Source organism: Nocardia sp. bgisy134 (assembly GCF_057708325.1).
The window spans coordinates 229,117-286,787 of the sequence record NZ_JBYIRW010000002.1; the positions used below are offsets into that span (position 1 = coordinate 229,117).

A 57,671-nucleotide genomic window follows, 5' to 3' on the forward strand; every position below is an offset into this window, starting at 1 on the left:
GTGTCGCCCAGCGCGACCATCGTGTCGTAATCGATGGCGTTCTTGCGCTTGGGTTTGGTGAGGGTGATACGCAGTACCTTGCCGTCCTGTACCGCGGCGAAGCCAGCGGTGGCCGCCGCGGTTGGTGCGGAATCGGCATTGCTCATTTTTCGCTCCTGGTCTGCGATTCGGCGGACGCCGGACCATGAATGGTGGTTAACTTTGCGAATTGTGGTTAACTTAGGTGGACTTGTCCGGCGCTGTCAACCAGGCGGCGCCGTCCCAGAACGGAGAGGTGCATGGTCGCGGAACACGGCGAGGTAGACCTCGCGCCCGCGCGGCCCGAACCGAGCGGGGGCAGGACGGGCCAGGAGAACGCCGGGGTACGCCGTCGCCCCAAAGACCGCAAGGCCCAGATCATCCGGGCCGCCGCGCGCGCCTTCAGCGAGCGCGGGTACTACCCTGTCGGCGTCGACGAAATCGCCGCCGATGTGGGCATTTCCGGGCCCGCGCTGTACCGGCATTTCGCGAACAAGTACGCGCTGCTGGTCGCCGCCGCCGAGGAGGGCGCGCGCCACCTGCTCACTGTCGCGCGCAACGCCGACGATCCCGGGCTCGACCCCGAACCGCGGCTCGAGCGCCTGATCAAGGCGCTCGCCGAGCACACCATCGACATCCGGCGCGAGGCGGGGCTCTACCGGTGGGAGCGCCGCTACCTGGAACGCGAAGATCGGATCCGGATCCGCAAGATCTACGACGATCTGAACGCCACCCTCGCCGCGCCCATCGCCGAGCTGCGCCCGGACGCGTCCGAGGCCGACCTGCGGGTGTTCGCCGCCTCGGTGCTCAGCGTGGTGGCCAGCATCTCCGCGCACCGCACGGCGCTCTCCGGCGCCCGGCTGCTTCCGCTGTTGCGCGAGATGTGCTGGTCGGTCCTGCGAGCCGAACTGCCGCCCGCTCCCGCGCAGCCCGAGCAGGGGCCGGCGGCGCGCGGCCTTCCGGTCACCTCCAAGCGCGAGCAGCTGCTCGCCGAGGCCATCCGCATCTTCGGGCGGCAGGGCTATCACGAGGCCAGCATCGAGGAGATCGGCGCCGCGGTCGGGATCAACGCCTCCAGCGTCTACCGGTACTTCAGCAGCAAGTCCGATCTGCTCGCCGCCGCCTTCCATCGCACCGGCGACCGGGTCTCGGTCGCCATGACCGACGCGCTCGCCGAGGCGACGAACCGGCCGGACGCGGTGCGCCTGATCGCCGCGCGCTACGCCAGGCTGACCTTCGCCACCCCGGAGATCATGCCGGTCTACTACGCCGAGTTCAGCAACTTGCCGCAGGCCGAACAGCACAAGCTGCGCGCCATCCAGCGCCAGAACGTCCTGGAATGGGCCAACCTGCTCGACGGCGACCCCGTCGAGGCCCGCTTCCGCGTGCACGCCGCGATCGGACAGGTCATCGACGTCGGCAGGCTCACCCGCTTCGACTCCCGTCCGGCTCAGCTCGCCCGCGTGACGGCGCTGATGGAAGCGGTCATGCTCGGCTCAGCCCGGGCGACCGTGGCGTAGTCGGAACATCGCCTTGGCCATGCGGAGATGGCGGGGATGCCGGTCGAAGGTGGCCAGGTTCATCGGCGCGCGGTAGCGCTTGCGTGCGACGGCGAGCGTTCTGCTGAACTCGCGCAGTCCGTGCTCGCCGTGGCTGTGGCCCTGGCCGTATTCGCCGACGCCGCCGACGGGCAGCGCGGGGATGCCGAGATGGGCGGTGGTCGAATTGATCGTCACCACTCCCGCCCGCAGCGTCTCGGCGAAGGACTCCACGCTGTGTACGTCCCTGGTGAACACCGAGACAGCGACGCCGTTTCCGGTGGCATTGATGCGCTTCGCGGCCTCCTCGATATTCGCCACCCGGTTGACGATCAGCACCGGCCCGATCGCCTCGCCGCTGATCGCGATGCTCTCCTCCGGCACCTCGGCGAGCACGATCGGCTCGACGTAGGGCTCGCGGATCGAATCCAGTCCGCCGACCACCGCGCGCCCGCCCCTGGCGAGCGCGTCGCGCACTTGCTTGCGCACCACGTCGACCTGGGGCTCCAAGATCATCGGCCCGTAGGAGGCGCGCTTGTCCGCGCCGGGGCGCAGCCTGCGGGCATCCGCGGCCACCAAGTCGAGGAAGTTGTCGTACACCGAATCCGCGACGTAGGCGCGCTGCACGCCGGAGGGGTTCTGGCCCGCGTTGGCCATCGCCCCGAACACCGCGGCCTCGGCCGCGTCCTCGAGTTTCGCGTCGACGTGCACCACCATCGCGCCCTTGCCGCCGCGCTCGACCACCACCGGCGTCATGGTCTGGGCGCACAGCGAGATCACCTCCCGCGCGCCCGCTTCCGAGCCCGAGTAGGCGATCTTGTCCAGCTTGGCCCGGCACAGCGCGGCCGCCGTGGCGCCGTCCCCGGTCACCACCTGAAGCACCGGCTGGCTCGGGGCCAGCTCGGCCCAGCTCTCGGCCAGCCACACCCCGACGCCGGTGGTCAGCTCGTGCGGCTTGAACACCACCGCATTGCCCGCCGCCATGGCGTAGGCGATCGAACTCATCGGCGTGAAGACCGGGTTGTTCCACGGCCCGAGCACCCCGACGACGCCGAGCGGCAGATAACCCACCGAGGCCCGCTGGTTGCGGCTCAGCCAGCTCGAGCCGAGCCTGCGCCGCCGCAGCGCGCGAGAGGCGTTGCGCGCGGCCCAATCCAGATTCTCGACCGCGAGCATCACCTCGCCCGCTGCGTCCGCCGCGGGTTTTCCGGTCTCCTCCGAGACCAGCTCGACCAATTCGCTTGCCCGCCTTGCGATGCTGCGCTTCCAGTCCAGCAGCCAGCGTCTGCGGCCACCGAAACCCAAATTGGCCCACCATCTTTCGGCGGTGCGCGCGGCGCGGACAGTGCGATTCAGCTCGCCCGCCCCCATCACGGCGTAATTTCCGACCACCTCTCCGGTACGCGGATCCTGGGATATCAGCACGTTCGATCGGCCCGATCCTCCCGGATGCGCCGCCAAGCGTGGCTGCGCGGACTCGGCCATGGTTACCTCTTCGCAGTCTCGACCCGCCGTGCCCCCACCCGAATCGAGCCGACCCCTGACGGACCGGCTCCCAGCGCGGTCCCGCCACAGACGAGTGAGTGCGTGTATGCCCCCGTTTAGCAGACTATGGTCGGCGTCCCCGGCCGACAAGGCTGCGCCGCCGCCCCTGCGCTGCCCTTGCCACGCCTCGACCAGGATCGATCCAGCGCGACGCGGATCACAGGCAGCGAATGTGATCAATCCCACATTTATCCCGCTCCAGGTTTGGGTACGGACTGGTCGTCGGTCCAGGACGCGAGATGCCGGTAACATCACGCCCGGCGGCAGGGATCACCACCCCGACGTACTTCAGTGCGTCCGGCGATCGGATCGCCGCCCCGGCCCGATAGTGGAGAGTTGATGCCGAGCTTGAACCCAGCAGAATCGCCGGCGCGCCAGCCAGATTCGACCCAGCGCGATCCAGCGGTCCGCGTCGAGGACGTCCGCAAGTCGTTCGGCGACGTGCACGCACTGCAAGGGATCAGCTTCACCGTCGAGAAGGCGAGTGTGCTCGGCATTCTCGGCCCCAACGGCGCGGGCAAGACCACCACGGTCAAGATCCTGTCCACGTTGCTGCGCCCGGACTCGGGCACCGCCGTCGTCGCGGGCCACGACGTGTGCGAGGACCCGGCGGGGGTGCGGCGCTCGATCATGATGACCGGCCAGTACGCCGCGCTGGACGAGAACCTGTCCGGCCGCGAGAACCTCGAACTGTTCGGCAGGCTGATGGGCTTGGGCAGGTCCGCGGCACGCAAGCGCGCCGACACCCTGCTCGAGGAGTTCGACCTGGTGAGCGCGGGCAAGCGCGCGGTGCGCAATTACTCCGGCGGCATGCGCCGCCGCGTCGACATCGCCTGCGGTCTGGTCGTGCGCCCCGAGGTGGTGTTCCTCGACGAGCCGACCACCGGTCTGGATCCGCGCAGCCGCCAAGGCGTCTGGGATCTGGTGAACGTGCTCAAGGACCAGGGCATCACGGTGCTGTTGACCACGCAGTACCTCGAGGAAGCCGACGTGCTCAGCGACAACATCATCGTCATCGACAAGGGCACGGTGATCGCCGAAGGCACCGCCGAGGAACTCAAGGAGAAGACCGGCGGCAGCTACTGCGAGGTGGTCCCGCTCGACCCGAAGAAGGTGCTGACCGCCGCGTACGCGCTGGGCGATCTGGTGCCCGCCGCCGTCACCGCCGAACTCGACGGCGCCGACCGGCTCTCCTTCCCGGCTCCGAACGGCGCGACCACACTGTCGGAGGCGCTCCGCAGGCTCGACAGCGCGGGTGTCGCGCTGGCCGACATCGCGTTGCGCAGGCCCTCGCTCGACGACGTCTTCCTTTCCCTCACCGGCCACACGGGCGGTCACTCGTGACCGCCAGCGCCACCGAACCGGCCACCACCGAGGCGGCCGAACTCTTCGCCGAGCTACCAGTCGCCCGTCCGTCCTCGTTCGCGCAGTGGCAGGCGCTGACCGGGCGCGTGGTGAAGACCATGGCCACCAAGGGCGAGCTGATCGTCGCCTTCGTGACGCCGCTGGTGTTCACCCTCGGCTTCTATCTGCCGCTGCGCTTCGTCATGAAGCTCCAGGGCATCGACTACGCGCAGTTCGTCATGCCGATCATCGTGTTGCAGACCATGGCGTTCACCATGCTGTCCAACGCGCAGCTCGCCGCGTTCGAGGCGATGACCGGCCTGAGCACCCGCCTCCAGACCATGCCGATCGGCACCTTGGTACCGCTCACCTCGCGGATCTGCGCGGGCCTGGTCCGTTCGGTCACCTCGCTGACCGGCGCGCTGCTCTTCGGGTACATGATCGGTTTCGAGTTCAGCGCCGGGTTCGGCCAGGCCGTGCTGTTCTGCGCGTTCTCGCTGGCCATCGGCACCGTGCTCGCGATCGGCGCGGACGGTCTCGGCAGCCTCACCAAGAGCCCGGAGCAGCTCAGCCAGGCGCTCACCCTGCCGACGCTGATCTTCGGCATGCTGTCCTGCGGGTTCGTGCCGGAGAGCAGCTTCCCGGAGTGGATCCAGCCGTTCGTGCGCAACCAGCCCATCTCGCAGTTCTCCTTCGCGCTGCGCGACATGGCGGGCGACGGGGTGAGCTGGGGCGTGTTGTGGGTGCCGCTGGCGTGGCTGATCGGGTTGACGGTGGTGTTCACGCCGTTCGCGGTGTGGGCGAGTGTGAGGCGGTCATGAACGTGCAGACGACGGAGTCCGAGGAGAAGGGCGCGGAATTCGCGCCGCTGCCGACCGTGGCCGCGCGCTCGGAGCACGCGATCGGCACCTGGGCGCAGCACAGCCTGTTGCAGTGCAAGCGACTGCTGATCGGCTGGATGCGCGATCCCGCCACCACCATCCAGACGCTGATCTATCCGGCGCTCACCCTGCTGATGTTCGACGTCGTGCTCGGCGGGACGATCACCAGGAACACCGGCATGGACGCCATCTACGGCCAGGTTCCGCTGATCACTCTGGTGGCGGCCATGTCCGGCGCGGTGGTGAGCGCGCTCGGTTTCAAGGTGGAGAAGGCCACCGGCCTGCTGAGCCGGTTCTGGACCATGCCGATGAACCGCGCGGCGAGCCTGTCGGGACGGTTGCTCGCCGAGGCGGTGCGCGTGCTGATCACGACGCTGTTCGTGATCCTGGTCGGCATGGCGCTCGGCTTCCGCTTCAACCAGGGACCGCTGGCGGCGCTGGCGCTGATCGGCATCCCGGTGCTGTTCGGCATCGGTTTCGCGGTGCTGTGCACGGCGCTCGCGACGCTCACCGAGGGCGTGCTGCTGGTCAGCCTGATCACGATCGTGAACACGCTGCTGATGTTCTTCAACACCGGATTCGTCCCGGTGTTCGCCTACCCGACCTGGCTGCAAGACGTGGTCGGCAACCAGCCGATGAGCACCGCCATCGACGCGATGCGCGGGCTCTCCGCGGGCGGTCCGGTCGCGGAGCCGCTGCTGAAGACGATCGCCTGGACCGTCGGCCTGATCGTCGTGTTCGCCTGGCCGGCGGTTCGCGGTTACCGCAGGGCGGCCGAAACCGCCTGATCGGCAATCGGCTCGGCGGGTCGACGTGGATCGTCGGCCCGCCGTCCTGTTTCGCGCGACCCGTGATGCGCGGACCGAGGGCTCGGCCGTTGTCCGATCCCGCGGCTACTCGATCTCGGTGGTCATCGGCTCGCGCGGCCGACTGAACTCGTAACCGGCCCAGCGGTTGCGGTTCGTCCAGCCGACCAGGTCGTAGCGCCAGCGGAACGGCCAGGTGTGCGCGACGGTGTTGAACAGCACCGCGCCCAGCGCGGCGTAGTCGTCGTGCGCGGAAAGCAGCGCGCGCTGCCCGCGCTCGGATTCGGTGAAGAAGGCTTCGAACATCGCGATCGACTGCTCGGTGGTCAGCCTGCCGAGGCCCCACAGTCCGCGCATGCGCATCCAATAGACCAGCCGCGCCCGCCACGGCCACAGCGCGTCGATAGGGTCGCGGCCGGTGCGCAGCGCGTCGACCGCCGTGTCGACCAAGGCGAGCGAATCCGCCACGCTGTAGCCGGTACACGGGTGCATCATGCCGCCGCGCGATCCGAACGGAACCGCCCGCGCGACGCCCTTCTTCGGCGGCGGCTGGTCGATCGGATAGTGGGCGGCCTCGTTGGGTTCCTCGCCGGTGAGCCGAATGCCATGGGCGGCAAGCCGATTCAATGTCCGCTTGCGCAGCTCGTGTTGCGGCATGCCGCCGCGCAGGCCGAGGCTGGTCTCCTCGAAGATCACCGTGCCGTCCCCGACCGGGACCGCGTAGAGGAACGACGGCGGCTCGTCCGGGCCCGCGCCGTTCTCCGGCCGCCAGTCCAGCAGCAGCCCCTCGCCTGCGCTGACCATCGGCGCCGCGGTCTCCTCGTCGACGAAGATGCCGTGCGCGCTGGCCGCCCTGCGCTGCCCGAGCGTGGGCAGGCCGCGGGTGTCGAACACCGTGGCGGCCTGCAATACCGTGCCGTCGGCCAGTTCGACCTCGTGCGCGTCGACGCGGGTGGCGCGCCCGGCGATCACCTCCGCGTCGTCGAGAGACAGCGCGTCGTGCAGACCCTGCTTGGACAGCACGCAGTAGGGACGGCGAATACGGTGCTCGGTCTTCGTCCACACCGTCGGCGCCTCGATGCGCGATCCGATCGCGCCGGGCGGCAGCCACTCCGGCAGCTCGTCGGCCCAGCAGGAAAAAGTGGGCGGCCAGAGCCGCTGCGGCCGCGGGTCGATCGCGATCACCCGCAACCCCGCCCGCATCGCCCGATGGGCCAGCGCCCGTCCGGTCGGGCCGAGCCCGACGACGCACAGATCGGCCGCCGGGACCGCACCGTCACTCATATCCGCATTCAATCCGCTGCTGTCACCCCGGTGCAACCAACCACGGGCCTCTGGTGTCCAAGTCCACTAACGCGGCGTGACCCAGGTGGTGATGTCGGCGTGGACGACCTCGAGGCCGTGCTTGTCGTAGATCGACACCGGCACCACCAGGTCCCGGCCCTCGGTGATCTGCGTGAAGTCCGGGATCTCCGGCAGCTTCGCCACCGCGCGCAATCCGGTCTCGGCCTTGGCCAGGTACTGCACGTTCATCGCCTTGGGAATCCAGCGGTGCGTGGTCGGCACCGTGGCCTCGCTGAGCATGCCCATGGCGACCTCGGCCAGATTGCACGCCGCGATGGCGTGGAAGGTGCCCAGGTGGTTGTGGATGCCGAACCACTTCGGCGAGGTCACCTCGCACAGTCCCGGCTCCAGCCGCACGACGCTGGGCAGCACCGTGCCGAAGTACGGCACCCTGGCCACCATGCCCAGCGAGAACAGCGCATGTCCCAGCCGGTTGTCCGGCAGCTTCTTCCACCCGCGCAGCGTTGCGGTCTCTTTCGTCATACCGCTATCTTACTCAAAAGTAAGTTCTGTACTCCATGGGCTCTCCGCGGAGTCTTCGCACACCTCGCAGGGGCTGTAACCTCTGCGTGGCGTGCGAAAGACGTGCGAAGTCGGCCCCCTCGCGGGGGTGATCGGGGCGACACCGGGGGCGATTTGAAGTGGGTTGGGGGTCTCGGGCATACTGTTCGGGTTGCCTTGCGCGGGGTCGTGGCTGTTTCCCAGTGAGACGGGTCGTGACCGGCGAGGCGAGCAGTACCCACTTGTGTGCTTCATCGAGTTTCGGTGTGAGCACGTCCGGGACGTTGTTCCGAGCCTGAGATGAAGTTTTCGATCCGGGCCGAGGAATAAGCGGTAGGGCGACACGCCCGACCGCGTGGACCGGAGAACCATGACAGATGAACAGCGGCGAGGATCGGGCGTGCCCGGTCGCGGTCTCCACTGAGCCGGATCTTGCCCGAGCGGGAGCCCTGCGGTTACGCAAGCTTCCCCCTCCGGGCCTGACCCACTCGAGCTGGGACGTCTTCGTGTGTTCGGGCTGTGCAAATGAGGGTGGTGCGGAAGCCCGGCTTCCGGATCACGAAGGAAAGCGGAGAAAAGGACACTTAGCGTGGCGGGACAAAAGATCCGCATCAGGCTCAAGGCCTATGACCACGAGGCGATCGATGCGTCTGCGCGCAAGATCGTGGAGACGGTGACCCGCACCGGGGCCCGTGTCGTGGGCCCGGTGCCGTTGCCGACCGAGAAGAACGTGTACTGCGTCATCCGTTCGCCGCACAAGTACAAGGACTCGCGCGAACACTTCGAGATGCGTACGCACAAGCGCCTCATCGACATCCTCGACCCGACGCCGAAGACGGTCGACGCGCTCATGCGCATCGATCTGCCGGCCAGCGTCGACGTCAACATTCAGTGACGGGGACTCGAGACATGACTGACAACAAGAACCGGCCCGCGGCCGGCATCCTGGGCACCAAGCTCGGCATGACCCAGGTCTTCGACGAGAAGAACCGCGTCGTTCCGGTCACCGTCATCAAGGCGGGCCCGAACGTGGTCACCCAGATCCGCACGGTGGAGCGCGACGGCTACAGCGCCGTCCAGGTCGCCTTCGGCGCCATCGACCCCCGCAAGGTGAACAAGCCGGTCTCCGGCCAGTTCGCCAAGGCGGGCGTCACCCCGCGCCGCCACGTCGCCGAGATCCGGGTCGAGGACGCGTCCACCTTCGAGGTCGGCCAGGAGATCAGCGCCGACGTGTTCGAAGAGGGCAGCTACGTCGACGTCACCGGCACCAGCAAGGGCAAGGGCTTCGCGGGCACCATGAAGCGCCACGGCTTCCGTGGTCAGGGTGCCTCGCACGGTGCGCAGGCCGTGCACCGCCGCCCGGGTTCCATCGGTGGCTGCGCCACCCCCGGCCGCGTGTTCAAGGGCATGCGCATGTCGGGCCGGATGGGTAACGACCGCGTCACCACCCAGAACCTGTCGGTTCACAAGGTGGACGCCGAGAACGGCCTGCTCCTGATCAAGGGTGCGATCCCGGGTCGCAAGGGCGGCGTCGTGATCGTCAAGAGCGCCGTGAAGGGTGGTGCGCACGCATGACCAGCCTCGAGAAGAAGGCCAACCTGACGCTGCCGGTCAAAGAGATCGGTGGCAAGACCAACGGCACCGTCGAGCTCCCCGCGGAGATCTTCGACGTGACCGCCAACATCGCGCTGATGCACCAGGTGGTCGTCGCGCAGCTGGCCGCGGCCCGTCAGGGCACCCACGCGACCAAGACTCGCGGCGAGGTCTCCGGTGGTGGCAAGAAGCCGTACCGCCAGAAGGGCACCGGTCGCGCCCGCCAGGGTTCGACCCGCGCGCCGCAGTTCGCGGGCGGTGGCACCGTGCACGGCCCGCAGCCGCGCGACTACAGCCAGCGCACCCCGAAGAAGATGAAGGCCGCCGCCCTGCGTGGCGCCCTGTCGGACCGGGCCCGCAACGAGCGCATCCACGTGATCACCGAACTGGTCGCGGGTCAGTCCCCGTCGACCAAGACCGCCAAGAGCTTCCTGGCCGAGCTGTCGGACCGCAAGAAGTTCCTGGTCGTCGTCGGCCGCGAGGACATCGCCGCGTGGAAGAGCGTGGCGAACCTGCAGAACGTGCAGCCGATCGCCCCGGATCAGCTCAACACCTACGACGTCCTCAACAGCGACGACGTGGTGTTCAGCGTCGAGGCCCTGAACGCTTTCGTTCACGGTCCCGCCGAGGCGGCACAGGAGGAGAGCAAGTGACCACCATCGCCGACCCCCGCGACATCCTGCTGGCGCCGGTCATCTCGGAGAAGTCCTACGGACTGATCGAGGAAGGCACCTACACCTTCCTGGTGCACCCGGACTCCAACAAGACGCAGATCAAGATCGCCGTCGAGAAGGTCTTCGGTGTGAAGGTCACCAGCGTCAACACCGCCAACCGTCAGGGCAAGCGCAAGCGGACCCGCTTCGGTTACGGCAAGCGCAAGAACACCAAGCGTGCGCTCGTGACCATCTCGGCCGACAGCAAGCCCATCGAGATCTTCGGAGGCCCGGTCGCGTAAGCGAGCGGGAATCCAGAAAGTAGAGAAGAACTCATGGCAATTCGCAAGTACAAGCCGACTACCCCCGGTAGGCGCGGGTCGTCCGTCTCCGACTTCGCCGAGATCACCCGGTCCACCCCGGAGAAGTCGCTGCTGCGTCCGCTGACCAAGACCGGCGGTCGTAACGCGCACGGCCGCATCACCACTCGCCACCGCGGTGGCGGGCACAAGCGGGCCTACCGTCTGATCGACTTCCGTCGCCTGGACAAGGACGGCATCCCGGCCAAGGTCGCGCACATCGAGTACGACCCGAACCGGACCGCCAACATCGCGCTGCTCCACTACGTGGACGGCGAGAAGCGCTACATCATCGCGCCGAAGGGTATCCAGCAGGGCACCCCGATCGAGTCCGGCCCGACGGCCGACATCAAGCCGGGCAACAACCTGCCGCTGCGCAACATCCCGACCGGTACCACCATCCACGCGGTGGAGCTGCGTCCGGGCGGCGGCGCCAAGCTGGCCCGTTCCGCGGGCATGAGCATCCAGCTGCTCGGTAAGGAAGGCCCCTACGCCACGCTGCGTATGCCCTCCGGCGAAATCCGTCGCGTCGACGTGCGCTGCCGCGCCACCGTCGGCGAGGTCGGCAACGCCGAGCAGTCGAACATCAACTGGGGCAAGGCAGGCCGCATGCGCTGGAAGGGCCGTCGCCCCACGGTCCGTGGTGTCGTCATGAACCCCGTCGACCACCCGCACGGTGGTGGTGAGGGCAAGACCTCCGGTGGTCGCCACCCGGTCTCGCCGTGGGGTCAGCCGGAAGGCCGCACCCGCAAGCCCAACCGTCCGAGCGACAAGCTCATCGTCCGCCGTCGCAAGACCGGCAAGAAGCGCTGAAGGAGGAGGTAAGAAATGCCACGCAGCCTCAAGAAGGGCCCGTTCGTCGACGACCACCTCCTCGCGAAGGTGGACGTGCAGAACGAGAAGGGCACGAAGCAGGTCATCAAGACCTGGTCGCGTCGTTCGACCATCATCCCGGATTTCATCGGGCACACCTTTGCGGTGCACGACGGCCGCAAGCACGTCCCCGTGTTCGTCTCGGAGTCCATGGTCGGGCACAAGCTCGGTGAGTTCGCGCCGACCAGGACGTTCAAGAGCCACGTCAAGGAAGACCGGAAGAGCAAGCGGCGATGACGACTGAGACTCAGAACCCCACTGCCCGGGCGACCGCCAAGCACGTGCGCGTCACCCCGATGAAGGCTCGTCGTGTCGTGGACCTGGTCCGCGGCAAGCGGGTCGAGGACGCTCTCGCGATCCTGAAGTTCGCGCCGCAGGCCGCGAGCGAGCCGGTCGCCAAGGTCGTCGCCAGCGCCGCGGCCAACGCCGAGAACAACCTCGGCCTGAACCCGGCCACGCTGGTCATCTCGACGGCGTACGTCGACGAGGGCGCCACCATGAAGCGTTTCCAGCCGCGCGCCCAGGGCCGCGCGTTCCGGATCCGCAAGCGCACCAGCCACATCACCATCGAGGTCGAGAGCGTGCCCACCGCCGGTGCTGCTCGCAGCCGCCGGAAGGGAGGGGCAAAGTAAATGGGACAGAAGATCAACCCCCATGGCTTCCGCCTCGGTATCACCACCGACTGGAAGTCGCGTTGGTACGCGGACAAGCAGTACGCGGACTACGTGAAGGAAGACGTCGCCATCCGTCGGCTGCTGGCCAACGGCATGGAGCGGGCGGGCATCTCGAAGGTCGAGATCGAGCGCACCCGTGACCGCGTGCGTGTGGACATCCACACCGCGCGTCCGGGCATCGTGATCGGCCGCCGCGGCGCGGAAGCCGACCGCATCCGTGCCGAGCTGGAGAAGCTCACCGGTAAGCAGGTTCAGCTGAACATCCTCGAGGTCAAGAACCCCGAGTCGGACGCGCAGCTGGTTGCCCAGGGTGTGGCCGAGCAGCTGTCCAACCGTGTGGCGTTCCGTCGCGCGATGCGCAAGGCCATCCAGTCGGCCATGCGTTCGCCGAACGTCAAGGGCATCCGTGTGCAGTGCTCGGGCCGCCTCGGCGGCGCCGAAATGTCGCGCTCGGAGTTCTACCGTGAGGGTCGGGTGCCGCTGCACACGCTGCGCGCCGACATCGACTACGGCCTCTACGAGGCCAAGACCACCTTCGGTCGCATCGGCGTGAAGGTCTGGATCTACAAGGGCGACATCGTCGGTGGCAAGCGTGAGCTGACCGCCGCGAGCGCTCCGGCGGGCGATCGCGATCGTCCGCGCCGGGAGCGGCCGAGCCGCCCGCGTCGGTCCGGTTCCACCGGCACCACCGCGACCGGCAGCACCGAGGCCGGGCGCTCCGCCGCCACTGCGGTGGCTGACGCCCCGGCAGAGAAGCAGGAGGGCTGACGCATGCTGATGCCTCGCAAGGTCAAGCACCGCAAGCAGCACCACCCGAGCCGTTCGGGCATGGCCAAGGGCGGTACGTCGGTGGCCTTCGGTGACTTCGGTATCCAGGCGCTCGAGCCTGCCTACGTCACCAACCGGCAGATCGAGTCGGCGCGTATCGCGATGACTCGCCACATCCGCCGTGGCGGCAAGATCTGGATCAACATCTACCCGGATCGCCCGCTGACCAAGAAGCCTGCCGAGACCCGCATGGGTTCCGGTAAGGGTTCGCCGGAGTGGTGGGTCGCGAACGTCAAGCCCGGCCGCGTGATGTTCGAAATGTCGTACCCGAACGAGGAGATCGCTCGCGAGGCGCTGCGCCGCGCGATGCACAAGCTCCCGATGAAGTGCAGGATCGTGACCAGGGAGGAGCAGTTCTGATGGCAACTGGTACACCGGCCGCAGAGCTCCGCGAGCTCACCGAAGAGGAACTCGTCTCCCGCCTGCGTGAGTCGAAGGAAGAGCTGTTCAACCTGCGCTTCCAGATGGCGACGGGTCAGCTGGACAACAACCGTCGTCTGCGCGTCGTTCGTCACGAGATTGCGCGCATCTACACGGTCATGCGTGAGCGTGAGCTCGGTCTGGCCACCGGACCCGCAGGTAAGGGAGATGCGGCATGAGCGAGAACACCACTCAGGAGCGCGGCCGTCGTAAGGTGCGGATCGGCTACGTCGTCTCGGACAAGATGAACAAGACGATCGTGGTCGAGCTGGAGGACCGGGTGAAGCACCCGCTCTACGGCAAGATCATCCGTACCACCTCGAAGGTCAAGGCCCACGACGAGAACGAGATCGCCGGCATCGGCGACCGCGTTCAGCTGATGGAGACCCGCCCGCTGTCGGCCACCAAGCGCTGGCGTCTGGTCGAGGTCCTGGAGAAGGCGAAGTAATTCCCCGCTCCGCGGCTTGAATCTCGAAGGCCCGCTTCCCCGTTCGGGAAGCGGGCCTTCGCCGTCTTCGGGATAGGATGATCACACCGAAGCGAGGTGGTTGGGGTGACCGACGTCGAGGACGGGCTGGCGCGCCCGCGACTTGCGGCAGGTGCGCTGTTCGCGCGCGGTGAGCGGATATTGCTGGTGCACAAGATCTATGGCAATGGGTGGGATCTGCCGGGCGGGCTCGTCGAGGACGGGGAGTCGCCCGCGGCGGCGTGTCGTCGGGAGGTGCGCGAGGAGTTGGGGATCGATCGGACGCCCGGTCGGTTGCTCGTCCACGACTGGGCGCCGTACCCGGGGGAAGGGGACAAGATCCTGTACGTGTTCGACGGCGGGGAGTTGGGCGCCGACGAAAAGGCGATCGAGCTTCAGGCCGAGGAGCTGGACGACTGGTGCTGGGTCGGGCTCGACACGCTCGACGACTACGTCGTTCCCCGGCTGGCCCGCCGCGTACGCCATGCGCACATTGCCAAGTGTGCCGGGCGCACCCGCTATTTGGAGCACGGCGAGCTGGTAGCGAACGCGAACTAGCGGGGCACTGCTGGGTCTGCCGGGGCACCAGGAACTCGGGGCCGTATTCCGAAGGTCGGATGCGCCGGGCTCGGATGTCATTCCGCGGGTTGAGGTGGTGGTGTTCCCCGCCGGAACCTGTCAGAAGGCTGATTACCGCGGGTAACGTACTCGGTGATCGGCCGTTGCGTCGAGTGGCGAGTCGGCCGGTGGATATCGGACCGCGCCGGACATGGGGCCGAACCAGTTCGGAGGGGTGCGATGGGATCGGAGCGGGTGTCGCGAGCGGAGTTGCGGGAGCAACTGGTGCGCAGCGGAATCGCCGGGGAAGTGGCGACGCCGCGGGAGGGGAATCTGCGGCATTACGGGCGGATGGTGGCCAAAGATCCGCGGTATCAGTTCGGATTGCGCCTGCGCGATTGGTCGTTCGACGAGACGCTGGCGATGATGGCGCGGCTGTGCGGTGTCGATCCGAATCCGGAACACACCCACGGCGTCGACACCATCGATCCGGATCTCACGCTCGACGCGCTCGACGCGATGGGGGAGCGCATCGGCGCCGCGGCGGCCGAGGGTGCGACGGTGCTGCTGGCGACCGGACATCCGGCGACGCTGCTCGGCGTGTACCGCGCGATCGAGGATGCGCTGCGCGCCGCCGGGTGCGCCGTGCTCACGCCCGCGGCGGGCTGGTCGTACGAATCCCGGCTCTGGGAGCCGGCCCCGCATCGCGAAATCGCTTATGCCTCAGGCGTCGCCGCACTGATCGGCACCGACGGACGGTGGCGGCACACGCACGATCCCGAGCCGATGCGGGCCGCGCTCGCGAGTCTGGACGGCGAACTCCCACGCCTGGTCGTCGCCGATCACGGCTGGGCGGGCGCGGCGGGGGAAGCGGGCATCGACACCGTCGGCTTCGCCGACTGCAACGATCCGGCGCTCTTCGCCGGTCTCGACGAGGGCAAGATCGCGGTCACCGTCCCCCTCGACGACGGCCTCGACCCCCACGTCTACGAGCCGCTCACGGCGTACCTCCTGCACCGCGCGCAACTCACCAAGCCACCACGCCGCCTGAGTTAGCCACCATTTCACTCTGCTCGTTCGCCTATCGCGGCCGATAGCGGCGCTCTTGCGCTATACGTATACATCTACTTATAGTGTGTCGAGACAGAGTGCGGGTGAACGCGCACGACGTCATCCACAACCGCACAGCGCCCGACTACGACGGACCGAATGAGGGCCCGCCGCTAGCTGATGCATGCCTGTATGCGCATTCACGAATGAAAGCGGGGAAATCATGACCAACCATCAGCAGCACGGACCCTCCCAAGACCTCGACAGCTGAGCCGATCCAGGCCAACGAAAGGACCTTCATGTTCGGCCGACTCGGGCGTCTCGTCGTCCACCACCCGTGGAAGGTGATCGGCGTGTGGCTGATCGCCGCCATCGCGCTGGTGGCTTCCGCCCCGGAATTCACCTCGACCACCGACCAATCCCGCTTCTTGCCCTCGCATTACGAGTCGATCAAGGCGATGGAGTTGCAGGAGAAGGCATTTCCGCAGAATTCCCCGCCCGCGGCGCTGATCGTCTTCGCCCGCGAGGACGGCGCCGCGCTCACCGAGAACGACTCGGCAGCGGTGGCCGCCGCCGCCACGGCGCTCGGCGGTGAGAACATCGAGGGCGTCACCGGAATTCAGGCGACGCCGCCCTCGGACAACCGGCTGATCCAGGTCATCGCGGTGCAGATGACCAAGGTCACCAGCGCCTCCGACAAGACCCAGGGCGACGCGGTGAAGAGCCTGCGCGACAGCCTGAAAGAGCAGGTGCGCGACACCGATCTGAAGGCGGGCATCACCGGCGCCGTCGCGCAGACGCTCGACCAGACCGAGTCCGGCGAGCGGGGCTTGGCCATCGTCGGCGCGGCGACGATCGTGCTGATCTTGGCGCTGCTTCTGATCATCTTTCGCAGTCCGGTGATCGCGCTGCTTCCCGTGGTGGTGATCGGCGGTGTCTCCAGCATGGTGGGCAGCCTGATCGCCATGGCGGCCAACGCCTTCGATCTGGAGATGGACGCCTCGGTCAACTCCATCCTCGTGGTCGTGCTGTTCGGCGTCGGCACCGACTACATCCTGTTCCTGATGTTCCGGTACCGGGAACGACTGCGCGCGGGCGAGGATCCCAAGACCGCGATGGTCAGCGCCGTCACCCGTGTCGGCGAGGCCATCACCTCGGCGGCGGGCGCGGTGATCATCGCCTTCATGGCGCTGACGCTCTCCAGCCTGGGCATGTTCCGTGCGCTCGGGCCCGCGCTGGCGATCGCGGTCGCGGTGGCGCTGGTGGCGGGACTCACCTTGGTGCCCGCGATCGTCTCCCTGCTCGGCACCAAGGTGTTCTGGCCGTCCAAGGCGTGGCGGGTGGAGCCGAAGGGCGCGCGGTTCGCCGCGATCGGCAGGGCGATGGGTAAGCGGCCCGGCGTCTTCGCCGTCGTCTCCGGTGGTGTGCTGGTGGCGTTGAGCGTCTTCGCCGTCGGGTTCAACCCCACCTTCGATCTCGGCTCGGGCTCGACCTCCGACGCTTCCGAATCCGTGGTCTACAACAAGGAATTGCTGAAGGGCATGCCCGCGGGCGCGACCCAGCCGTCGGACGTGCTGCTGCACGCGCCGGACGGGCAGTTGACTCCCGATCAGTTGCAGGGCTACCGGGCGGCGCTCGCCCAGGTGCCCGGGGTGGGCGCGGTCGGCGGACCGATGGTGTCGGCCGACGGAACCATCGCGAACTTCCAGGTGACCCTCGCCGACGCGCCGGAATCCGATGCCGCGCTGGACACGGTCCGCGGACCGTTGCGCACGGCGGCGCACGACGCGGCGCCCGCGGGCGCGACGGTGGCGGTCGGCGGCATCACCGCGGTGTTCGTCGACTTCCAGGACGCCATGAACCGCGACTACGCGATCGTGTTCCCGGTGGCGGCGATCCTGATCATGCTCGTGCTCGCCCTGCTGCTGCGCAGCCTGGTCGCGCCGTGGTATCTGATGGCCTCGGTCTTCCTCGGCTTCGCCGCGACCCTGGGTGCCACGGTGCTGGTCTTCCAGCACATCCAGGGCGCTTCCGGCCTGATCTTCACGCTGCCGGTGATCATGTACCTGTTCGTCGTCGCACTCGGCACCGACTACAACATCCTGATGATCGCCCGATTGCGCGAGGAAACCCGGGAGGGCCGCGACCCGCGCGAGGCGGCGGCGCTGAGCGTCCGCCACACCGGCCCGACGGTCGCCGCGGCGGGCGTCATCCTGGCGGGCACCTTCGCCTCGATGATGCTGGCGGGCAACAGCACGCTCTCCCAGATGGGCTTCGCGATCTCGGTCGGCATCGGCATCGCCGCCTTCGTCATGGCGATGTTCTTCACCCCGGCGATCACCGCCCTCCTCGGTCATCGCGCCTGGTGGCCGGGGCACGGTGATCGCGCACCGAAGTCGGCCGAAAGTGGTTCTAGCGAAGTGGATTACGCGCGTGCCACGTACTGACACGACGTCCGCTGACGCCGGGCGAGTGGAGGCGGCGCGTGGTAGGTCTGCCGCCGGGGGCTGGCAGAGCTGAACCGTGATTCGATCGGGCTGTTTCGTCGAAAGTTATTCGACGAACAGCCCTTTCGGCGTTCGGTGGGTGATCGACGCAGCGTTCACGCAATCCTCCCGCCCCGTGTCGAGCCCCATCGTAGGCCGGGGTGTGCCTCAGATCTCGCTGCGCGGCAACGGGTTCAGCTGCTGGTCGCGTACGGGCGGCGGACCTTGTGGGCGGCGTCGATGACGCGAGCCACGGCGGAGCCGGACACGCCCACCTCCTTGGCGATGCCTGCGCTGGACCAGGCCTGGTCGGCGAGGGTGAGAATGTCGGCGATCTGCTCGACCGGCAGCTTGGAGAGGCCCTGCTCGGCGATGTTCCGCGCGACCAGGCGGACCTCGTCCTCGGCGCTGTCCGGTTCCTGGTCGAGATCGTCGTCCTCGGCGTCCTCCTCGGCGATGGCGCGCTGGGTGGCGAGGATGATCTCGGTGCTGCGCGGACGCAACGGTTCCGGCTCGGGCTCCAAGGTGAGCTGTTCGGCAGCGGCCTCGGCGCGCACGCGTGGGGTCGAGTCGTCGGACTTCGAGCCGGAATCGGTGTGTTGCCGAGTGGTTCGGTCTTCAGCCGGTTCGGGGTCGGTGGCTGGTTTGCCCTCGTCCTCCACCGCTTCCTCGTCGCGGGCGGGCGCCGACTTGCCGCCGCGGATCGCCTGGAACTCGGCGAGCTCGACGGCGTCGGTCGTGTTCACGGGTTCGGCCGCTTCGGCGTCCTCGGGCTGCGGGTACGAAATGGTTTGCAGGGCATGGGATCCGGCCCACATCGACGGCGTGGTCCGGCCGTTGCCGTTGACCGGCCGGAGCCTGGTCTGCGCGATGTGGAGCGGCTGCGCGGCGGCGTCGTCGGCGGTATGGGCCGAGCGGCCGTTGGACGATCCGTTGCGTCGCGGCGTCCGCGGGGCGTCGTCCTCTTCGGCGAGCCCGCCGGTGAGCAACGAGAGCGGAACCAAATACGACAGCCCGGTCATCGAACCGCGAGCCGTAGCCGCGTCCGGTCCGGACTCCTCGTCGGCGGAAGCGGAGGTGTCCTCGGAAGTGAACGTGCCTGCGTCCTCGGAAGCGGAGGTGTTCTCGGCGGTGGAAGTGCCTGCGTCCTCGGAAGTCGAAGTTCCTGCGGGAGTGGCTCCGGCGTGGCGACCGTCGAGCGGCTGCTTCTCCGCGTCGGCGGCGGATTCCACGGAAGTCGGCCGAGTGTTCTGGAGCGGTCGCGGTTCGACGCCGTCCGTCCGGGAGGCGGACGTGGCATCGATGTCCGTCGCCGCGATCGCGCTCGGTCCACCGGTCGAATCCACGACCAGCCCGGCGGTATCCCACTGCCTCGTGTCCGCGGACCCGTACGCCCCGCGCAACTTCGGCACGGCGGTGTCGTCCACGATCGGCACGCTGTCGATGAGCTGCGCGTACCGCGCCGCGACCCAGGCGTGCAACCAGATCACCACGCCGACCATCGCCGGCGCGATCGCGAATTCGGCCGCTCGCCCGAGATCGCCCGCGGCCAGGTGCGGCCCGGTGTTCAGCGCGATGGTGGTGCCGAGCAGCGCCGCCTCGAAGACGATCACCTTGCCGCGCGGGAGCTCTCGCCCCCAGCGTGCCGCGGTCGTCGCGACCACCATGATGGTGATGATCGGGATGGAGATCATCGCCTCGATGCCATAGCTGAGCCAGTACAGCGGATCGGACATATCGCCGCTCGGGACGAGGTTGTGCTGCACGTTCACGCCCGCCCACACCATGCCGAGAATCACGACGGCGATCAGCGCCCGCGAGGACCATTCGGCACGGCGGTAGAGCTGAGCCAGCCGCGCGTCCTGGTTGGCGACGCGCCGCCGGGCCGCCAGCGCGCGGCGGTGCCAGCGCGCGTCGTCCTCCTCGGCGCGGCGGATGGCGGCCCCGGTGCGACGGTCGAGCTTCTCGGCGGCCAGCTCGTCCTCGACGGCGCGCCGCCGCTGACCGCGACGTTGGGCCCGAATCCATTCCGCGAGTTCACGTTCCGCGGCGATCTCGGCCTCGGAGAGCACCTCGACCAATGCGGTGTCGTGCTGCAGCGGCAGTTTCCCGCGCGCCGTCGCGACCCGTTGTGCCAGTGCCGCTATCTCGGAATTGCCGGTCGACGGTTCGTCGGGCATCGCGAGCCTTCCCTGGAGCCGATATCGGGCCGATTTCTCGGCGTCGACAAGTGTGCTCGAACATATGTGTGAACGCGATGAGACTAAACCGACGGCCCGCCGCGGTCAATGCGAACGGCGGCAGTGCGCGAGAGTGCCGAGCGTCTGCCCCGGTAGTGCGGGCCTCGGGGGAAGGTCAAGCGTCCTTATGACACACGGCTTCCAGCAGCACGCCGTCGTACCCGATCCAGAAGGTCGCGAAATAGGGCGGCGGATACTCCGGGAATTCGCGTGGCGGATGGACAATTTCGTCGCCGCGCGCGGCCGCCCAGGAATGCACCGCGTCGACGTCGGCGCGCGTGCGCACCATGAAGGCGAGGTGTTGCAGTCCCGGTTTCACGCGCGAATATCCCGGCTGTTCGGCCGGATAGAAGAACAGGTAGGTCCCGACTTTGCCGCGGGCGGGCCGGTAGGCGAACTGAGTGTCGTCCAGCAGGAAACGCTCGTAGTCGACGAGCGGCATCATTTCGTCGTAGTACGCGCGCGCCGCGGCGAGATCCGTGACGTTGATGCCGAGATGTCCGAGGGGCACTACTCGAACTTAGAGCCGCGGCCGTGGACTGGGAAGGATGCTTGACGCGCCAAGCGACGGCCCGACGCTAGGCCAGGGTCGTGTGCCAGACGAGCGCGGCGGCGAGTGCGCCCGCGCCGTTGACCGACCAATGCAGTGCGATGGGTGCGAGCAGGCTGCCGCTGCGGCGGCGCAGCCAGGTGAAGACGACGCCTGCGGCGGCGGTCGCGGCGACCGCGAGCAGGATGCCGACGATCTGTCCCGCCAGGCCGCCGCCGAGGAAGCCGGTGAGCCCGCGGTTGCTGGTCGTCAGGCCGAAGGACGAGGCGATGTGCCAGAGGCCGAAGAGCAGCGAACCCGCCGCGAACACCCCGCGCGCGCCGTAGACGCGATCCAGGGTGCCGTGCAGCACGCCGCGGAAGGCGAGTTCCTCGGGGATGACGGTCTGTAGCGGGATGACGATCATCGACGCGATGAGCGCGCCGGAGATGGTGGCGTACCGGTCGGCGAGGAAGAACGGGCGCGTCGCGGGCAGCAGCGCCCCGACGGCCACGGCCGCGAGCACGATGCCGACCGCGGCCAGCGCGTACAGCGATCCGCGCCGCCAGTGCCTGGGGGAGAGTCCGAGTTCGGCCCAGCCGAGCCCTCGCCTGCGGACCAGGGCGAGCAGGACGATCGCGGCGATCGGAACGGTGACGATGCTGGCCCACGCGGTGGTGAAGTGCGCGATCAGGTTGGTGCCCGCGAGGACGACGATCACGACCGCTACATCGATATAGGCATGCAGTTTGTTGTGGGTGGGGGCCGCTTCCTCGAGGTCCGTTTGACGCACCCGGCCCAGTGTAGGGTCCGGCCCGCGCGGTTCGCCCTTGGTTGAGCGCCTGATCACAGGTGCCGATTTTCACCGCGAGCGTGGTCTCGCGGAGGCTATCCTGTGACCAATCTGAATGAAACATGTTTCAGTTTTTTCGCCAATCTGGCCCGTAGGGAACTGGACGGTCGATACAGTCCGATCGTTCGCACCCGGTGTGCGTCTCGAAGAGGAGTTTCCGAATGACTAGAACCCAGAGGCGGATCGGTCGCCGGCTCGGCGTCGGCCTGACGACGCTGGTCGCGGCGGGTTGCGCGGCGATACTGACCGCGCCCTACGCGTCCGCGACGGTCGACGACCTCAGCGTCTCGGCGGGCAACCCGCAGGCGGGCTGCACCTATGAGATCACCGCGAAGGTGAATCACTGGTTCGAGGTCTGGTTCTACGACAACGCGCTGGTCATTCCGGGCAGTCCGGTGAAGCCGGTCAACGGCGTGGCGACCGTCCAGTGGAAGCCGAAGAAGTCGGGCACCCACACGCTGGCCGCGCTTCAGGGCTTGGCCTACGAGATCAAGGTGAACGTGGCCGAGCCCACCCTCACCGGCAGCGCCACCTGCGGCGCCGGACCCCTGGCCTGGATGGGGTCCTGAGAGAGCCGCGCCCGCGACGGGCAGAGCCATCGTCGCGGGCGCTCGGGCCGGCCGGCTACCCCTGTTCCGCCGGCCGGCCCGCCTTCGTCAGCACGCCCAGGCGGCGTGGTCCGTCCACGCCTGGAGGGTTCTCGTCGTCTCGAATCGTCGCGGCGCGCCGGTGACCGGATCGGTGAACTCGAGCGAGGCGGCCAGCAGTTGTAGCGGCCGGGTGAAATCGTGCACCGGCTTGTCGGTGAGACGAGGATAGAAGTCGTCCCCGAGGATCGGCACGCCGAGTCCGTTCATGTGCAGGCGCAGCTGGTGGGTCCGCCCGGTCAGCGGCCGCAGCCGATAGCGGCCGAGTCCGTCGCGGTGTTCGAGCAGGTCGACGACCGTTTCCGCGTTGGGTTCGCCCGCAACCTCTTGGGCGGCGAGCACCTGCTTCTCCTTGACTATGCGGCTGCGCACCGTGCGCGGTAGGTCCAGATCGGGGCGGTAGGGGGCGATCGCCTCGTATTCCTTGCGCACCGCCCGCCGGTGGAACATCGTCTGGTACGCCCCGCGCCGGGCCGGGTCGACGACGAACAGCAGCAGTCCCGCGGTCACCCGGTCGAGTCGGTGGGCGGGCACCAGATCGGGCAGATCCAATTCCTGACGCAGCCGGACCAGCGCGGTCTGCCGGATGTGCTGCCCGCGCGGAATGGTGGCGAGGAAATGCGGCTTGTCCACAACCAGCAGGTGATCGTCGCGGTGCACGACGGTGATGTCGAACGGCACGTCGGTTTCGTCCGGCAGGTCGCGATGGAACCACACTGCTCCGCCGGGGACATACGGCGCGTCCGGCGCGATGGGCCCGTCGAGATCGACGATCCCGCCCTCGCGCAGCAGTTCATCGATCCGTTCCGGCGCGACCCGGGGAAGTCGCTCGACCAGATGGTCGCGAATCGTCGCCCATTCGCCCGTTTCCGGCAGTCTCAGCCGGGCCGGGTCCAAGCCGTACCGCTTGGGCAGCGGCGGCTGCTGCCTTCTTCTCATCGGCGACAACTCTAATCGCCCCAGGTCAGCAGGCCGCGACCGGGCGGTCGGAGCTCGGGCGTCGCGAGGCCGGGGTGGTCGGGCGCGAGGAGGGCGCGACCCCGAGGCCGGCGCGCGTGGTGTGCTGCCGCCACCCCGGCAGTCGCGGCAGCCCGCCGGTTCTCGTCGCCGAATTCAGAAGCCGCGCAACCGATCCGGCGTAATCCGAATGGGCACCGAGTATTCCGCGTAGAACTCGTCCGCCGACATCTTGATGTCCGCCAAGCCCTCGGTGTACTTCGCTGTGTACGAGGCGATTTCGTCGTCGGACGGCCGTTCTTCGACGATGCGCGCCGTTCCGGTCAGTACCACCACCTCGCCGCCGTGCGCGTTGCTGTTGAGATTCAGCGAGACACGCGGGTTGCGGGCGATATTGCGCACCTTCGCCTTGTCCGGCTGGCTGAACAGGAGGAACTCGCCGTCGCGCCACTGGAACCACACGGGGTTCGGCTGCGGCGTGCCGGACGGGCCGACGGTGGTGAGCCAGAGGACGGACTCGCGGCCGAGGCGCTCGGCGACCTTGGCGCCGAAGTCGGTGGCGGTGTCGACGACGGGCGCGGCGGGGCGATCGGATGCCGTTGTGGTCATGCTGTGGTCAACGTCTCCGGCCGCGCCCCGATTCCGGTCGGCGCGCAGGTGTCCGAATACCGCGAGTTCAGGGCTCGGCGCGTTCGTCGAGCACCATCCGCCGCGTCTCGACGAGGGTCTGCCGCGCTCGTCGGCGCACCCGGCACAGTTCGACGGAGCAATTCAGATGGATCTGCATCGCGCGGTGGGCCTGGGGCGCGGAGAGTTCCCCTGGATCGGCGTAGCAATCGGTAATGGCCGAAACAATGTGCGTGACAAACATTTCCACAACCTCCGACTCTGGAGACGGGTAGCTATCGGGGAAAAGTACTTCCCGAGCCGGTGTTTCGGAACCGAGACGAAGCGCCGTTCACGCAACTGTCGACGCGGCGTCGGACAGCGGCAAGCCGCGGACTCGCGCCGCCACCGGTGGTCGGCCGCCCGTTCGCCTGCCGTTCCCCCATCTCAGGGAAAGTTAGCCTTACCTATCTTTCTGTGTGAAGATGGGGCGGATTCCGGCGAGGTACGCCAGAACGAGAGGCGAGGACACATGACGGTGGAGGTCACGCCGCGTGCGGCGGCGGAAACGGGGAACCGGCCGCCCCGCGCGGTGGCGAAACAACGCAAGCAACAGCAGGCGCTGGCGCGCAAGGAGATTCTCGCGCCGGTGCAGGGTGCGCTGACGCTCGCCACTGTCGTCATGGCGATCGCCTCGGTGTGCACCGTGGTGCCGTTCATCCTGATCGTCGAGGCCTGCCGCGAGCTGCTCGACGACCCGGTGGACACCGACCGGGTGTGGCGGCTGTTCGGCCTCGCCATGCTGGTGCTGCTGGTGCGCGCCCTGCTGCAAGCGGCGGCGCTGACCTGGACACACCTGGTGGATGGCGGCTACCAGCTCACCGTGCGCCGCGCGCTCGCCGCCAAGCTGACCAGGGTGCCGCTCGGCTGGTTCGGCGAGCACGGTTCGGGCGAGGTGAAGAAGTATCTGCAAGACGATGTGGAGGCGCTGCACTATCTGGTGGCGCACGCGCGGCTGGAGTTCGTCGGCGCGCTGCTCGTCCCGCTGGTCTCGCTCGGCTATCTGTTCACCGTGGACTGGCGGCTGACGCTGATCCTGCTGGTGCCGCTGCTCGCCTACGCCATGGCCTTCCGCACGATGATGAACCGCGAGAGCATGGACCGTCTCGCGGTCTACACCCGCTGGGAGCGCCGGGTGCAGCAGGCGACCATCGAGTTCGTCGACGGCATCCAAGTGGTCCGCGCCTTCGGGCAGGCGGGCAAGGCGCATCGCGATTTCCAGGACGCCGTCGACGGCCAGGCCGACAGCTTCGACCGATGGAAGACGCCGATGATCCGGCTCCAGGCGGTGGCCGACATCATGATCTCCCCGGTGTTCGTGATGCTGGTGATCGTCGTCGCCGGATTGGCGGGCGTCGGCGCGGACTGGCTGGCTCCACTCGATGTGCTGCCGTTCCTGCTGGTCGGTCTCGGTCTCGGCAGCGCGCTGCTCGGCCTCGGTTACGGGGGACAGGCGCTGCGCGCCGCGGGCGCGGCGGCCGAGCGTCTGTACGAGGTGCAGCAGAGCCTTGAACTCGCCTCGGCCGCACCGGGATCCGACGACCCGAGCGACGCCGAGCCGGGCCTCGTCCGTTTCGAATCCGTCGGGTTCGGCTACCGCGACGGCCACGATGTGCTGCGCGACATCGACCTGGAGCTGCGACCGGGCACCATCACCGCGCTGGTCGGCCCCAGCGGCTCCGGCAAGTCGACGCTGGCCAAACTGCTGCCCCGCTTCTACGACGTCGGGTCCGGCCGGATCACCATCGGCGGCCGCGATATCCGCGACTACCCGAGCGAAGACCTCTATCGCACCGTCGGTTTCGTGTTCCAGGACGTGCGGCTGATCCGCGGCACCATCCGCGAGAACCTGCTGCTCGCGGCCCCTGCCGCCGACGGCGCCGCGCTGGAGCGGGCCGCCCGCGCCGCCCAGATCCACGACCGCATCCTCGCACTGCCCCGCGGCTACGACTCCGAGATCGGCGTCGACGCCACGCTCTCCGGCGGTGAGGCGCAACGGCTTTCGGTGGCCCGCGCGCTGCTCGCCGATACGCCCGTGCTGGTGCTGGACGAGGCGACCGCCTTCGCCGACCCCGAGTCGGAGGCGGCTGTGCAGGACGCGCTCGCGGCGCTGGTGGCCGGGCGCACCGTGCTGGTCATCGCACACCGGCTGCACACCATCACGGGTGTGGATCGGATTCTGGTGCTGGAGAACGGCTCCCTCGTCGAGCAGGGCGACCACCGCACCCTGTGCGAGGCGGGCGGCGTCTACCAGCGGCTCTGGGAGATCAACGAGGCGGCACTCGGCGCGGTCTCGCTCGTGGAAAGTGAGGCAGCCCGATGATTCGCAAAGTTCTCGGCCTGGTGCCCGCCGAATTCGCCCCCCTGACACCGCGTTTGCTCGCCGCGATCCTGGCGCAGGCGATCAGCCAGGCGATCGGGTATCTGCTGCTGGTGCCGGTGCTCGAGGCACTGTTCGACGACGACCTCGGCCGCGCCTGGTTCTACGCGCTGCTGATGCTGGTCGCGGTCGGCGCCGTGGCGGTGTTCGGCTACCTACAGGCCTCGCTCGGCCTGCGCATCGCGGTCGGCATGCAGCGCGGCCTGCAAACCCGGCTCGGCGATCATCTGAACGCGCTGCCGCTCGGCTGGTTCGAAACCCGCAGCGCCGGACCGCTGTCGCGGGTCACGGTGGAGAACGTGCGCGAGATCCAGGGCACCGTCGCCTATCTGATCGCCAAGGTGGTCACCGGCATCGTGGTCCCGCTCGGCGTCGCCGTCGGCATGCTGTTCATCGACTGGCGGATCGCGCTGGCCATGCTGCTCGCCGCCCCGGTCCTCTTCCTCGTCAACGGCCTCGCGGGCCGCGCGTACCAGCGGGCCGACAAGGGCATGCACGAGGCGGCGGCCGAAGCCGATTCGCGCGTGGTGGAATTCGCGCAGGCCCAGCCGGTGCTGCGCGCGTTCGGCGCGGTCGGGTCGGGCAACAAGGCGCTGGACGGCGCGCTGCGGCAGCAACGGTCGGCCAACACCAGGATGGTCTTCACCTCGGTGCCGAGCCTGATCGTCTTCGCGCTCTTCGTGCAGGCCGTGTTCCTGGTCCTGGTCTACGTGGTGATCGCCAGGGTGACCGACGGCGTGGTGTCGGCCGCCGTCGCGATCGCGCTGATCGCCGTGAGTTCGCGATTCATCGAGCCGTTGAATCAGGCCGCGCAGCTGGGCAACGGACTGCGCTCGGCCGCCGCCGCGGTCGACCGGGTCTCCGCGCTGCTCGCGGAACAAGCCCTGCCCGAGGCGAACTCGCCGGTGACGCCGGGCGCGCCGACCGTGGTGTTCGACAACGTGAGTTTCGGCTACCGCCCGGGCGAGCCGGTGCTCTCCGGCATCACCTTCAGCGTCCCGGCGGGAACCACGACCGCGATCGTCGGCCCCAGCGGCGCGGGTAAGACGACGCTGCTGCGGTTGGCCGCGCGGTTCTACGACGTGGACGGCGGACGGGTCGCCGTCGGCGAACACGATGTGCGCGACCAGCCTTCGGAGACGCTGCTGAACCAGCTGTCGCTGGTCTTCCAGAACGTCTACCTGTTCGACCGGTCGGTGGCGGACAACATCCGGATCGGCCGCCCCGAGGCCACCGACGCCGAGGTGCGCCGGGCCGCCGAGGCCGCGCGGGTGGACGAGATCGCCGAGCGCCTGCCGGACGGCTACGACACCGCCGTCGGCGAGGGCGGTGCCGCGCTGTCCGGCGGTGAGCGGCAACGGGTCTCGATCGCCCGCGCGCTGCTGAAGGACGCGCCGATCGTGCTGCTGGACGAGGCGACCAGCGCGCTGGACCCGCACAGCGAGGCGGTGGTGGTGCGCGGCGTGCACGAACTCACCAGGGGCAAGACCGTGATCGTGGTGGCGCACCGCCTGGCCACCATCGCGCACGCGGACCAGATCCTGTTCGTCGACGGTGGTCGTATCGTCGAACGCGGCACGCACACCGAGCTGCTGGCGCAGGGCGGTCGCTACGCCGACTTCTGGAACGAGCGCAGCCGCGCGTCCGGCTGGCGGCTGGAACCGGCCGCGGTGTGAGGCGATGACAACGAGATCGGGCCGCCGCGGAGTGTTCCGCGGCGGCCCGATCGGTTCCTGTGTGCACGACTGGCGGTATCGGACGGAGTCCGTCGATCGACTCCGCGCATGGCAGGAGCGAAGGCGGAGGTGCGCTTACTTCCAGTAGGCCTGGTACTTCAACTGGGATTTCGCCATGTTGTGGGAGGTCTTGAGTGTCTTGACGATCGAGCGGGTGGTGTGGCCGTCGCAGGCCACCCACGCGAAAGCGTCCGCGGGGCAGGAGATCGCCTGGGCTTGTTCGCGCAGCAGGCGGCCGTCGTCCACGCGCTGGAGCCAGGTGACCTGGTGGTGCGGCTTGTTGCGGACGGGCAGCGTCTGGTCGGACTCGTACTGCCATTCCAGGAAGACACGAGCGGGCACGTCGCCGATCGCGTCGAGCAGCGAGTTGATCGCGGGCAGCGAGGCGGTGTCGCCGAAGAGGAGGTATTCGCTCGGCGGCGTCTCCGGCAGCTCGAACTTCGACCCGAGCACCGACGCCTCGATCTCGTCGCCGACCTTGGCCCGCTGCGCCCACACGCTCGCCGGCCCGGTGTGCACCGCGAACTCGATGTGAAAGTGGTCGCTCGCGGGGTCCTGATCGATGGTCGTGAAAGCCCGATGGTGCAGCTTGTCGGTCTCCGCATCCGGGATCCACAGCCGGATGAACTGCGTCGGGTGCACCGGGTGATCGGCAAGCAACCCGCCCGCGGTGAACCCGATCCGCTGGCATTTGTCGGTGACAGCCTCGGTCGACGTCACGCGCAGTCGGTAGTCATCGGCGCGCCACACCTTCATGATGACGCCGTTTGCCCCTCGTCCCATGGGGCATAAGGTTAGCCTATCCACGCTTGGCGATGAAGTCCGTCCTCGGCTTGCGCACCGCAGCAGCGGAGGCAGAGGGACGCCCGGTGGTTGCCGAACGCGGCTCATCCCTAGCTCGCGAATCGCCGCGTCGAACGAATCGCCCTCCGCCGGGCGCGAATACGTTGGTCAGTGTCCGACGGCTCCGCCCCGAATATCGCGGTGCGCCACGGCCGTCGCCACCACGTCGGCGCGCGGCCCGCCCAGCGGTTCGCTCAGAAACGCTGCCAGGATGTCGGCGGTCGCGCGCTGCGTCGGTACCGGTCCCCGCGAACCGCCGATCAGCTGGGCCACCGCGAACCGGCCCGGCCCGGAGAGGAAGAGCGGCGCGTCGGTGAAGCTGTAGTGGTTGGCGTCGCCGATTTCGAAACGGAAGCCGCCCGCGCCCAGCCTGCCGAGCAGCGCGGCGTTGCGCTCCAGGAACCGCTCGGAATGTCCTGTCTCGTCGTGCTCGCTCTCCAACAGCAGGAAAGGTTGGCGCAGCGTGCGATTGGGCAGATCGCCGTACAGCGTGCCGTCGATGTTCGCCGCGGCGCGGATGCGGTCGTCGTCGGCGGCCGCGGCGGCCGCGGCCGCCCCGCCGAACGAATGCCCGATGACGGCGATGCGCTCGGTGTCGAGATGACCGGAGAGACGCGGGCCGAGCGCGCCAGGCCGTTCCAATCGATCGAGGACGAACCGCAGATCGGCGGCCCGCACCGCCTGTCGCACGCTCATGTACCGCTCTCCGGCGGCGTCGTCGGCCGGGAAGTCGTCCACCGCCGTCGCGAGACGTCCGTCGGCGAGCTCGACCACGGCCGCCTCGTAGGGGTGATCGACGGCGAGAACCACGAACCCGCGGCTGGCCAGATCGGCGACCAGCCCGGTGTGGAACGCACGCGGCGCACCGTATCCCGGCGAGAACAGCACTACCGGCCAGCGGTCCCGGTCTCGGGCCAGGGACGCGCGATCGTCGGCGTGCGTGTCGATGCGGTCGTAGCCGCGCATGAGGAAGCTCGGAATCTGGCTCACCCGCCGCGGCAGCTTGCCTAGTCCGTCGAGGTAGCGTGAGCCGCTTCCGGTCGGCTCGGCGGCCGGATACCAGGCTTGCGCGATGACGTTGCGGCGGTCGGCCGGGTCGTCCGTCGCGGCTTCCGGCCGGTCCGGATCGACCCAGCGGAATGTCTCGGTGCCGACCGGATACGGTCCGCTCGGCGCGGGCAGCGTCGGCACCGGCGGCAGCACCCACGCGAAAGCCGCCGCGACGACGAGCATTCCGACGCCCACGCGCGCCGCGATCCCGCCTAGACGCCTGCTCGGCCGCGCCGCGACGAACCATGCCGTGACCACGAGCAGCAGATACGTCGGAACGAACTGCCAGTAGAACCCTTCGCGCAGCCACTGGACCGCCGCCACGAGCGCAACCCCGCCGAGCAACCCCAGCGCAGGCGCACGCCCGATTCGCGCGGTGCACATCACCACCACCGCGCATACGACCGCGGCCACAGCGATCACCACATCGATCAGCGACATATCCGCCTCGCTTCCGCTCGGACAACGGATTCGGGCTCCAGCCTGACGCGCGATCGGGTCATCGCGCGTCGGCAGCAGGTCGCGAGGGGATCGTCCGGAGGGATGATCGAAGGGTGCTGAATCAGCCGATTTCACGCTGCCGGACGTAGTCCGTCGACAGTCCGCGCATGGCCGGAGCGAAGGCGGAGTACGCAGAGAGGGCGCTGCCGGACGTAAGTCCGTCGACAGTCCGCGCATGGCCGGAGCGAAGGCGGAGGTACGCCTACTTCCAGTACGCCTGCGACTTGATCGCGGTTTTCGGCAGGTTGTGAGTCTGCTTGAGCGTCTTGACGATCGAGCGGGTGGTGTGGCCGTCGCAGGCGACCCAGGCGAAAGCGTCGTCGGGGCAGGTGATCTCCTGCGACTGTTCGCGCAGGAGCCTGCCGTCGTCGATGCGTTGGAGCCAGGTGACCTGGTGGTGTGGCTTGTTGCGCACGGGCAACGTCTGGTCGGATTCGTACTGCCATTCCAGCCAGACGCGAGCGGGCGCGTCGCCGATCGCGTCGAGCAGCGAGTTGATCGCGGGCAGCGAGGCGGTGTCGCCGAATACCAGGTATTCGCTCGGCGCGGCCTCGGGGAGTTCGAAACTGGAGCCGAGCACCGACGCGTCCAGCACGTCGCCGACCGCCGCGTTGACCGCCCAGCGCGCGGCGGGGCCGTCGTGCAGGGCGAATTCGATGGCGAACGTACCGGTTTCCGGATCGGGGTCCACCAGCGTGTAGCCGCGGTGGTGCAACTTCTCGGTCTCGAGGTCCGGGATCCACAGCCGGATCCACTGAGTGGGGTGCACGGGATGGTCGGCGAGCAGGCCGCCCGCGTCGAAGCCGAGCCGAATGAACTTGTCCGTGACGTATTCCGTCGCAGTGACGGTGAGCCGGTAGTCCTGACCGCCCCACGCTTTCACAATGACGCCGTTGAAACCTCTGCCCATGAAAGTGAGGTTAGCCTAAGCTGAATTTAATGTCACGAGGTACGCCGAGACGAGTTCGGCCCCCGTCGCGACGGGGGCCGAATCGTGCGCGAACCTGGTCAGCAGCCCTGGCCGACGAAGTTGCCGATGGTGCAGACGGATTCGCGGCTCAGCTTCCAGGTGCCGTCGATCTGCTTCCAGGTCAGGTCGAAGGTCCACGGCTCGTAGCCCTCGGTGGAGGTGTAGAGCACCGCGGACAGGGTGTCGCCGTTGACCGACACCGGGCCGACGACGTCCCAGCGCCAGCTCGCCGGGGCGATGGCGATGAGCGCGGCCGCGGCGTCGAAGGCAGGCAGGCCCGCCTCGCCGGTCTCCAGCTCGGCGGCGCGCGCGGCGCGCGACGCACCCGCGTTGAACAGCACCGCCATCTTGGCGCGCAGCTCACCGGTGCTCGGCGCCTGGGTGCGCAGCGGCGCGGTGATCGGCGCGGCCTCGGCGATCGCGGCGGTGGTGACGGTGCCGAACGCGCCGACCAGGGCGGCAGCGGCAAAGGCCACCGCGCCCAGCTTCTTTCGGGTGCTGATCATGAAAGTAATTCCCATCGTTCTCGTGCCGGTGCGTTCCCCGCTGTGGGGATCGACACTCGCGTTCACTGTAAGGTAAGCCTATGCAAACATGAAGGCGGGGGTTCGTCGATGTGGGCGCGAACACGGATACGCGCGATGTGAGAGTGGGAGAACCGGTGGAAACACTTGTGGTGATCGGCGCGGGTCCGAAGGCGATGGCCGTCGCGGCCAAGGCGCACGTGCTGCGCGAACTGGGGCTGCCCGCGCCGCGCGTCGTCGTGGTGGAAGCGCAAACGGTTGGCGGTAATTGGCTGCCGAGCGGCGGCTGGACCGACGGCCAACACCGGCTCGGCACCAGCCCGGAGAAGGACGTGGGCTTCCCCTATCACTCCACCTGGGCCCGCGGCCACAACCGCGCGATCAACGAGGCCATGACGGCGTTCAGCTGGACTTCCTTTCTGGTCGACCAGGGCACCTATGCCGAGTGGATCGACCGGGGCCGTCCGAGCCCGCAGCACCACGTCTGGGCCAAGTACCTGCAGTGGGTCGCGGCACGCGTGGATTTCGAACTCGTCCTCGGCACAGTGCGATCCATCGCCGCCGCGTCCGACGGCTGGCTGATCACCGCGGTGGACGCCGACGGGATTCCCACCGAAATCGACGCCGACGCGCTGATGATCACCGGCCCCGGCCGCAGCGAGAAGGCGCTCGCCAAGCATCCGAAAGTGCTCAGCGTCGCGGAATTCTGGGACCTCGCGGGCAAACGCAAGCTGCCGGTCTCCTCACGCGCGGCGGTCATCGGCGGCGGTGAGACCGCGGGCTCGGCGCTGGACGAGCTGGTGCGCCACGGCATGCTCTCCATCTCGGTGATCTCGCCGATGGCCACCATCTACACCCGCGGCGAAAGCTACTTCGAGAACTCGCTGTTCAGCGATCCGATCAAGTGGGGCTCGCTGAGCACCGAGGAGCGCAGGGACGTCATCCGCCGCACCGACCGCGGCGTGTTCTCGGTGCGGGTGCAGGAGAGCCTGCTCGCCGACAACCGGGTGCACCACATGCAGGGCCGCGTCGTGCGGATCGCCGATCAGGGCGACGGCGTTGCGCTGACCCTGCGCAACGAGATGCGTCCGGACCAGGTGCACAACTTCGACCTGGTGATCGACGCGACCGGCGGGCAGCCACTGTGGTTCCTGGAGATGTTCGACGCCAACGCCGCCGACCTGCTGGAGCTCGCGGTCGGCGGGCAGCTGACCCAGTCCAGGATCGAGTCCTCGATCGGCTACGACCTCGCCGTCCAGGGCTTGGACGCGAAGCTGTACCTGCCGAACCTCGCCGCGCTGGCGCAGGGGCCCGGGTTCCCGAATCTCAGCTGCCTCGGCGAACTCTCGGATCGCGTGCTGCGCAGCGAGTCGGTTCGCCCGGCGCGCGGCGGGCGGGTCGAGTCGAGCGTCGCAGGTAACCGGCAGCTACTCTAGCGGCTCGGTTTATAGGATAGCCTCAGCTTACTTTCACGAAGGGTTCACCTCTCATGCGCGTCGTATCATTCGGCTTCCAGACCTGGGGTCGGCGGACCTTGCAGGCTCTGATCGACTCCCGGCACGAGGTCGTCCTCGCGGTCACCCATCCGGCGAGTGATCATTCGTACAAGGGGATCTGGGGCGACTCGGTCGAGGAGCTGGCGCGCGAGCGCGGCATTCCGGTGCACCTCACCGAGCGTGCCGACGCCGAGACCATCGACCTGGTGAAGCGCGCCGAGCCCGACATCATCGTGGTCAACAGCTGGTACACCTGGATGCCCCCCGAGCTGTACACGCTGCCGCCGCACGGCACGCTGAACCTGCATGATTCGCTGCTGCCGAAATTCACCGGGTTCTCGCCGGTGCTGTGGGCGCTGATCAGCGGCGCCTCCGAGACCGGGCTGACCATCCATCGCATGGACGAGGGGCTGGACACCGGCGACATCATCGTGCAGAAGTCGCTGCCGATCGGCCCGGCCGCCACCGGCACCGAATTGGTGCTGGCCGGAATGGATCTGATCCCCGAGGCGCTGAACGAGGCCCTCGACGCGATCGACGCGGGCACCGCGGTGTGGCGTCCGCAGAACAAGGCCGAGCGCACCTTCTTCCACAAGCGATCCGATCGTGACAGCCGGATCGACTGGAGCTGGCCCGCCGTGGACCTGGAGCGCTTCGTGCGCGCGCTGTCCGCGCCCTACCCGCCTGCCTTCGCTCACTACCGGGGGCAGCGGGTGGAAGTGCTCGCGGCCACCGTGTCGGAGGGCTGCTACGGCGGCACGAACGGCCGCGTGGTGGTGCACGAGGACGGCGCGGCCGTGGTGTGCGGACCGGACGCATTCCGCGGGAACAACCGGGCGCTGACGATCACGCGGGTGCGCACCGCCGACGGCGTGGAACACGCCGCCGCCGAGTTCTTCGCGCGCGGTGGGTATCTGACCGACTCGCCGGAGTGATCTGGGCTACGTGATGTGCGGGCCGCGAGACGAATCTCGCGGCCCGCACGTGTGTTCGGGCGCCCTTCCGCAGCGGGCCGCAGCTGTTCGTCCCGCCGGTTCCGTGGTCGTCATGTCGATCACGCCGCCGCCCGAACTTACCCTAGCCTTACATCAGTAAGGTTACCCTATGCTAACGTCGCTGAGTCAGCGTTGCCCGGCCCGTCGCCAGATCGACGGCGGCGCCGGGCGCCTGACGCAGCGATACCGTGATGCAGGAGCCGTGTAATGCCGAAAACCCTTGGGTGGATTCGCAAATTCCACAAGCCGAGCTCGGACTCGAGCCCGACATTGCTGATGTTCCCGCACGCGGGTAGCGGCGCCTCCGCCTACCGCACCTTCTCCAAGGTGCTCAGCGAGAATTTCGACGTCGTCGTCTTCCAATACCCCGGCCGTCAGGACCGGGCCGCCGAGCCGATGCCGGAGACCCTGCCCGAGGTGGCGGCCGGTGCGCTCGGCGCGTTCCTGGAGTCGGAATACCACCGCGGCGGTCCCATCACGGTCTTCGGGCACAGCATGGGCTCGATGGTCGGGTTCGAATTCGTCCGCCAAGCCGAGGCGGCGGGCATCGAGGTCGGCCTGTTCGGCGCCTCGGGCGCGGTCGCGCCGTTCCGCGTCGTCGACATGCCCCGGCATCCGACCGAGGACGAAGAGCTGCTCGATCATCTGGCCGCGCTCAACGGCACCGGCGCTGACGTGCTGTCCAGTCGCGAGATCATGCGCATGACGCTGCCCGCGCTCAAGGCCGACTACGCCGCCTTCGACCGCTACGTGTGCGAGCCCGAGGTCAAGCTGCGCGCCAGGCTGCACGTCATGGGCGGGTCCGACGACGAGCACGTCACGGCGCGGCACCTGCAGGACTGGGCGACGCACAGCGAGCAGGACATCACCGTCACCCTTTTCGACGGCGGACATTTCTATCTGAACGACCACGTGGACGGCATTGCTGAATTGCTGACGTCCGAAGTTCTTTCCGCGAGATAGTTCGCGAATTCGTACGTTAGGTTTGGCATGGCACGCGCTGTTTCGGGGGACGAAGATCATATTGTCATCGCCGGTATGGCGGTGGAGGCTCCGGGGGGCGTCGACAATCTGGACGATTTCTGGTCGGCACTCGCCGAATCACGGGAATTGATCGGGCCTTTCCCCCGGGATCGGGAATGGCCGCTGCGGGAAGTTTTCTCCTTGCACCGCACCGAAGGCTGGGGTTCGGTGCCCGACGCCGGTGGGTTCCTCACCGGGGCAACCGAATTCGATCCGCAATTCTTCGGGATCACGCCGCGCGAGGCGGTCGCCATGGATCCGCAGCAGCGGGTCGCGTTGCGGGTCGCCTGGCGCGCGCTCGAGCACGCGGGCATCAACCCCGGCGCACTGGCGGGTGACGAGGTGGGCTGCTTCATGGGCGCCTCGTTCATCGAATACGGACCGCGCGCGGCGGAAGTCAACGAGTACAACGGTTATCGCGCGGTCGGCACCGCGCTCGGCGCGGTCGCCGGACGCATCTCGCACGGTCTCGGCCTGGTCGGGCCGTCTGTCACGGTGGACACCGCGTGCGCGTCCTCGCTGACCGCCGTGCATCAGGCCGCCGCCGCGATCCGGTCCGGCGAATGCGACTGGGCGCTCGCGGGCGGTGTGTGCGTGATGGGTTCGCCCGGCGCGTTCTACGAATTCGCCAAGAACAACGCGCTGGCCATGGACGGTCACCTGCGCGCCTACTCCGCGAGCGCCACCGGGACCCTGTGGGGCGAGGGCGCGGGCGTCGTCGTGCTGGAACGCGAGTCGCGGGCGCGCGAGCTGGGCCACCGCGTGTACGCCAGGGTGCTGGCCACCAGGATCAACCACAACGGCAAGGGCGCGCCGATCACGGTGCCTAGCGCGCAGGCGCAAGAGGCGCTGGTGCGCAAGACGATCGACGCGGCGGGCATCGACCCGAGCCTGGTCGGACTCGTCGAGGGACACGGCACCGGAACGCCGGTGGGCGACCCGCTGGAGCTCACCGCGCTGTGCAACACCTACGGCGCCGATGCCGAGCGCGGGCCCCGGCTCGGCTCGGTGAAGACCAACATCGGCCACGCCCAAGCCGCGGCGGGCATGCTCGGGCTGATCAAGGTGCTGCTGTGCGGCGCCAACGGTCACATCGCCCCGACTCTGCACGCGGACGACCCGGCCCCCGGGGTGGATTGGAGCGCGACCGGCCTGCGGTTGGCTACCGAACTCGAACCGTGGGAAGCGCACGAGGGCTTCCGCTACGCCGCGGTCTCGTCGTTCGGCGTGGCGGGCACGAACGCGCACGCCATCCTGGCCATGCCGGTTCTGGAGGATATCGATGCCTGATTACCGTCTCCCCGACGGCGCCGTTCCGGTGCTGCTGTCCTCCGAGACCGCCGACGGGCTGCGCGCCGAAGCCGCGGCCGTGCTCGCTTACCTGGAGCGCCGCGCCAACGTGACGCCTGATGCCGTGGCGGACATGCTGTTCCGCACCAGGACCGCGCGCCGTCGTCGCGCGCTGGCGATGGTGCGCACTCGCGAGGACCTGCTCGACGCGCTGCGCGCCGTCGTCGCGGACGCGTCGCACCCGGCGGTGGTGAGCACCGTCGGTCTCGCCGCCCCGAGACGCATCGGTTTCGTCTTCCCCGGTCAGGGCAGCCAGCGACCCGGCATGGGGCGCTCGTACTACGAGGCGTCCCCCGAGTACCGCGCCGAGGTCGACGCCTGTGTCGAGATCCACGAGAAGCGCTACGGCCACATCGCGCCGCTGCACTACCTGCTCGGTCACGAGGGCGAATATCAGGACACGGTCTGGGAAGTGCAGCCCGCCTTGATGTTCCACATGTCCGGCTTGGCCGCCATGTGGCAGGCCTACGGGGTGCGGCCGGTCGCGACGATCGGTCACAGCCAGGGCGAGCTGGCCGCAGGCTGGGTGTCGGGCGTCATGACCCGGCGCGACGCGGTGCTGGCCGTCACCCACCGGGCGCGGTTCGTGGACGAGATCGTGTACCCCGAGCAGTACTCGATGGCCGTGCTCGGCATGGACCGCGAGGAGTGCGAGGCGCTGCTGGCCAGGCATTCCGGCTGGGCCGAGCTCGCCGTCGTGAACGCGCCGCACATCCTTGCCATCTCCGGCGACCAGGACACCGTCGCCGACATGGTGAAAATGGCCAACGCCGAGGGCAAGTTCGCCAAGGAGATCAAGGTCGCCTACCCGGCGCACACCACGTTCCTGATCAAGATCCGCAAGGAGATGGAGTCGGTGCTCGGCGACGAGATGAGCGCGCCGACCTTCTCGCCCACCGAGATCACTTGCTACGGGGGCACTCTCGGCGGACCGATCACTCCGGACATCACGCACCGGCAGTACTGGTACTGGAACCTGCGCAACCGGGTTCGCTTCGACCGCGCGGTCGTCGCCGCCACCGCCGAGGTCGACACCTTCATCGAGGTGGCCGAACACCCCACACTGCAACTGGCGTTGCAGGAGAACCTGGCCACCGTGCCGGACGACCCGGCCACCGGCCCGCGCGACTTCCAGGTGCTCGGCACCTCGCGGCGCACCGCGACCGGGCTGGAGGATTTCACCCGCAACCTCGCGACCCTCGCCGTGCACGACCTGAACTACGCGTGGGAGAGCCTGCGGGTGGCCGACTCCTCCGTCCGCCTTCCGCTGCCGAACTTCCCGCACACCCGGATGGCGTCGAAGCGGCTGTGGGCGCCGTACCGGTCCGCCGCGGAGACGGCCGGACCTGCCGAGGTCGCGCCGGTCCGCTTGGCGGAGAGCTGGACTCGGCTCTCCCGGCGCACGCTGACGCCGCCGCGCACGGTGGCGGTCGTCGACCGCGACGGCCGGTGCGCCGAACTGGCCACGGCGTTGCGTGCGCGCGCCGAGCGGCACGGCGCGACGGTGACGATGTTCGACGGTTCGCCCGTCGAACAGGCCGACACCGTCGTGGTGCTGCTGCCGCCGGGCAGCGCCGCCGACGAGGCGGCCGCGGTGGCCGAGTTCGCCGAGTTCGCCACCGACCAGGGCTGGCTCGCGGCGCTCGGCCCGCGGGTCACCGAGTGCTGGCTGGTGACGGCGGGTGCGGAAGCGGTGGGGGAGAACGAGATTCCCGCGCTCGCCGCCGCCGCGGCCGGTGCGGCCTTCCGCTGCGTCGCGCTGGAGCGCATCGGCGTCGCCTTCCGCCGCATCGACCTGCCCGCGGACTACCCGGCCCTGGAGCAGAAGCTGCCCGCCGACCGCATTCTGGAGGCGCTGCACCTCGCGGGCGAGCCCGACCTCGCGATGCGCGACGGCAAGCTGCACGCCAAGCGTCTCGTCGTTGCCGAGCAGGCGCAGGCCGTCGCCGCTCCCGACCTCGGCGAGGTGCTGATCCTCGGCGGCACCGGACACGTCGGCCTGGAGTTCTGCGCGCAGTTCGTCCGCGACGGCGCGGGCCGGATCACGCTGGTGAATCGCAGCGGCGAGACCACCGCGCTGACCGAGCGGCTGCGCGCCGTTCGCGCGCTCGGCGACACCGAGATCGACGTGCTGGCCTGCGATATCGGCGATCCCGCCGCCGTCGCCGAGCTGGCCGCCCGCTACGCGGATCGTCCGGTGACCCTGCTCGCGCACGCGGCCGTCGACTACGTGTACTCCGCCGCGACCGAGTCCGACGCCGCGGCCGTGGCGCAGGCCGCCGCGGCCAAGGTGGTCGGTTTCGGCGAGGTGCTGCGCGCCCTGCCGACGACGCCGACGGCCACCGTGCTGCTGTGCTCGTCTTTCGCCGCCACCCTCGGCGGCTGGGGTCAGGCGCTGTACGCGGGGACCAACCGCATGCTCGATGCCATGGCCTCCCGGTTGCGCGCCGAGGGCCGCGCGTGCACCTCGGTGCAGTGGGGTCTGTGGGTGCTGCCCGCGGAGGCGGACGCGGCGGTCGAGGCCAGGATCGAGGGCTCGGGTCTGCTGCCGATGGCGGCCGCCGACGCGGTGGCGGCCGGGCTGGCCGACACCTCCGCCAACAGCCTGGTGCTCGCGGCGGACTGGTCGAAGCTGCGTGGCGTCACCGAAACCGTCGGGCTCGAACCGGTTTTCGCCCCCGCGCTCGACGCGCTGGCGGAACTGGCTCCGGCTCCCGCGCCCGCGCCCGCCGCCGAGCCTGCGCAGGCCGAGACCGCCCCGGCCCCGGCTGTTTCCGCGCCGTCGGTTCCCGAAGCGGGCTTCGCCGAGCGCATTCGCAAGGAACTGGACCGCGTCATGCTCTCCGACGGCAGCGAGACCATCGACGGCTCGGTGCCGCTGGTTTCGCTGGGCATGGACTCGCTGCAAGCGCTCGATCTGCGCAAACGGCTCAAGGCCGAACTGAACCGCGACCTTCCGGTCGCTGCCATTCTCGGCGGCGCGTCCCTGGATGACGTCGTGTCGCTGATGTCCGAGAACAAAGGCTGAGGAGTCCGCTGGAATGTCGGAGACCACGCAGGCGCCCGAGCGCAAGGCGGCGCCCCCGCAGATCGAGGACGTGCTCGCCCTCAGCCCGTTGCAGGAGGGCCTGTTCTCGCTCGCCAAGCTGGCCGGTGACGACGACCTGTACAACATGCAGTTCGTGATCGAGGTCGCGGGCCCGGTCGACGTCGCGGTGCTGCGCCGCAGCGTCGAAGCGATCCTGCGTCGGCACGCCAACCTGCGCGCCGCGTTCTGGGACCGCGACCTGCCCAAGCCGGTGCAGATCGTGCCCACCTCGGTGGAGCTGCCGTGGTTCGAAAGGACCGCCGACGAACGGGAACTCGAGGCGATCGTGGCCTCCGAGGCGCGTCACGGCTTCGACCTGTCCCGCGGCCCCGCGCTGCGCGTCGCGGTGGTCGCCCTGCCGGACGGATCGCGGCGGATGATCGTGACCGCCCACCACATCCTGATGGACGGCTGGTCGCTCGGCGTGTTCTTCCGCGAGCTGTTCGCGGTCTACGAGGCGGGCGGCTCGGTGGCCGCGCTGCCCGCGCCGCGCCCCTACCGCGACTACATCGGCTGGCTCGCCGCCCGCGACAACGAGGCCACCCTGGGCAGCTGGGCCGACTATCTCGACGACGTGGACCCGCTGATTCTCGCCGACCGCGCCGACGCGGCGGTGAACACGATCGTGCCGACCATCCACAAGGTGGCGCTCGATGGCGCCGACACCGATCGGGTGCAGCGCTGGGCCCGCGCGAACGGGCTGACCATGAACACGGTCGTCCAGTTCGCGTGGGCGATCGTGCTCGGCAGGCTGACCGACCGCAGCGACGTCGTCTTCGGCACCACGGTCTCCGGCAGGCCGGACGAGCTGGCCGGTGTCGAGACCATGATCGGCCTGTTCATCAACACCATCCCGGTGCGTATCCGGCTCGACGAGCTGGACGCCGCGGGCGGGGTGGCGCTCGGCTGCGCCCAGTTGCAGCGCGCGTCGGCGGCCATGCGCGACAACGGGTATCTGAGCCTGTCCGCCATCCAGCGCGCCACCGGGCGCGGCGCGCTGTTCGACACGCTGTTCGTCTACGAGAACGCGCCGGTCGCCGACGTACTCCAGGCGATAACCACCGCGGACGGCACCACCTTCCGGCCGACCGCGTCGGAGAGCCTCACGCACTACCCGCTGGCGGTCGTCTCCTACCTGCTCGACGGAGAACTCGCGGTGGTGGTGGAGGCCGTGGAGGCGGTCCTCGGCGAGATCTCGCCCGCCGACCTGGGTGCCCGCTTGGTGGAGGTGCTGCGCCAGCTGCCCGATATCGGTGACGCGGGCCAGGATTCGCTCGACGTGCTGCTGCCGGGGGAGCGGCCGCAGCCGCCCGCGGCCCCGGCCGACGACGTGCTCGGCGTGACTGTGCCGGAACTGTTCGCTCGCCAGGTGGCCGCGACACCGGACGCACTGGCGCTGAGCACCGAGGACGAACGATACACCTATCGCGAGCTGTCCGACGCCGCGCTACGCCTGGCCGGTGGGCTGTCCGCGCGCGGCATCGGCTCGGAAGACGTTGTCGCCCTGGCCATGCCGCGTTCGGCGGAATCGATCGTGGCGATCCTGGGCGTGCTGGCCGCAGGCGCGGCCTATGTGCCCGTCGACATCACGCTGCCCGCTGCTCGCATCGAATCGATTGTGCGTCAGTCGAACCCGCGCCTGATCCTGATCGACGGCGCGGGCATGCCCGCACTCGACGAGATCGAGGAGCTGCCGCCGGTCGAGGCGTTCGGCGCGGTCGTGACCGACTCCGCGGCCCTCACAGCCCCGGTGCCCGGGCACCCCGAGCAGCGCGCGTACCTGATCTTCACCTCCGGCTCGACCGGAGAACCCAAAGGCGTCATGGGCACCCACGCCGCGCTGGCCTCCTACTTCGCCGACCACCGCGACCGGGTGTACCGGCCTGCGACGGTCCGGCTCGGCAGGCCGCTGCGGATCGCGCACGCCTGGTCGCTGAGCTTCGACGCGTCATGGCAGCCGATGCTCGGCCTGCTCGACGGGCAGTCGATCCACCTGTTCGACGCCGAGGAGATGCGCGACGCGCACCGCCTGGTCGGCGGGATCGGCAGGCACGGCATCGACATGATCGACACCACGCCGTCGATGTTCGCCCAGCTGGCCGCCGCGGGTCTGGTGAACGAGCGCGGCGCGGATCTCGCGGTGCTCGCCCTCGGCGGCGAGGCCATCGGCGTCCCGCTGTGGAAGCAGTTGTGCGCCTTGCCGGACACGGCTGTGCACAACTGCTACGGCCCCACCGAGACCACGGTCGAAGCGGTGGTCGCCTCGGTGTCCGATCCGAAGGCGACGCCGACGATCGGTTCACCGACCACCGGAATGACCGGCTACGTCTTCGATTCCCGGCTGCGTCCGACGCCGCACGGCGTCATCGGCGAGCTGTACCTCTCCGGCGCTCAGCTGGCGCGCGGTTACGCGGGCAAGCCGGGCATCACCGCCGAGCGCTTCGTCGCCGACCCGTTCCGGCCCGGTCAGCGCATGTACCGCACCGGAGACCTGGTGCGGCGCTTGCCCTCCGGCGATCTCGCCTACTTCGGCCGCGCCGACGATCAGGTGAAGATCCGCGGCTACCGGATCGAGATCGGCGACATCGAGGCCGCGCTGCACGCGCTGCCCGGCGTGCGGGAGGCCGCGGTCCTGGTGCTGCGTCGCCCGAGCGGACCGGTGCTCGTCGGCTTCGCGGTCGGCGCGGAACTCGAATCCGCCCGGCTGCGTATCGAACTCGCCGACCGGCTGCCCGGCTACATGGTGCCGCACCGCATTCTCACGGTCGGCGGACTGCCGGTCACCAGCAACGGCAAGCTCGACGCGCGGCAGCTCGAGGCGCTGGCGAACGCCGCGCTGGACAGTGCGGCGGCGAGCACGGCGCCGACGTCCGACACCGAACGCGTGCTGTGCGCGACCGTCGCCGAACTCACCGGCGGCGCCGAACCCGGTATCGACGACCACTTGGTCGAGCTGGGTCTGGACAGCATCGTCGCCATCTCGCTGGTGAACGCCTTGCGCCGCAGGGGAATCGCCACGAGCCCGCGTGCGGTGCTCACCGCGGGATCGATCCGGGAACTCGCGGCGGCCATCGACGCGGGCGCGGGCGGCGAGCGGACCGGCGCCGTCGCCGAGTACGGCTCCGTCGGCCAGGTGCCGATCCTGTCCTGGATGCACGAGCACGGCAACTACCGCAGGCTGGCTCTGAACACCCTGCTGGAGCTGCCCGCCGACGTGGACGCCCCGCGTATGGAAGCGGTGCTCCAGTCCCTGCTCGACGGCCACGACATGCTGCGCGCCCGGTTCGTCGAGACCGCGGCCGGATACGACGTCGTCACCAGGGAGCCGGGTGTCGTGCGCGCCGCGGACATCCTGACCAGAATCGAAGCGGGACCGAACTTCCCGACGGAACTCGGCACGCGCGCCCAAGCGGTGGCCGACGAGATCGACCCGCTCACCGGCGATCTGGTGCGCGCGGTATGGTTCACCCGCGCCGACGGTCCCGGCCTGCTGCTGCTCAACATCCACCACCTCGCGGTGGACCCGGTCTCCTGGCACATCATCTGCGCGGACCTGGCCGCGGCCTGGGAACAGCTGTCGGCGGGCACGCCGGTGGCCGAACTCGCGCACCCGGTCGAGTACACCGCGTACCGCACCTGGGCCGAGCGGACCCGCGCTCGTGCGGGCAGCGCGGAGGTCGCGGCACAGCGCGATTACTGGGTCGGGCAGACCACCGCGCCGGACCCGGTGCTCGCCGCCCGGCGGCCGGACCCGAGCACAGACACCTGGTCCTCCTACCGGGTGCAGCCGCTGTTCACCGCGCCGGAGACGACCGCCGCGGTGCTCGACGGGTTGACCGGTGCGCTCGGCGTCCGCGAATTCCTGCTCGCGGCGCTGACCATGGCCCTGGCGACCTGGCGCACGGAACGCGGCCAGGACGCCGCAGGGGGCGCGTACCTGGCGATGGAGGGCCACGGTCGCGAAGACCAGGTGCTCGGCGCCGACATCGACACCGCGCAGACGGTCGGCTGGTTCACCAGCGTCTTCCCGGCCCGCTTCGGCGCGGGCGCTGATGCCGTGGATGTGGCTGCCGCGGAACAGGATCCGGCCGCCGCACGGGCGCTGCTCGAGTCCGTCGCGGCGACGCTGGCCGCGGTGCCGAACAACGGCGTCGACTACGGCGTCCTGCGCTACTTCGCGGCCGACGCCGAGCTCGCCGCGGCTCCCGAGCCGCAGGTGCTGTTCGACTACCTCGGCCGGATGGACCTGGCCGTCGCGTGCAAGCCGTGGTCGCCGGTCCACGAGGTCGAGCTGTTCACCCAGCTGCCGACCGCACCCGAACCCGATTTCCCACTCCGGTACGCCATGGACGTCATCGCGGGCGTGCAGCCCACCGACGCCGGGCCGCAGCTGGTCACCCTGCTGCGGTGGAGCGATGCCCTGTTCACCGCCGCCGAGGTCGCGCGGCTCGCCGATATCTGGCACGCCGCCGTCGCCGCGCTGGCGCGCGCCGTCGCGCCCGTCGCCGTCGGCGGATCGCCCGCGCAGGCCATGTGAACCCGGAACCCCAAGCCCGTCAGTCGAATCGAAGGACCGCCATGTCAGAGGACATTCTCGAGCGTCGTAAGCAGTTGCTGCAGCGCCGGTTGCGCGACAACGCCGTGAAGGCGGCCGCGCCCGCACCGGTGCGCACCCGCGTCAGCGGTGAGCCGAGCCCGCTGTCGGATGCCCAGCGGCGCATGTGGTTCGTGCAGCGGCTCGACCCGGCCGACACCACGCTGAACGTGTGTGTCGCCTATCGGCTGACCGGAGCGCTGGACGCCGAGCGGCTGCGCGCGGCCTGCGCCACCGTCCTCGCGCGGCACGAGGTGCTGCGCACCACCTACGGCGTCGACGCGGACGGCGAGCCGTTCCAGGTGTCTCGCGACGACGCCGAATTGCTCTGGCAGGAACACGATCTCAGCGCGCTGCCGGAGGCGAGCCGGAACCTGCGTGTCGAGGTGCTCGCCCGCCGCGAGTTCGCGCGCCCCTTCGACCTGACCACCGACCTGCCGCTGCGCGCGACCCTGGCGCGCACCGCGTCCGACGAGCACGTGCTGATCCTGGTCGTGCACCACGTCGGCTGGGACGACGACTCGTGGCCGGTGTTCTTCGCCGAAGTCAACGCCGCCTACCGCGGCGAGGATCTGCCGGAGCCGCGCGCCCAGTACGTCGATGTCGAGGTCGGTGCGAGCAGCGGTTCGGAGGCCGATCTGGCCTGGTGGCGCGAGACTCTGACACCGCTGCCCGAACGCCTCGAACTACCGAACAAGGCGGCGGTGAGCAGCCCGTCCAAGAACGCCGACCGGCGCACCCGACCGCTCGCGCCGGAGCTGATGGCGCAGGTCACCGAGCTCGCGCGCGAGCACTCGGCCACACCGTTCATGGTGCTGCTCGCCGCGTTCGAGGCGCTGATCCACCGGTACACGGCCGCCACCGATTTCCTCGTCTCGGTGCCCGTGGTCAACCGCGGGGCGGGCGCGCAGGGCCTGATCGGCTACTTCGGCAACGCCGTGCTGGTGCGCGCCGATCTGGACGGGTCCGCCGATTTCGCCGCGCTGCTCGAGCAGACCCGCACCGCGTGCGTCGGCGCGTTCGGCCACCAGGGCGTCGGCATCGACCGCGTGGTTCGCGAGGTCGGCCCGGAGCGTGTCGCAGGCCGCGACGCCATGGCACAGCTGGTACAGCTCAGCTTCAGCGTGCGCGGCGAGGCCAACGGCTTCGACCTGGCCGGCGTCGAATCCGCCGAACTGCCGCTCGGCAGCGCGGTGGCCCAGGAGGAGCTGGGACTGATGGTGGTGCTCGACAGCGCGGGCGCGCGGGTCGAGGCGACCTACCTGGTCGACGCGCTCGACCAGCACCTGGTCACGCAGTTCCTCGACCACTACGTCCAGCTGCTGGGCAGCGTCCTGCGCGATCCCGGAATGCGCCTGCGCGACATCGACATTCTCGGCGACGCCGACCGCGCCGAACTGCTGGCCCTCTCGCACGGCCCGCTCGTCCAGACGCCGGCGACCACCCTGGTCGCGATGCTCGAGGACCGTGCCGCCGCCGCGCCCGAGCACGTGGCGGTGGCCTCCGACGACATCGAGCTCACTTTCGACGCACTGAACCGCCGCGCGAACCGCTTGGCGCACTGGCTGATCGGCCGCGGCGTCGGCGCGGAAGACATCGTCGCGTTGCGCATGGCGACCTCCGTCGAGTTCATCCTCGCGTCCATCGCGGTGCTCAAGTCCGGTGCGGCCTACCTGCCGATCGACCCCGCATACCCGGCCGACCGCATCGAGTACCTGCTCTCCGACGCCCGGCCCACGCTGGCCCTCGATGTCGACGCACTCGCGGCAGCGGAAGCCGAGGCCGCCGACCTCCTCGACGCCAACCCGTCCGATACGGATCGCCGCGCGCCGCTGCACCCGTCGAACACGGCCTACGTCATCTACACCTCGGGCTCCACGGGCAAGCCCAAGGGCGTGCCGGTCCCGCACGAGGCCATCGCCGAGCACCTGATCGGCTTCAACGACGAGTGGGATCTCACCCCGCACGACCGGGTGCTGCAGTCGACCTCGGTGAGCTTCGACGCCTCCCTGCTGGACATCTTCGTCACGCTCACGGCTGGTGCGCGGGTCGTCGTGCCCAAGCCGAACGCCTACCGCGACATCCCCTACGTCGCGGATCTGGTCACCCGCCACGGCATTTCGGTGCTGCACATGGTGCCCTCGATGCTGGCCACGTTCCTGGTGCTGCCGGAGGTCAACGATTGGCGCACGCTGCGTCACGTCCCCGTCGGTGGCGAGGCGCTGCCCGGTGAGGTCGCCGACCGGTTCGCGACCCAGTTCGACGCGGAGCTGCGCAACCACTACGGCCCCACCGAGGCCGTCGTGTGCTCGACCCACATGCCGGTGGAGGGGCCGCAGGGCACGGGGATCGTGCCGATCGGCGTGCCGAACCAGAACGTGTACGCGTACCTGTTGGACAGTGCGCTGCAACTCGTGCCCAACGGCGTCGTCGGCGAGATCTACCTGGGTGGACGTCAGCTGGCCCGCGGCTACCTGCATCGGCCCGGCCTCAGCGCCGAGCGCTTCGTCGCCGACCCCTTCCTGCCCGGCGAACGGCTCTACCGCACAGGCGATCTGGCGCGCCGCAATGCCGGTGGCGAGATCGAATTCATCGGTCGCGCCGACGAGCAGGTCAAGGTGCGCGGGCATCGGATCGAACTCGGCGAGGTGGAGGCCACCGTCACCGATTACCCGGGCGCCGCGCACTGCGTCGTGATCGTGACCGAACACGAATCGCTCGGCCCGATCTTGGCCGGATACGTGGTGCCCGTGCCGGGCGTGGAACTCGACCTCGACGAGGTGCGCGCGTTCGTGGCCGCGCGTCTGCCGGAGTACATGGTGCCCGCGGCGCTCACCGTCATCGACGAGGTGCCGCTCACCGCGCACGGCAAACTCGACAAGCGGGCGCTGCCCACTCCCGAGCTCGCGGTGGCCCGCGCTTACCGGGAACCGAAGACGCCCACCGAGATTCGCGTCGCCGCGCTGTACGCCGCGCTCTTCACCCGGGACCGCATCGGCGCCGACGACTCGTTCTTCGAACTCGGCGGGCACTCGCTGCTCGCGGCCCGGCTGATCACCATGATCCGCGCCGAGTTCGGCATCGAGATCGATATGCGCGTGCCGTTCGACAAGCCGACCGTCGCCGGTCTCGCGACACACTTGGTGGCCTCGTTCCTCGATGAATTCGGCATCGACCTCGACGATCTCGACGACACCGAGGCGTCGGGCGCCGACCAAGCCGTCGCCGAGGCGCGCTCGGCGCGGCCGGAGCTTGTGCGCAGGGCGCGGCCCGAGCACATCCCGCTGTCGTACTCGCAGCGCGCGTACTGGTTGCAGCGGCGGATGGAGGGCTCGATCGACGGCGAGAACGTCACCTATCCGATCCGGCTCGAAGGACCACTCGACAGGGCCGCGCTGTTCGCCGCGATCGATGACGTTGTGGCCCGCCACGAATCGCTGCGCACCACCTTCCCCGAGCACGAGGGCACGCCGTATCAGCTCGTGCACCCGTTCGAGCACGTCGAGGTCTCGGTGCTGGATCTCGACGGCAGCGAGGCCGCGCTCGACGCGGAACTTTCCGCTGATGCCGAGTACGTCTTCGATCTGCAAGCGGAGCCGCTGCTGCGGCTGCGGCTGCTGGCGCTGGATCCGGGTACGCACGTGTTGTCGATCCTGATGCACCACATCATCGCCGACCGCCGGTCCTGCCAGATCTTCGTCGACGACCTCACCGCGGCCTACCGCGCCAGGGCGCGTGGCGCGGCTCCGGACTGGCCGGAACTCGCCATTCAGTTCCCAGATTTCGCGATGTGGCAGCGCGAGGTCTTCGACCGAGGACCCGACCGCGCGGTGAGTGACCTCGGTCAGTCGCAATTGGACTACTGGCGCGAGGCGCTGGCCGGACTGCCGGACGAGATCGCCGTCGGACACGACCATCCGCGACCACAGGTGCTGGGGCGCAACGGCATCGCCACGGTGCGCACCGTGCCCGCCGCGATCTGGGAGAAGGCCAGGGCAACAGCCGAGGCGGCGGGCGCTACGGAGTTCATGCTCTGCCAAGCGGTGGGCGCGGTGACGCTGAACGCGCTCGGCGCCGGTGACGACCTCGCCATCGGCGCGGCCGTCGCCAACCGCATCGGCGAAGCGACCGACGACCTGATCGGTCTGTTCGCCAACGTGGTCGTGCTGCGCAATGACGTCTCGGGCGACCCGACCCCGCGGGTCGTGCTGGACCGGGTGCGCGACGCGGCGCTGGACGCGATCAGCCGCCAAGGCGTGCCGTTCGAGCGACTGGTCGAGACCATCAACCCGCCGCGCTCGCTCGCGCGAAACCCGTTGTTCCAGGCGATGATGCACGTCCGGCACCGGCAGGCGCCGGTCGCGTTCAGCGAGGACGGCTCCACAACGGTGCGCGACATCGCCAAGTTCTACGACGTGTCGTTCATGGACTTCCACTTCGACTACACCGTGGACACCACCGGCGACCTGATCGCGCGCGTCGTGGTCAATCCCGACCTGTACGAGGCGGCGACCGGCGAAATCTTCGCCGACGTGCTCACGCGGGTGCTCGAGGCGTTCGCCGAGCGGCCCGACCGGGCGCTCACCGAGCTGGATGTGCTGGCAGGACAGTGGGACCCGGCCAGGTCGGTGGTGCACATGACGCCAGCGGCCGCTCGGTTCACCGACGGGGAGAGCGAAGCGCCACAGACCGACACCGAGCGCACCCTGATCGCCATCCTCGAGGACCTGCTGGAGATCACCGACGTCGGTCGCGACGACGGCTTCTTCGGCCTCGGCGGCGACAGCGTCATCGCCATCCAGTGGGCGGCGCGAGCGGGCGAGGCGGGTCTGCCGCTGACTCCGCAGTTGGTGTTCGAGTACTTCACCATCGCCGAACTGGCCGCCGCCGTGGACGATGCCGCAGCGAACCCGCCCGCCGAGGACGAGCACCGGCACGAGGCGATGTCGGTGTCCGGCCTGGATCAGGACGCCCTCGCCGCGCTGCAGAACTCCTGGGCGGCGCAGAACTGACGCGGACCGGTCGGCCGACCTGCGATCGGCCGACCGGGGTGTGCGACATGGGGAACGACCGATAGCGTCGGTGCCGATGAATTCCGCCACGACAGCAGCCGCGCCCATCCCCGCCGACCACGTGCGGGGCTGGGTGGAGGCGTCGTGACGGCGCAAACCGCGGCGGGGTGCCGACCGTGAGCGGGGCCGCGCCGATGTGGTTGATGGTTCCGGTGTTCGTGCTGCAAGTCGCGGTCACCGTCGGTCGATGGCTGCTGGTGAACGAGACCCCCGCCGACAAACTCATCAACCGGGCGTTGAGTTTCAGCGCGGTGTGCGTGTTCGCCGCGCTGTGGGATACCGATCTGAGTGCCGACGGCTACCCGAGCCGGGTCTTCCTCGTCTGCGGTGTGCTGGCTTTGGCCAGTGTGTACGGTCTGGCCGAATTGTTCGACAACGCCGAACCCGCGACGGTCCGCCGCAGGCAGTGGGGCTACGACGTGTTCGCGGTGAGCGGCGCGGGGGTGCTGTTGCTCGGCGACGGTCTCGCCGCGCCCGCGACCTGGTGGCGGACCCTGCTCTGGGTCGGTGTCTTCCAGTTGCCGATGGCCGGGGCGGGGGTGCGCACCATGCGCGCGTGCCTGCGCGAAATGCCGCGCGCGAGTTCGCGGCGCGAGCGGGTTGCCTACTCGGCGTTGATGGCGACCGCCGCCTATTGGTGCGCCGCCGCCCTTTTCGCCGCGACCACAGCGATCCTCAGTGGCCTCACCTATCCCACCGAATGGACCGTGACCTCGTGTCTGGTCTACCTGTTCGTCACCTTGCTCACGGCCGTGCCGCTGGTCCGAGCCGTAGGAGTGTGCAGCGGACTCGACCGCACCGGGCGGGAACTACGCACCCTGCGCCCGCTCTGGCGGGACCTCACGACCGCCGTTCCGGAAGTCGTGCTGCGTCCCGCGGCCGGACGGATCACCGAACCGGACTCGCGCCTCTACCGTATGGTCGTCGAGACCAGGGACGCGCTACAGCACCTGCGGATGTACATGCCGCGCAACGATTCCGGCGAGCTCGGCATCGCGGCCTACGCGCGCCGGATCGCGCAAGCGGTCGACGCCAAGGCAGCCGGGGTCGCGCCCTCCACGGAACGGGCGAGGGAGAATCCGTACGCGGGCCAGGATCTGGACGCCGAACTCGGACACCTGCTCGAGCTGGCCAGAGCCTGGCCGGGCGCGGTCAGCGAGCCCGGGCGGGCGAACCGACGATGACGCTGCCGACGTTGCATTCCTCGAGCTCGTTCACGCCCGCGGCGGACACGAACGCGGCGGTGTCGCTGAAGCCCTGCGCGCACGCGCCGAGGCCCATCGCGGTGGCCGCGAGATACACCGTCTGCATGAGCACGCCGACGTGCTTGAGGATGCTCGCGTAGGCGACCTGCTCGTAGGTCCACATCACCCGCCCCGAACGCGCGGCCATCAGCAGCACCAGCTGCGGTTCGCCGCCGTCGACCAGCGTGGCCGAGGTGGAGCGGATCAGCTTCTGCACGGCGGGCGAGTCGCTGGGGGCGACGGGACGCAGCACGTGGCCGAACGAATCGTAGTGGTACATACCGGGTTCCAGACCCGCGACGTTGCGCACGATCGGGTACAGCTCCAGCTCGTACACGCTGCCGCCCGACGGGTACGGGCGCGAGGTGAGCTCCTCGCCCTCGGCGACCTCGCGGACCGAGCGGGTGCGGGCGGTGCGGTACAGCAGCTCCGCGAGTTGATCGACGGTCATCGGCGCCGCGTCGTCGAAATCGCGGCAGGAGACGCGATCTTCGAGCACGTCGGTGAGGCTGGGGTCGGCGATGCGCAGCTTGTCCAGGTCGGGCTTCGCGAGCGGGACCGCCGCGCCGGGGTAGTCCGGCTTGCGCGCGGGCGGCTGCGGGAACGACGGCTTGCCCCACTTGGTCGGGCCGAAGTGCTCCCAGGTGATGGTGCGCGGACCGAGCGTGCTGCGGCGGTGGAACCACAGGTCGGGCGCGCTCCAGCTGCGGGTGGCGAACTCGCGTTCCTCGGCGGCCGGATCGGCGACCAGGAAACCGCACCAGTGCAGGTCGTCGGCGAGCTGGGACTTGATCGCGATCGGCAGTGTGGAGTCGGCCGCGCCGGGGCCGTCGAGCAGGCTGAGCAAGCGCGGGTCGTGGATGCGCAGATCGCACCAGGCCAGCGGATGCTCCAGCACGAAGCCCTGTGAGTCGCGGTGCAGTACAGCGAATTTCGACAGGGTCGCCGACCACGGCAGTGGCGTATTCGGCCGGGCGGGCGGGTCGGTGAAGGGCCGGATGGTGTAGAGGTCGCGGCCGCCGTCGCGCACGGTCACCGACAGCCAGCCGCCGTCGGTCAGGCGCTCCACCAGCTCGCCGACCCCGGCGCCGCCGCCCGTGCCCGCCATCTCGCCGAGGGTGGACGGGCCCTGGTTCAGCGTCTTCAGCGCCTGCACCTGGTCCGCGCCGAGGCCGGTGAGCTTCTGGTTGTTCGGCGGATTCAACAGCACCGCGCCTGTGGGCACGGTGACGCAGGTGACGCCGTCGCGCAGGGCGAACCGGGTCTGGTCGGGGTAGGTGGTGACGGCGGGCACCGGGAAACTCCTCTTGCTTCTTGCTTTTCGCTTACTTCGCGACGTTGGCCAGCGCGGGCGACAGCTTGTCCAGGATGAACGGGATGGACAGCACGGTCGGCTGGTTGATCCCGGTGATCTCCTGCGTGGTCAGAAAGACGACCGCGTTCTTCTTCACCGCGGGCAGCTCCGCGTAACCGGGCAGCTGGCGCCACTTTTCGTCCATGCCCGCCGAGTAGCCCGCGAGCAGCAGGTCGGCGGTGAGCTCGTTGACGCGCTCCGGCGACAGCGCGACGCGGCCCTGGTTGGCGGGCAGGTCGACGAGGTTCTTCGGGATGCCGAGGCCGAGCTGGGCGAACACCTTGCTGGATCCGTCGTTCGGGTCGTTGAGCACCATCAGCTGGGTCATGCTGGCCAGCCAGGTGCTGGCGAAGGTCTTGCCCTTCAGGCCGGGGTTGGCCGTGGTGATGCCCGCGATCTTGTCGTTCACGCCGGCGATGAGCTCGGTCGCCTCGTCCTGCTTGTGCAGCACCTTGCCGAGCGTGGTGACCAAGTCCTGCCAGGGCGTGACGATCTCTTTGCTCAGGCCGGGCAGGGTCGGCGCGACCTTGGAGAACTCGTCGTAGTTCTTCTGGTCGGCGATGAAGGAGTCGGCCAGGATCAGGTCCGGTTCCAGCGCGGCGACCTGTTCGGCCAGATTGCCCGTAGTGCTCAGCGGTTTCGCGGCCTCGCCGATCTTGGGCTGCCACGGCGGCGCGCCCTTGCCGAGCACGGCGACGTTGTCGATGTAGGCGGCGGGCGTCACGCCGAGCGCGATGCTGGTGTCGAGCCACTGGTTGCCGAGCACCACGATCTTCTTCGGCACCCCGGTGATGGTGGTCTCGCCCCTGACGTGGCTGACGGTGATCGACTCGCCGTCACCGCTCGCCGCGTCGCTCGACGATCCGCACGCGGTGACGCCGAGGGCCATGGCGCCGGCCAGCACGGCCACCGCCGCCCGCGCCCAACCGCGGGAAGCCCGCACAGACCTCATCGTTGAACCCTCCTTCACCGAGGAACTCCTCGATCGGCCCTCCCGAGCCACCAGATTAAGTCAGCCAAGCCTAACCTATCCATATCTCGGAACAGCCCCCGGTCGCGTTGACCGAGGCCGCCGCCGGCCTGGGTACGCTGCGCGCATGTCGGAGCATCTGCCGCACGAGATGACCGAAGAGCAGTACCGACGGCTGCCGGAGAACATCGCCCGCGAGATCGAAGTGGTGCACGGGCATGTGATCGTCTGCGAGTCGCCGGTGCCCGAACACAATCGAGTTGCGCGGCGGCTGGCGAGCGCCATGGAGCAGCTGCCGAGTACCGAGCCGTGCATTCGGGCCGAGACCGATATCGATGTCGTGCTGTGGAGAGTCCCGAAGTTCACGTTCCGTCGGCCGGACGTCACGGTCTACCGCTGCCTGTCCGAACGGGGCGCCAAACCGGAGGCCTCGGACGCACTGATTGTGGTCGAGGTGTCCTCGCCCTCGACCGCGGCCGAGGACTTGCTCGACAAGAAGGCTCAGTACGCCCGGGTGGGAATCCCTCTGTACCTGGTGGTTTCACTCGATACCAAGTACGAGATCGAGGAAGTGCGCGAGTTCCGGCTCGACGCGTACGCGGGGAGTACCGCTTGCACCGGCTGCACCGAGAAGGCTTCCTCGAGCTGGAGCACGTTATCGTCGGAGAAATCAGCTTCGCCGACCTGGTCCGCTGATGAAGGTCGGGGCGACCGGTCCTGGTGGATGTCGGCGCCGGGCCGATAGGGTACTGGCGTGAGTACTTTGCCGCTCGCGGTCGTGCTGGCGGTGACCATGTTCATCGCCGCGATCGTCGTGGGGCGCTGGTTCCTGGTGAACGAGTTGCTGATCGATCGGCAGATCAACGCGGCGCTGAGCTGGGATTTGGCGGCGATCGCGTTGTACGAGATCGCGAGTGTGCTCGGAATGCGCGATCTCGCGGACCGGCTGTTCCTCGGAGTCGGTGCGATGACGCTGGCCTACGTGTACGGGTTCGCCAGGCTTGTCGACGGCATGGACGCCGACGTGCTGCGAACCCGGCAGCGTCGATACAACCGAATCGGCGTGGCGACAGGAGCGGTCATTCTGTTGGGCCCCACCCTGGTGGATCTGCTCGGATGGCCGCTCGGTAGTCCTGCCGTCCAGATCAGGGTTATCTGGACGGTGGGCAGTCTCCTCGGCTCCTTGTGCGGAGCGCTGATCGCCCGGGCATGCATGCGAGAACTTCGCACTCCCGACCCGACGTTGCGGGAGCGCTGGACGTACTCCGCGCTGCTCGCGGTCGGGCTGTACTGCTGCTTCGCATCCGGCATCGGTGCGATCCGGATTGCCTACGGTGAGTCCTCCATGGAGCCCGGTTTGTCTTGGGCCGTAGCGACTTTCGTGATGCTCGGGGTGCTGACAGCGTTGATCGCGATCCCTCTGCTGAATGCCGTGCTGGTGCGCAGCGGGTTGGATCGGCACGGTCGCGCGTGCCGGCGGTTGCGGCCGTTGTGGCGCGATCTCACCGCTGCTGTCCCGGAAATCGTCCTGCTGCACGATGATTCGCACCGCGATGAGCCGAGGTCACGGCTGTATCGGATGACGGTCGAGATTCAGGACGCGTTGCTGCACCTGCGTCCCTACGAGCCTGCGCCGTCGGTCGAGCAAGACATGACGGACTACGCCAGCCGAATCGCGCATGCCGCACGAGCGAAGGCCTCCGGTGAACCGCCACGTCCACGCGCCGGTATGCCCGCGGTCGCCGTCCAAACACTCGGGGACGACGACCGCGCCGCGGGCCTACGTGATCTGCTCCAGCTCGCCAAGGCGTGGCCGAAGGAGGGCGTCGGCGATGACCTTCGGTCGAATGCCGGTGTGGCTCAGAGGCTGACGCGCTGCTCCGGCGGCAGGAACAGCTCGTCGCCTTCCTTCACCTCGAAGGTGGTGTAGAACTCCGCGATATTGCGCACGATCTGGTTGCAGCGGAATTCGTTGGGGGCGTGGGTGTCCTGGAGTCGGGAGATGGTGACCTCCTCGGTCTGCTTCTCCCGCCAGGTGCGCGCGTGTGACAAGAACATCTCGCGGTAATCGGGTGTGATGCCCTCGCGTTCGGCGGCGAGCCGGTAGGCCGCCAGCGCGATCTGCAGGCCGCGCAGGTCGGCCAGGTTCTCGCCGACCGTCAGCTTGCCGTCCACCTTGTACTTGGGATCGAGGCCCTCGGGCACCAGTCCGTCGAACTGTGCGATGACCTGATCGGTCTTGGCCTTGAACGCGGCCAGATCCTCCGGGGTCCACCAGTCGCGGCGGTTGCCGTCGCCGTCGTACTTGGCGCCCTGGTCGTCGAAGCCGTGGCCGATCTCGTGGCCGATGGTGGCGCCGACCGCGCCGTAGTTCACCGCGGTGGTCGCGTCCTTGTCGAAGTACGGTGGCTGCAAATACGCTGCGGGGAAAGCGATCTCGTTGTTGGTGGGGGAGTAGTAGGCGTTCACTGTCTGCGGCGACATCGCCCACTCGGACTTGTCGACCGGAGTGCCGAGTCGGTTGAAGGCCCGCTTTACCTCGAAAGCGTTGACCGCGCGCAGGGATTCGATCAGCTTGCCCCTGGTGATCTTCAGCCCGGAGTAGTCGACCCACTTGTCCGGGTAACCGATCTTGACGTTGATCTTGGCCAGTTTGGCCAGCGATGCCTCGCGGGTGGGCTGCGACATCCAGGACGAATTGGTGAAGTTCTCCCGGTAGGCGGCCATCAGGTCGGCGATCATCGCCTGCGCGCGCTCCTTGGCCTCCGGCGGGAAGTGCGCGTCCACGTACAGCTTGCCGAGCTGCTCGCCGAGATTGTCGTCGACCACCCCGACTGCCGATTTCCACAGCTCCGGTCGCTCCTCCAAGCCGCCGAGCACCTTGCCGACGAAGTCGAACCGCGCGTCGGCGATGGCCTTGGGCAAAAACCTGCCGTAGGCATTGGTGACGTGCACGCGCAGGTACTCGCGCCACTGCGCGATATCCACCTCGGCCCACAGCTGCCCGGCCGCGGTGACGAACGAGGGCTGGCCGACCACGATCTTCTCGAACAGCTCTCGCGGCCGGTCGGTGTTGCCCGCCAGCCACTGATCCCACTCGAATTGCGGTGCGAGAGCCTTCACTTCGTTCCAGCTCATCAGGTTGTAGGTGGCGTCGGTGTCGCGCGTGCGCACGCTGTCCCAGTGCGCGGCCGCGATCCTGGTCTCCAGGTCCAGCACCCGTTGGGCCAGCCCGGCCGGGTCAGGGAACCCCGCGCCCGCGGCCATCTTCTCCAGGTAGACCTTGTAGCCCGCGATCCGGGCGGCGAACTCGGGCTTGCGGTACTCCTGCTCGCCGAGCATCAGGCCGGACTGCCCGATCGAGGGAATGTAGGCGTTGGAGTTCTTGCGGTCGATGTTGATGCCGAGGCCGATCAGGCCACCGATCGGCAGCTCGGCCATCACCTTGGCCAGATCGCCCTTGGTCGCCGCGCCGTCGATCTTCGCGAAGAGGTCCGCCAGCGGGCTCATGCCCAGCCGCTCGATCTCCTCCAGGTCCAGCCTGGCGTCGTACAGATCGCGGATCTGCTGTGCTTCGGAGCCGGGCTTCGGGTCCTCGATGCCCTCGATGATGGCGCGCAGCTGCTCGGTGGTGCGATCGATCGCCTCGCTGATCGCGCCGACCTCGGACTTGTCCGGCGGTAGCTGGTAGTCGCGCAGCCAGGCGCCGTTGACGTGCCGGTACAGATCGTCCTGCGGGCGGACGAGCTGGTCGGCGCCGCCCATGTCGACGCCGGTCAGCCGCACGGTGCTGGCGTCGCCGTCGCTCGTGCAGGAGGACAGTAGCGCCGCGGCGGGAGCGGCGATGCCGAGCGCGATCAGGAAGGCGCGGCGGTCCAGCTGGGTCCGGCGACCGTTTGATGTCAACGTGAATCCTCTCCCCGATGCGGTCCACGCCCGCACGTTGTGATCGATGGCGACGTTCGTTCGCGCCGAGGCTACCGGCGCGGCGGGTTGCGAGCACGGATTCCTCGGCCGACGCCCCCGATTTGGGAACGACCTGGGGATTCCCATACACTAGACCGGTTGCCTGCGGGAGCTGTGCCCGCATCCTGGCCGCGAACCCCCAGTGGTTGGCTCTCGAGTTCTTGCTCAGACCGTACGAAACCGCTGGCAGGCGCGCGTTCGGGTGGTAACACGACCATGCCCGTCGGGTCGGCAATCCGGCGTGCGTATACGTCCAGGTCAAGGAGGCTGAAGTGATTCAGCAGGAGTCGCGACTGCGCGTCGCCGACAACACGGGTGCGAAGGAAATCCTCTGCATCCGCGTTCTCGGTGGTTCGTCGCGTCGCTATGCCGGTATCGGCGACATCATCGTCGCCACCGTGAAGGACGCCATCCCCGGCGGCAACGTCAAGCGTGGTGACGTGGTCAAGGCCGTCGTCGTGCGCACCGTGAAGGAGCGCCGCCGTCCGGACGGTTCCTACATCAAGTTCGACGAGAACGCCGCCGTGCTCATCAAGGCGGACAACGACCCGCGCGGTACCCGTATCTTCGGCCCGGTCGGCCGCGAGCTGCGCGACAAGAAGTTCATGAAGATCGTCTCGCTGGCTCCGGAGGTGCTCTGACATGAAGGTGCACAAGGGTGACACCGTGCTCGTCATCTCGGGCAA

50 protein-coding genes (2 of these 50 only partly in view) are annotated in these 57,671 nt (G+C 68.9%); 33 read left to right on the forward strand and 17 right to left on the reverse strand.

Annotated elements, in window-relative coordinates:
- Nucleotides 1–146, reverse strand: partial view of an enoyl-CoA hydratase gene (locus tag AC3ERS_RS04980; protein WP_431963950.1) — the beginning only. It extends 667 nt beyond the left edge of the window; 146 of the gene's 813 nt are visible here — the first part of the coding sequence; its start codon is at nt 144–146; its stop codon lies beyond the left edge, outside the window.
- 132 nt (nt 147–278) lie between these two features.
- Here AC3ERS_RS04980 and AC3ERS_RS04985 point away from each other — a divergent pair, with 132 nt between their 5' ends.
- Nucleotides 279–1,538: a TetR/AcrR family transcriptional regulator gene (locus AC3ERS_RS04985; RefSeq protein WP_431963952.1), complete on the forward strand. Its 1,260-nt coding sequence runs from the start codon at nt 279–281 to the stop codon at nt 1,536–1,538.
- Here the strand turns inward: AC3ERS_RS04985 and AC3ERS_RS04990 are convergent.
- The gene (locus AC3ERS_RS04990) at nt 1,515–3,041 is read right to left on the reverse strand and encodes an aldehyde dehydrogenase family protein (protein WP_431963954.1); all 1,527 of its coding nucleotides are present in this window, start codon (nt 3,039–3,041) and stop codon (nt 1,515–1,517) included. The genes AC3ERS_RS04985 and AC3ERS_RS04990 overlap by 24 nt on opposite strands.
- Nucleotides 3,042–3,440: 399 nt before the next feature.
- On the opposite strand from AC3ERS_RS04990, the gene AC3ERS_RS04995 reads away from it, so the two are divergent.
- The 3 genes from AC3ERS_RS04995 to AC3ERS_RS05005 are packed head-to-tail and all read left to right on the forward strand — an operon-like array spanning nt 3,441 to nt 6,114.
- On the forward strand, nt 3,441–4,445 hold the full coding sequence (locus AC3ERS_RS04995; RefSeq protein WP_431963956.1) for an ATP-binding cassette domain-containing protein: 1,005 nt from the start codon (nt 3,441–3,443) through the stop codon (nt 4,443–4,445).
- Nucleotides 4,442–5,266, forward strand: coding sequence for an ABC transporter permease (locus AC3ERS_RS05000; RefSeq protein ID WP_431963958.1), 825 nt, complete (start codon nt 4,442–4,444; stop codon nt 5,264–5,266). Before AC3ERS_RS04995 ends, AC3ERS_RS05000 begins: the two co-directional genes overlap by 4 nt.
- On the forward strand, nt 5,263–6,114 hold the full coding sequence (locus AC3ERS_RS05005) for an ABC transporter permease (protein ID WP_431963960.1): 852 nt from the start codon (nt 5,263–5,265) through the stop codon (nt 6,112–6,114). The genes AC3ERS_RS05000 and AC3ERS_RS05005 overlap by 4 nt, the downstream gene beginning before the upstream one ends.
- A gap of 105 nt (nt 6,115–6,219) precedes the next feature.
- Here the strand turns inward: AC3ERS_RS05005 and AC3ERS_RS05010 are convergent, their stop codons facing one another.
- A complete protein-coding gene (locus AC3ERS_RS05010; RefSeq protein ID WP_431963962.1) occupies nt 6,220–7,416 on the reverse strand; it encodes a lycopene cyclase family protein in 1,197 nt (398 codons plus the stop codon).
- A gap of 66 nt (nt 7,417–7,482) precedes the next feature.
- Nucleotides 7,483–7,959 (reverse strand): hotdog fold domain-containing protein, encoded by a 477-nt coding sequence (locus AC3ERS_RS05015; protein WP_431963964.1) that lies wholly within the window; start codon nt 7,957–7,959, stop codon nt 7,483–7,485.
- A 607-nt stretch (nt 7,960–8,566) separates the two neighbouring features.
- On the opposite strand from AC3ERS_RS05015, the gene rpsJ reads away from it, so the two are divergent.
- The 14 genes from rpsJ (at nt 8,567) to AC3ERS_RS05085 (ending at nt 17,898) form a co-directional block, all read left to right on the forward strand.
- Nucleotides 8,567–8,872 (forward strand): 30S ribosomal protein S10, encoded by a 306-nt coding sequence (gene rpsJ, locus AC3ERS_RS05020; RefSeq protein WP_003938093.1) that lies wholly within the window; start codon nt 8,567–8,569, stop codon nt 8,870–8,872.
- A gap of 14 nt (nt 8,873–8,886) precedes the next feature.
- Nucleotides 8,887–9,552, forward strand: coding sequence for a 50S ribosomal protein L3 (rplC, locus tag AC3ERS_RS05025; protein WP_431963966.1), 666 nt, complete (start codon nt 8,887–8,889; stop codon nt 9,550–9,552).
- Nucleotides 9,549–10,223, forward strand: coding sequence for a 50S ribosomal protein L4 (rplD, locus tag AC3ERS_RS05030; protein ID WP_431963968.1), 675 nt, complete (start codon nt 9,549–9,551; stop codon nt 10,221–10,223). Before rplC ends, rplD begins: the two co-directional genes overlap by 4 nt.
- Nucleotides 10,220–10,525 carry a 50S ribosomal protein L23 gene (gene rplW / locus AC3ERS_RS05035; RefSeq protein WP_011207266.1) on the forward strand — a complete coding sequence of 102 codons (306 nt, stop codon included), beginning with the start codon at nt 10,220–10,222 and terminating at the stop codon, nt 10,523–10,525. Before rplD ends, rplW begins: the two co-directional genes overlap by 4 nt.
- 33 nt (nt 10,526–10,558) lie before the next feature.
- Nucleotides 10,559–11,395: a 50S ribosomal protein L2 gene (gene rplB, locus AC3ERS_RS05040; protein WP_067785345.1), complete on the forward strand. Its 837-nt coding sequence runs from the start codon at nt 10,559–10,561 to the stop codon at nt 11,393–11,395.
- A 15-nt stretch (nt 11,396–11,410) separates the two neighbouring features.
- A complete protein-coding gene (rpsS, locus tag AC3ERS_RS05045) occupies nt 11,411–11,692 on the forward strand; it encodes a 30S ribosomal protein S19 (RefSeq protein WP_067785343.1) in 282 nt (93 codons plus the stop codon).
- A complete protein-coding gene (gene rplV, locus AC3ERS_RS05050; RefSeq protein ID WP_062983231.1) occupies nt 11,689–12,087 on the forward strand; it encodes a 50S ribosomal protein L22 in 399 nt (132 codons plus the stop codon). Before rpsS ends, rplV begins: the two co-directional genes overlap by 4 nt.
- Nucleotides 12,088–12,897, forward strand: coding sequence for a 30S ribosomal protein S3 (gene rpsC, locus AC3ERS_RS05055; RefSeq protein WP_431963971.1), 810 nt, complete (start codon nt 12,088–12,090; stop codon nt 12,895–12,897).
- 3 nt (nt 12,898–12,900) lie between these two features.
- Nucleotides 12,901–13,317 (forward strand): 50S ribosomal protein L16, encoded by a 417-nt coding sequence (gene rplP, locus AC3ERS_RS05060; protein ID WP_067785334.1) that lies wholly within the window; start codon nt 12,901–12,903, stop codon nt 13,315–13,317.
- Nucleotides 13,317–13,556 (forward strand): 50S ribosomal protein L29, encoded by a 240-nt coding sequence (gene rpmC, locus AC3ERS_RS05065; RefSeq protein WP_011207272.1) that lies wholly within the window; start codon nt 13,317–13,319, stop codon nt 13,554–13,556. The genes rplP and rpmC overlap by 1 nt, the downstream gene beginning before the upstream one ends.
- Nucleotides 13,553–13,825 carry a 30S ribosomal protein S17 gene (rpsQ, locus tag AC3ERS_RS05070; protein WP_431963973.1) on the forward strand — a complete coding sequence of 91 codons (273 nt, stop codon included), beginning with the start codon at nt 13,553–13,555 and terminating at the stop codon, nt 13,823–13,825. Before rpmC ends, rpsQ begins: the two co-directional genes overlap by 4 nt.
- Nucleotides 13,826–13,930: 105 nt before the next feature.
- Complete coding sequence (locus AC3ERS_RS05075; protein WP_431963975.1) at nt 13,931–14,401, forward strand: NUDIX domain-containing protein; 471 nt, start codon at nt 13,931–13,933, stop codon at nt 14,399–14,401.
- Between the two features lie 240 nt (nt 14,402–14,641).
- Nucleotides 14,642–15,457 (forward strand): phosphatase, encoded by an 816-nt coding sequence (locus AC3ERS_RS05080; RefSeq protein WP_431963977.1) that lies wholly within the window; start codon nt 14,642–14,644, stop codon nt 15,455–15,457.
- A gap of 293 nt (nt 15,458–15,750) precedes the next feature.
- Entirely contained in the window at nt 15,751–17,898 is a 2,148-nt protein-coding gene (locus AC3ERS_RS05085) for an MMPL family transporter (RefSeq protein ID WP_431963979.1), read from the forward strand.
- Between the two features lie 233 nt (nt 17,899–18,131).
- Here AC3ERS_RS05085 and AC3ERS_RS05090 read toward each other — a convergent pair whose 3' ends face one another.
- The 3 genes from AC3ERS_RS05090 to AC3ERS_RS05100 all read right to left on the reverse strand — a co-directional run bounded on the left by AC3ERS_RS05090 (nt 18,132) and on the right by AC3ERS_RS05100 (nt 21,499).
- Nucleotides 18,132–20,117, reverse strand: a complete 1,986-nt coding sequence (locus tag AC3ERS_RS05090) for a hypothetical protein (RefSeq protein WP_431963981.1) — start codon at nt 20,115–20,117, stop codon at nt 18,132–18,134.
- A gap of 175 nt (nt 20,118–20,292) precedes the next feature.
- Nucleotides 20,293–20,688, reverse strand: a complete 396-nt coding sequence (locus tag AC3ERS_RS05095; RefSeq protein WP_431963983.1) for a VOC family protein — start codon at nt 20,686–20,688, stop codon at nt 20,293–20,295.
- Nucleotides 20,689–20,755: 67 nt separating this feature from the next.
- Nucleotides 20,756–21,499 (reverse strand): CPBP family intramembrane glutamic endopeptidase, encoded by a 744-nt coding sequence (locus AC3ERS_RS05100; RefSeq protein WP_431963985.1) that lies wholly within the window; start codon nt 21,497–21,499, stop codon nt 20,756–20,758.
- Between the two features lie 221 nt (nt 21,500–21,720).
- Here AC3ERS_RS05100 and AC3ERS_RS05105 point away from each other — a divergent pair, with 221 nt between their 5' ends.
- Complete coding sequence (locus AC3ERS_RS05105; protein ID WP_431963987.1) at nt 21,721–22,128, forward strand: hypothetical protein; 408 nt, start codon at nt 21,721–21,723, stop codon at nt 22,126–22,128.
- 87 nt (nt 22,129–22,215) lie between these two features.
- On the opposite strand, the gene AC3ERS_RS05110 is transcribed toward AC3ERS_RS05105, so the two are convergent.
- From AC3ERS_RS05110 to AC3ERS_RS05120, 3 genes are all read right to left on the reverse strand, one after another.
- Entirely contained in the window at nt 22,216–23,145 is a 930-nt protein-coding gene (locus AC3ERS_RS05110; RefSeq protein ID WP_431963989.1) for an RluA family pseudouridine synthase, read from the reverse strand.
- A 174-nt stretch (nt 23,146–23,319) separates the two neighbouring features.
- A complete protein-coding gene (locus AC3ERS_RS05115; protein WP_431963991.1) occupies nt 23,320–23,772 on the reverse strand; it encodes a TIGR03667 family PPOX class F420-dependent oxidoreductase in 453 nt (150 codons plus the stop codon).
- Nucleotides 23,773–23,839: 67 nt separating this feature from the next.
- Nucleotides 23,840–24,034, reverse strand: a complete 195-nt coding sequence (locus AC3ERS_RS05120) for a hypothetical protein (RefSeq protein ID WP_431963993.1) — start codon at nt 24,032–24,034, stop codon at nt 23,840–23,842.
- Between the two features lie 267 nt (nt 24,035–24,301).
- Between AC3ERS_RS05120 and AC3ERS_RS05125 the strand changes: the two genes are divergently transcribed.
- Nucleotides 24,302–26,152 carry an ABC transporter ATP-binding protein gene (locus AC3ERS_RS05125; RefSeq protein WP_431963995.1) on the forward strand — a complete coding sequence of 617 codons (1,851 nt, stop codon included), beginning with the start codon at nt 24,302–24,304 and terminating at the stop codon, nt 26,150–26,152.
- The gene (locus tag AC3ERS_RS05130; protein ID WP_431963997.1) at nt 26,149–27,885 is read left to right on the forward strand and encodes an ABC transporter ATP-binding protein; all 1,737 of its coding nucleotides are present in this window, start codon (nt 26,149–26,151) and stop codon (nt 27,883–27,885) included. Before AC3ERS_RS05125 ends, AC3ERS_RS05130 begins: the two co-directional genes overlap by 4 nt.
- Nucleotides 27,886–28,020: 135 nt before the next feature.
- On the opposite strand, the gene AC3ERS_RS05135 is transcribed toward AC3ERS_RS05130, so the two are convergent.
- The 4 genes from AC3ERS_RS05135 to AC3ERS_RS05150 all read right to left on the reverse strand — a co-directional run bounded on the left by AC3ERS_RS05135 (nt 28,021) and on the right by AC3ERS_RS05150 (nt 31,815).
- On the reverse strand, nt 28,021–28,728 hold the full coding sequence (locus tag AC3ERS_RS05135) for a siderophore-interacting protein (protein WP_431963999.1): 708 nt from the start codon (nt 28,726–28,728) through the stop codon (nt 28,021–28,023).
- Between the two features lie 168 nt (nt 28,729–28,896).
- On the reverse strand, nt 28,897–30,279 hold the full coding sequence (locus tag AC3ERS_RS05140; protein WP_431964001.1) for an alpha/beta hydrolase family protein: 1,383 nt from the start codon (nt 30,277–30,279) through the stop codon (nt 28,897–28,899).
- Between the two features lie 262 nt (nt 30,280–30,541).
- Nucleotides 30,542–31,249, reverse strand: a complete 708-nt coding sequence (locus AC3ERS_RS05145; protein WP_431964003.1) for a siderophore-interacting protein — start codon at nt 31,247–31,249, stop codon at nt 30,542–30,544.
- 98 nt (nt 31,250–31,347) lie between these two features.
- Nucleotides 31,348–31,815 carry an MTB12 C-terminal domain-containing protein gene (locus tag AC3ERS_RS05150; RefSeq protein WP_431964005.1) on the reverse strand — a complete coding sequence of 156 codons (468 nt, stop codon included), beginning with the start codon at nt 31,813–31,815 and terminating at the stop codon, nt 31,348–31,350.
- A 155-nt stretch (nt 31,816–31,970) separates the two neighbouring features.
- On the opposite strand from AC3ERS_RS05150, the gene AC3ERS_RS05155 reads away from it, so the two are divergent.
- From AC3ERS_RS05155 to AC3ERS_RS05190, 8 genes are all read left to right on the forward strand, one after another.
- Complete coding sequence (locus AC3ERS_RS05155; protein WP_431964007.1) at nt 31,971–33,269, forward strand: SidA/IucD/PvdA family monooxygenase; 1,299 nt, start codon at nt 31,971–31,973, stop codon at nt 33,267–33,269.
- A 53-nt stretch (nt 33,270–33,322) separates the two neighbouring features.
- Nucleotides 33,323–34,264: a methionyl-tRNA formyltransferase gene (locus AC3ERS_RS05160; protein WP_431964009.1), complete on the forward strand. Its 942-nt coding sequence runs from the start codon at nt 33,323–33,325 to the stop codon at nt 34,262–34,264.
- 267 nt (nt 34,265–34,531) lie between these two features.
- Entirely contained in the window at nt 34,532–35,287 is a 756-nt protein-coding gene (locus tag AC3ERS_RS05165) for a thioesterase II family protein (protein ID WP_431964011.1), read from the forward strand.
- A gap of 27 nt (nt 35,288–35,314) precedes the next feature.
- Entirely contained in the window at nt 35,315–36,637 is a 1,323-nt protein-coding gene (locus AC3ERS_RS05170) for a beta-ketoacyl [acyl carrier protein] synthase domain-containing protein (RefSeq protein ID WP_431964013.1), read from the forward strand.
- Nucleotides 36,630–39,725 (forward strand): nocobactin polyketide synthase NbtC, encoded by a 3,096-nt coding sequence (gene nbtC, locus AC3ERS_RS05175; protein WP_431964015.1) that lies wholly within the window; start codon nt 36,630–36,632, stop codon nt 39,723–39,725. Before AC3ERS_RS05170 ends, nbtC begins: the two co-directional genes overlap by 8 nt.
- Nucleotides 39,726–39,738: 13 nt before the next feature.
- Complete coding sequence (locus AC3ERS_RS05180; protein ID WP_431964017.1) at nt 39,739–44,322, forward strand: amino acid adenylation domain-containing protein; 4,584 nt, start codon at nt 39,739–39,741, stop codon at nt 44,320–44,322.
- Nucleotides 44,323–44,363: 41 nt separating this feature from the next.
- Entirely contained in the window at nt 44,364–49,391 is a 5,028-nt protein-coding gene (locus AC3ERS_RS05185) for an amino acid adenylation domain-containing protein (protein ID WP_431964019.1), read from the forward strand.
- 176 nt (nt 49,392–49,567) lie between these two features.
- Nucleotides 49,568–50,635 (forward strand): MAB_1171c family putative transporter, encoded by a 1,068-nt coding sequence (locus AC3ERS_RS05190; RefSeq protein WP_431964021.1) that lies wholly within the window; start codon nt 49,568–49,570, stop codon nt 50,633–50,635.
- On the opposite strand, the gene AC3ERS_RS05195 is transcribed toward AC3ERS_RS05190, so the two are convergent.
- The gene (locus tag AC3ERS_RS05195; RefSeq protein ID WP_431964023.1) at nt 50,604–51,989 is read right to left on the reverse strand and encodes a SagB family peptide dehydrogenase; all 1,386 of its coding nucleotides are present in this window, start codon (nt 51,987–51,989) and stop codon (nt 50,604–50,606) included. The two genes, AC3ERS_RS05190 and AC3ERS_RS05195, sit on opposite strands and share 32 nt — an antisense overlap.
- 31 nt (nt 51,990–52,020) lie before the next feature.
- Nucleotides 52,021–53,001 (reverse strand): ABC transporter substrate-binding protein, encoded by a 981-nt coding sequence (locus tag AC3ERS_RS05200; protein ID WP_431964025.1) that lies wholly within the window; start codon nt 52,999–53,001, stop codon nt 52,021–52,023.
- 145 nt (nt 53,002–53,146) lie between these two features.
- On the opposite strand from AC3ERS_RS05200, the gene AC3ERS_RS05205 reads away from it, so the two are divergent.
- On the forward strand, nt 53,147–53,764 hold the full coding sequence (locus AC3ERS_RS05205; RefSeq protein WP_431964028.1) for a Uma2 family endonuclease: 618 nt from the start codon (nt 53,147–53,149) through the stop codon (nt 53,762–53,764).
- Nucleotides 53,765–53,773: 9 nt separating this feature from the next.
- A complete protein-coding gene (locus AC3ERS_RS05210) occupies nt 53,774–54,949 on the forward strand; it encodes an MAB_1171c family putative transporter (protein WP_431964030.1) in 1,176 nt (391 codons plus the stop codon).
- On the opposite strand, the gene AC3ERS_RS05215 is transcribed toward AC3ERS_RS05210, so the two are convergent.
- Nucleotides 54,880–56,925: a M13 family metallopeptidase gene (locus tag AC3ERS_RS05215; RefSeq protein WP_431964032.1), complete on the reverse strand. Its 2,046-nt coding sequence runs from the start codon at nt 56,923–56,925 to the stop codon at nt 54,880–54,882. The two genes, AC3ERS_RS05210 and AC3ERS_RS05215, sit on opposite strands and share 70 nt — an antisense overlap.
- 332 nt (nt 56,926–57,257) lie before the next feature.
- Between AC3ERS_RS05215 and rplN the strand changes: the two genes are divergently transcribed.
- Both rplN and rplX read left to right on the forward strand, forming a co-directional pair.
- The gene (rplN, locus tag AC3ERS_RS05220) at nt 57,258–57,626 is read left to right on the forward strand and encodes a 50S ribosomal protein L14 (protein ID WP_014981702.1); all 369 of its coding nucleotides are present in this window, start codon (nt 57,258–57,260) and stop codon (nt 57,624–57,626) included.
- A gap of 1 nt (nt 57,627) precedes the next feature.
- Nucleotides 57,628–57,671, forward strand: the 5' end (the start) of a protein-coding gene (gene rplX / locus AC3ERS_RS05225; protein WP_068056941.1) for a 50S ribosomal protein L24. It continues 274 nt past the right edge of the window; only the first 44 of its 318 coding nucleotides appear in the window; it begins with the start codon at nt 57,628–57,630; its stop codon lies beyond the right edge, outside the window.

Bases quoted from the DNA above. Each gene is read 5' to 3' on its own strand.
- AC3ERS_RS05185 (WP_431964019.1), top strand. From the start codon at position 44,364: ATGTCAGAGGACATTCTCGAGCGTCGTAAGCAGTTGCTGCAGCGCCGG.
- AC3ERS_RS05130 (WP_431963997.1), top strand. From the start codon at position 26,149: ATGATTCGCAAAGTTCTCGGCCTGGTGCCCGCCGAATTCGCCCCCCTG.
- rplC (WP_431963966.1), top strand. From the start codon at position 8,887: ATGACTGACAACAAGAACCGGCCCGCGGCCGGCATCCTGGGCACCAAG.
- AC3ERS_RS05205 (WP_431964028.1), top strand. From the start codon at position 53,147: ATGTCGGAGCATCTGCCGCACGAGATGACCGAAGAGCAGTACCGACGG.
- AC3ERS_RS05125 (WP_431963995.1), top strand. From the start codon at position 24,302: ATGACGGTGGAGGTCACGCCGCGTGCGGCGGCGGAAACGGGGAACCGG.
- rplD (WP_431963968.1), top strand. From the start codon at position 9,549: ATGACCAGCCTCGAGAAGAAGGCCAACCTGACGCTGCCGGTCAAAGAG.
- rpsS (WP_067785343.1), top strand. From the start codon at position 11,411: ATGCCACGCAGCCTCAAGAAGGGCCCGTTCGTCGACGACCACCTCCTC.
- rpsQ (WP_431963973.1), top strand. From the start codon at position 13,553: ATGAGCGAGAACACCACTCAGGAGCGCGGCCGTCGTAAGGTGCGGATC.
- AC3ERS_RS05015 (WP_431963964.1), bottom strand. From the start codon at position 7,959: ATGACGAAAGAGACCGCAACGCTGCGCGGGTGGAAGAAGCTGCCGGAC.
- AC3ERS_RS05115 (WP_431963991.1), bottom strand. From the start codon at position 23,772: ATGACCACAACGGCATCCGATCGCCCCGCCGCGCCCGTCGTCGACACC.
- AC3ERS_RS05005 (WP_431963960.1), top strand. From the start codon at position 5,263: ATGAACGTGCAGACGACGGAGTCCGAGGAGAAGGGCGCGGAATTCGCG.
- AC3ERS_RS04990 (WP_431963954.1), bottom strand. From the start codon at position 3,041: ATGGCCGAGTCCGCGCAGCCACGCTTGGCGGCGCATCCGGGAGGATCG.
- rpsC (WP_431963971.1), top strand. From the start codon at position 12,088: ATGGGACAGAAGATCAACCCCCATGGCTTCCGCCTCGGTATCACCACC.
- AC3ERS_RS05200 (WP_431964025.1), bottom strand. From the start codon at position 53,001: ATGAGGTCTGTGCGGGCTTCCCGCGGTTGGGCGCGGGCGGCGGTGGCC.
- AC3ERS_RS05110 (WP_431963989.1), bottom strand. From the start codon at position 23,145: ATGAGAAGAAGGCAGCAGCCGCCGCTGCCCAAGCGGTACGGCTTGGAC.
- AC3ERS_RS05145 (WP_431964003.1), bottom strand. From the start codon at position 31,249: ATGGGCAGAGGTTTCAACGGCGTCATTGTGAAAGCGTGGGGCGGTCAG.
- AC3ERS_RS05165 (WP_431964011.1), top strand. From the start codon at position 34,532: ATGCCGAAAACCCTTGGGTGGATTCGCAAATTCCACAAGCCGAGCTCG.
- AC3ERS_RS05170 (WP_431964013.1), top strand. From the start codon at position 35,315: ATGGCACGCGCTGTTTCGGGGGACGAAGATCATATTGTCATCGCCGGT.
- AC3ERS_RS05140 (WP_431964001.1), bottom strand. From the start codon at position 30,279: ATGTCGCTGATCGATGTGGTGATCGCTGTGGCCGCGGTCGTATGCGCG.
- AC3ERS_RS05080 (WP_431963977.1), top strand. From the start codon at position 14,642: ATGGGATCGGAGCGGGTGTCGCGAGCGGAGTTGCGGGAGCAACTGGTG.
- rplP (WP_067785334.1), top strand. From the start codon at position 12,901: ATGCTGATGCCTCGCAAGGTCAAGCACCGCAAGCAGCACCACCCGAGC.
- AC3ERS_RS05120 (WP_431963993.1), bottom strand. From the start codon at position 24,034: ATGTTTGTCACGCACATTGTTTCGGCCATTACCGATTGCTACGCCGAT.
- AC3ERS_RS05105 (WP_431963987.1), top strand. From the start codon at position 21,721: ATGACTAGAACCCAGAGGCGGATCGGTCGCCGGCTCGGCGTCGGCCTG.
- nbtC (WP_431964015.1), top strand. From the start codon at position 36,630: ATGCCTGATTACCGTCTCCCCGACGGCGCCGTTCCGGTGCTGCTGTCC.
- rpmC (WP_011207272.1), top strand. From the start codon at position 13,317: ATGGCAACTGGTACACCGGCCGCAGAGCTCCGCGAGCTCACCGAAGAG.
- AC3ERS_RS05010 (WP_431963962.1), bottom strand. From the start codon at position 7,416: ATGAGTGACGGTGCGGTCCCGGCGGCCGATCTGTGCGTCGTCGGGCTC.
- AC3ERS_RS05135 (WP_431963999.1), bottom strand. From the start codon at position 28,728: ATGGGACGAGGGGCAAACGGCGTCATCATGAAGGTGTGGCGCGCCGAT.
- AC3ERS_RS05180 (WP_431964017.1), top strand. From the start codon at position 39,739: ATGTCGGAGACCACGCAGGCGCCCGAGCGCAAGGCGGCGCCCCCGCAG.
- AC3ERS_RS05150 (WP_431964005.1), bottom strand. From the start codon at position 31,815: ATGATCAGCACCCGAAAGAAGCTGGGCGCGGTGGCCTTTGCCGCTGCC.
- AC3ERS_RS05085 (WP_431963979.1), top strand. From the start codon at position 15,751: ATGTTCGGCCGACTCGGGCGTCTCGTCGTCCACCACCCGTGGAAGGTG.
- AC3ERS_RS05090 (WP_431963981.1), bottom strand. From the start codon at position 20,117: ATGCCCGACGAACCGTCGACCGGCAATTCCGAGATAGCGGCACTGGCA.
- rplV (WP_062983231.1), top strand. From the start codon at position 11,689: ATGACGACTGAGACTCAGAACCCCACTGCCCGGGCGACCGCCAAGCAC.
- AC3ERS_RS04985 (WP_431963952.1), top strand. From the start codon at position 279: ATGGTCGCGGAACACGGCGAGGTAGACCTCGCGCCCGCGCGGCCCGAA.
- rplB (WP_067785345.1), top strand. From the start codon at position 10,559: ATGGCAATTCGCAAGTACAAGCCGACTACCCCCGGTAGGCGCGGGTCG.
- AC3ERS_RS04995 (WP_431963956.1), top strand. From the start codon at position 3,441: ATGCCGAGCTTGAACCCAGCAGAATCGCCGGCGCGCCAGCCAGATTCG.
- AC3ERS_RS05160 (WP_431964009.1), top strand. From the start codon at position 33,323: ATGCGCGTCGTATCATTCGGCTTCCAGACCTGGGGTCGGCGGACCTTG.